Below are 54,952 nucleotides of genomic sequence, written 5' to 3'. Positions count from 1 at the left end.
CGGCCTGCGCCACGACACCACCGGCGGCCAGCTGCTCCAGGCAGCCTACGACGGTGCCGTGCACTCCCTGCTCGGCGCGCTCGACCTGGTCCTGGACCAGGACGCCGACCCCTCGGCGCCCCTGCTGCTGATCGGCGGCGGCGCCCGGGGCGCGGCCTGGCAGCAGACAGTACGAAGGCTGTCGGGGCGTCCCGTGCAGGTGCCCGAGGCCAAGGAGCTGGTGGCGCTCGGCGCCGCCGCGCAGGCGGCCGGATTGCTGACCGGGGAGGACGCGGCGGCCGTGGCACGCCGCTGGGACACGGCGGCCGGGCCGGTGCTCGACGCCGTCGAGCGGGACGAGGAGACGCTGGCCAGGATCGCCGGGGTACTCTCCGACGCGGCCCCGCTGCTGGAGCGGCCCACGGACACCCACTGAGGACTGGCGTCAGGCATGACCGCACCGCTGCACGAGGCCCACCCGGCGGGACCCGGACGCGCGCTGCCCGACACGCAGCAGGGCATGCGCCGCCGCAATCTCGCCCGTGTCCTGCACGCCGTCCGCGCCGAGGGGCCACTGTCCCGGGCCGCCGTCGCGTCGCGGATCGGGCTGACCCGGGCCGCGGTGTCGACGCTCGTCGACGAACTCGTCCGCTCGGGGCTGATCGAGGAGCTGGGGCCCGAGCGGCCCGGCCGGGTGGGCCGTCCCGGCTCCGCGCTCGCCGTCAGCGGACGGGGCCCGGCCGGGATCGGCGCGGAGATCGGCGTCGACCATCTCGCGGTCTGCGCCGTCGACCTGCGCGGCACGACCCGGGCGCGGGCGATACGGCAGGGCGCGAACCGCGGCCGCTCCCCCGGGCCCGTGACAGCGGAGCTCACCCAACTGATCGGCCGGGTCGTCGCCGAGGCGGAGGGCGAGGGCCTGTGGCCCGCCGGGCTAGCCGTGGCCGTACCGGGTCTGGTGGCGCGCGACGCCCGGACCGTCGTACGCGCCCCGAACCTCGGCTGGCACGACACGGACCTCGGTGCCCTGCTGCCGGCGGACCTGCCGCTGACGGTGGACAACGAGGCCAACTTCGGCGCGCTCGCCGAACTCTGGCTCGAGGACGGCACACCGCGCGACTTCCTGCATGTGTCGGCGGAGATCGGCATCGGCGCTGCCGTCGTCGTGGACGGCGGACTGCTGCGCGGAACACGGGGTTTCGCGGGCGAGTTGGGACATGTTCCGGTCCGGCCGGACGGGCCGGCGTGCGCGTGCGGCGGGCGCGGATGCCTGGAGCAGTACGCCGGTGAGGAGGCTGTGCTGCGTGCGGCGGGCCTGGAGCCGGACGAGGACCGCGTGGGGCTGCTCGCGGGGCGCGCCGCAAAGGGCGACGAGGACGTACGCCGTGCCCTGCGCGACGCGGGCACCGCGCTCGGAGTCGCCCTGACCGGGGCGGTCAACCTGCTCGACCCGCAGAGCGTGGTGCTGGGCGGGGAACTGTCCGGTCTCGCGCCCTGGCTGCTGCCCTCGCTGCGGGAGGAGCTGGCGCGGCGCACCGCGGGTCCGGCCTGTCCCGTGTCCGTGTCACGGCTGGGTCCGGAGGGGCCGCTGCTGGGGGCCGCGCACTTCGTCGTGCGGGCGGTGCTGGACGATCCGGCGGCCGTCGCCGCGCGGGCCTGACCCCCTGGGCAGCCCGAATCACCCGATGGGGTGGGCGAGTTATCCACAATCCCCGGCCCGTCCACCGAACCACGTCGCTCCCTTCTGACGGACCGGCAGGCGCCGTACCGTGATGATCCGTCGAAGCGAGAGGCATCCCGTCATGGACCAGGCAGCACCGCTCCCCAGCAGGCGGGGCGTCCTCGTGGGCGCCGCCCTCACCGCCGTCCCGTACGTCCTGCTCCCCGGCACACGGGCTGCCGCCCGGCCCCAGGCCCCCGACCATCCCGGGGCCGAGTGGCACCCGGCGACCGGCGCCAACTACACGGCGTCGAACCGCCCCCGCGGCCATCCCGTCGACCGCGTGATCATCCATGTCGCGCAGACGACCTTCGCCGGCACCCTGTCCATCTTCCGGAACCCGAGGAAGCAGGTGTCCGCGCACTACGTGGTGCGCTCGGCCGACGGGCATGTGGCGCAGTGCGTGCGCGAGGCCGACATCGCGTGGCACGCGGGGAACTGGGACTACAACAAGCGCGGCATCGGCATCGAGCACGAGGGCTGGGTGGACCAGCCCGCGTACTTCACCGACGCCGTGTACGAGGAATCGGCCCGGCTCACCGCGGCGATCTGCGCGCGGCACGGCATCCCCCGGAACCGGACCCACATCATCGGCCACCACGAGGTGCCGGGGAGCGACCACACCGACCCGGGGCGCCACTGGGACTGGCAGCGCTACATGAGACTGATCAGAGACGCCGCCTGAGAAGAGGCCACCCGAGCCGCCCCTCCCCCACCCTCCTCCCTCGCCCCACCTCACGTCCCGGTTACAAAGCGCTCAACCTCTGGTTGCGGCACGGTAAGCACGCAACGATGGGGCCATGACTCTGGCCCAGCGCGCCATGGAGCGCCTGCAGGCCTGGCCCGACCTGATGCCGGGCCCGGCGAGTTGCGGTACCGGAAGGGCGCTCCGTTCCGTCCGTGACGAGATCGTCCACTTCCACTCGGCACGGGACGTGGACCTCCACCTCACCCGCCGGGCCATCCAGCGCTTCCACTACGATCTCGCCGGTTCGAGCGCGATCCACCTGGTTCCCGGATCGTCCTGGGTGACGGTCCACCTCGACTGCGAAGCGGACGTCGACCTGCTGCTGAGCCTGGTGAGCATCGCGCTCAAGGCCCATCAGACGCCGCCCGCCGCCGACGAGCCGCGGCCCGTCGGATGCAACTACCACCGGGTCAGGGTGCTTCCGCGCGACGCCGCCGCGGGCGGCTGAGCCTTGGTGACACCAGCGGAGGACGCCAACGCCGAGGCCTGGCGTGCGTACGGAGCTCACCACCTGCGGCGGAGCACGGAACTGCCCGAGGTGGCGCGGATCGACTGGGGGTGCGAGGGCGCCGGGCCCGGGGCCGAGGTCCTCGGGGAGCTCGCGGGCCGGCGGGTGCTGGACCTCGGGTGCGGTCCGGCCCGGCACGCCGCCCATCTGGTGCGTGACCGCGGCGCGCTGGTGGACGCGGTCGACGCCTCGGACGGGCAGTACGAACGGGCCCGTGCCCGCTACGGCTCGCTGCCCGGGCTGCGGCTGGTCCTGGCCGACGCGGTGGAGCATCTGCGCACGGCGGAGCCGTACGACGTCATCTACTCCCTGCATGCCGTCCCGTACCTCGACCCGCACCGGCTGCTGCCCGCCCTGGCCTCGGCGCTCAGGCCGGGCGGCAGGCTCTGCTTCACGGTGCTGCACACCAACTCGCGGGGTGACGGCCCCTCGGAGCGGGTCACGGCCCGGCCCGAGGTCCTGCGGCTGGCCGGCGGCGGTGACATCACCGTCCACATGTGGGTCCTCACCCCGGACCTCTGGACGGAGCTGCTCACCGAGTACGGGCTGCGCGTGGAGCACGTCGACGTCCTCGACACACCGCAGGCCGGCAACCACGCGTCCTACCGGCTCTTCCAGGTGACCCGGCCCGTCCGCGTCTCCTCCCGGCCGCGCGTCGACCGGCCGCCGCCGGCCCATGCCGCGCTCGGGGCCGGCGCCATCCTGTACGGGCCCCGCGGACTGCTCCTGGGCCGGCACCGGCGCGGGACGTGGGAGCTGCCCGGCGGGACGGTGGAACCCGGGGAGTCGTTGCGGGAGACGGTGGTGCGCGAACTGCGCGAGGAGACCGGGCTCGCGGCACGGCCGGAGGACGTCCGGCTGCTGGGGACGCTCCTCGACGATGCCGGCGGGGTCGTCCGGGTGACCGTCGCCGCCCGGGTCACCGTCTGGCGGGGCGAGCCGGCGGACCAGCCCGAGGAGAGCGTGGGCCGCTGGCGCTGGTTCGGCCTGGACCGGCTGCCGGAGCAGCTGTTCGTGTGCAGCGCGCAGGCCCTCACCGCCTGGCGGCCGGATCTGCCGATCGACCACGCGCCCGCGCACTACACGCCGTACGCCACCGGAACGGACGGCAGCTGAAGCACCCGGAGGGGTGTGTTTTTCTGACTGTTTCCGCGTAGTCGGCAGTCAGCCGTACTCCTGAGCCCCGACGTCTGGTCCACTGCCCTGAGGACATCTGACGAGACATCAGGGGGCACGGTGACAGGTCGTCATAGGCGACACGGAGCGGGCAGAGCGGTCCTGGCGTTCCTCACGGCGTTCGGCGCACTGGTCGGTGCGGGTGTGGCGGGGGCGGCTGAGGCGGACGCCGTCCAGAAGCGCGTTCGTGTCGCGCCGGGCGTCACCTACGAGCACTTCGACATCCAGGCGGCCGAGGGGGTGACACACGCGCATGTGCTGAAGGTCGACCTGGGCAACCCGCGCGTCCAGGTCGATCTGCTGTACCCCGGGGCGGTGGCCTCGCGCGCGCCGGTCTCGCGGATGGCCGACGCGCAGGGGGCCGTCGCCGGCGTCAACGGCGACTTCTTCAACATCACCGAAACGCAGCACCCGGGCGTCGAGGCGACCGGCGCGAGCGTGGGTCCGGCGATCACGGCCGGGCGTACGCTCAAGGCGGCCGTGCCGAACGGCCAGCGGTTCGGCCCGGAGCTGCCGCCCGGCACGACCACCGAGGACGTGTTCGGTGTGGGCACCGACGGACGGGCCCGGCTGGACCGGCTGGCCCTCGACGGCTCGGTCCGCGCCTCCGGGACGCGGCTGCCGCTCGGCGGGCTCAACCAGTACGCGCTGCCGGTGGGTTCCGTCGGCGCGTTCACCTCCGAGTGGGGCAGCGCCTCCCGGGTGCGCGCCACCTGCGGCACGGACACGGACCGGGCCGCTCCGTGCAGCACGGACACCTACGAGGTGACGGTCCGCGACGGCAAGGTCGCATCGGCCGCCGACACCCCCGGCCGCGGCCCCATCGCCGCGGGGACGACCGTGCTGGTCGGCCGGGAGGCGGGCGCCCAGCAGCTGCGGAAGTTCTCCACCGGTGAACCGGTCGAGATCGAGCACGCTCTCGTCGCGGCCACGAGCGGCGTCCCGTACCGTCTCGCCCTCGGCGGCTACCCGGTCCTCTTGGGCGGCCGGCCGCTGCCGGGGCTGGACGACACGGCGTCGGCCGTCCGTACGGCCGTGGGGCTCGCCGACGACGGGCGGCGCATGCTGCTGCTCTCGCTGGACGGTGGCACCGCCTACCGCAGCGGCCTGACGATCGCCGAAGTGGCCGACACCATGCGACGGCTGGGCTCACAGGACGCCTTGAGCCTGGACGGCGGCGGGTCGTCGACGCTGGTCGCCCGGAAGTCGGGCGCGAGCACCGTGTCCGTACGCAACCACCCCAGCGGCGGCGCCGAACGCGCCGTCCCGAACGGCATCGGCGTGTTCTCGGCCTAGCGACCCCAAGGCCCCAAGGCCTCACCTCAAGGCCTCAAGCTGCTGACGATCTCCGCCGTCGCCGTGATGCCGCTGTGGATGGTGGGGGCGATGCTCGTGCTGGCCAGGTAGAAGCCGAGCAGCAGGCAGACCAGCGCATGGGAGACCTTCAGCCCGCCGTTGCGCAGGAAGATCACCGCAAGGATCACGAGCAGCAGCACCACAGAGATGGAAATGGCCATCGTCAACTCCTCCGCCACGCCGCCCTATCCGATTCACGGCGTTCGGCCGCAAGTGTGGCGTAGCGGAGGGTTCGTCCGGTGGGCTGACCTGTCCGCCGAACGTGTGAAGTCCTACGCCGCCCGGCGGGCGTCCAGGAAGGCCTCCAGTCCGGCGAGGTCGTCGGTGTTGAGGTGGTCGACGTCCGCGGCGAGCAGTTCCGCCCACACCGCGTCACGGGCGGGCCCGGCCAGATCCGGGGTCGCCCAGAACCGCACCTTCTGCCGCCGCGCGTGCGCGGCCCGGACGATGCCCCGCAGCTTCTCCCGCTCGGCGTACGGGAACGCGCCCACGCCCTGCCAGGTGAAGTTGAGCGTCCAGTTGTCACTGATCAGCGGGATGAAGGAGGCCGGGGTCTGGCTGCCGAGGTCGGCGAGGCGGCCGTCGTAGAAGGCGCGCCGGACGCTCTGGGCCTCCATGGGGGCGCGGGCCGCGCGGTCGCCGGAGATCACGGCGGTGACCGGGCCGGGGAGGACCCGGCCGTGGGCGTATGTCGTGAACAGGTGCCGGTAGCGCCTGAGGTGGCGGTCGAGCTCCAGATACGTCGCCGAGCCCTCGGTCTTGATGTCGACGAGGAGTTGCAGCGAGCCGCGGTACCCCCGGTACACACGGCCGCGGTTGGCCCGGACGCGGGCGGCGAGCGGGTCGAGGTAGAGGGACTCGAGGGTGCGGGACGGGTCGAGGTCCTCGGGGTCGTGGGCGACGAGCAGCCGGTCGCCCACGAGGTAGATGTCGGCCTCGACACTGCCGAACCGGTGGTCGAGGGCGTCGAGGAGGGGGCGGGGGTGCTCGTAGTCGTTGTGGGCGTGGGCGCGCCACAACGGGCGGCACCCGTGCCGCCGTTCGCCGGCCGCAGCGGGGGTGGCGGGGAGGGCGACCGAGCCCGCGAGGGCGGCGCCGAGGGTGGTGAGGGCTCTGCGACGGGTGGTGAGGGCCATGCTCTGCCTCCCTGGAAGTGCCGTACGGGAACCCTGCGAGTATGGGGTCCCGGCAGGTCCAAGAAGCAGGCCCGTGCACGGAGTTGGCCGGACTGCCGCCCCGCGTTCACTTCACCGGAGCGGGGCGCACGAAAAAGCCCGCCCCAGATGGGACGGGCTTTCCCCGCACGTCGACCAGGTGAATGTCAGGGGGCCTGGAGGTCGACGAGTCCGGCCAGGGCCTCGCGGTGGGCGCCCGCCGTGCCGTAGGCGATCGAGTCGGCCTTCGCGCGCTTCAGGTACAGGTGCGCCGGGTGCTCCCACGTCATGCCGAGGCCGCCGTGCAGTTGCAGCGCCTCCTCGGCGGCGTGCACGGCCACGGGTGCCGCGAAGGCCTGGGCGACGGTGACGGCCACCTCGACGTCCTCGCCCCTCGCCAGCGCGTCGGCGGCGTTGCGGGCGGCCGCGCGGAGGTTGACGACCTCAAGCCACAGCTGGGCCAGCCGGTGCTTGAGCGCCTGGAAGCCGCCGACGGGCCGGTTGAACTGCTTGCGTTCCTTCAGATAGCGGACGGTCTCCGTCAGCGCCCAGTCGGCGAGCCCGAACTGTTCGGAGGCGAGCAGCCCGGCTCCGGCGGTCAGGGCCCGGCGTACGGCGGGTTCGGCGTCGCCCAGCAGACGGCCCGGCACCCCGTCGAGCGTGACGGTCGCCAGCGGCCGGGTGAGGTCCAGGGAGACCTGGGGCGTGACGGTCGCAGCCGTGGCGTCGACCGCGTAGAGGCCGCCGTCGTCGGCGGGGACGAGCAGGACGTCCGCGACGGCCGCGTCCGCGATGCCGGTCAGCTCGCCGCGCAGCCGGCCGTCCTCGTGCCGGACCACCTTGTAGGCGGTGCCCGGTGCGACGTTCAGCGCGACGGCGAGGGCGCCGATCCGACGCCCGGTCGCGAGGTCGGCGAGCAGGTCGTCGGCGTCGCAGGCGAGCAGTGCCTCGGTGGCGACGACGGCGCTGGTCAGGTAGGGCACGGGAGCGACCGCGCGGCCCAGCTCCTCCAGGACGACGGCGGCTTCGCGGTGCGTGGCGCCCTGGCCGCCCTTGGCCTCGGGCACCAGGAGTCCCGCGAGGCCCATGCCGTCGGCGAGCGCCTTCCAGGCCTCACGGTCGTGCGGGGTGTCCGACTCGGTGCGGGCGATCACCCCGGGCGCGTCGCAGTGGTCGGCGAGCAGGTCCCGTACGGCGGCCCGCAGCGCCTCTTCCTCCTCGGAGTAGAGAAGATCCGTCATCGGGCCAGGTCCTTCCAGGCGACGTCCTTGTCGGTGCGCGGTTCGGCGGGCAGGCCGAGGACGCGCTCGGCGACGATGTTCAGCAGGATCTCGGTGGTCCCGCCCTCGATGCTGTTGCCCTTGGAGCGCAGATAGCGGTAGCCGGCCTCGCGGCCGGTGAAGTCGACCAGTTCCGGGCGGCGCATCGTCCAGTCGTCGTACAACAGGCCCTCCTCGCCGAGGAGTTCCACGTCCAGGCCGCTGATCTCCTGGTTGAGGCGGGCGAAGGCGAGCTTCATACCGGCGCCTTCGGGACCGGGCTGGCCCACGACGAGCTGCTGGCGCAGCCGTTCGCTGGTGAGCCGTGCGACCTCGGCCTCGACCCAGAGCTTCAGCAGCCGCTGATGCAGGTCGTGGGTGCGCAGCTCGGGCCGCTCGCGCCAGGTCTTGGAGACCGGTCCGATCATGCCGCCCTCGCGGGGCAGCCGCATGCCGCCGATGGCGACGCGTTCGTTGTTCAGCGTGGTCTGCGCGACCCGCCAGCCGTCGCCGACCTCGCCCAGGCGGCGCGCGTCCGGGATCCGGACGTCGGTGAGGAACACCTCGTTGAACTCGGCCTCGCCGGTGACCTGCCGCAGCGGCCGCACCTCGACGCCCGGGTCGGTCATGTCGCAGACGAAGTACGTGATGCCCCGGTGCTTGGGCACGTCCGGGTCGGTGCGGGCGATGAGGATCGCCCAGCGGGCCACATGGGCGCTGGACGTCCAGACCTTCTGCCCGTTGATCACCCAGCTGTCGCCCTCACGGACGGCACGCGTGCCGAGCGCGGCGAGGTCGGACCCGGCGCCCGGCTCGCTGAACAGCTGGCACCAGACCTCCTCGCCCACCCAGAGGGGCCTGAGGAACCGCTGCTTCTGCTCCTCGGTGCCGTACTTGAGGATCGTCGGCGCGGCCATCCCGAGGCCGATACCGATCCGCCGCGGGTCGTTGTCGGGCGCCCCGGCCGCCTCCAGCTCGGCGTCCACGACGGCCTGGAGGGAACGGGGCGCACCGGCTCCGCCGAGGCCCTCCGGGTAGTGCACCCACGCCAGTCCGGCATCGAAACGGGCCCGGAGGAAGTCCAGGCGGTCGGTCGAGGCCGGCGGGTGCGCGGCCAGCAACTCCCGGGTACGGTCGCGCAGTTCCTCGGCGCCGGTCACACTGCGCTGCTCCGCGCTGGTCATGCTGCTGCCTCCTCCATGACGACGGCGATCCGTCCGGTGGTCAGGCCGTCCGCGACCTTCTGCACGGCGGCGGCCGCCCCCGAGAGCGGGACGCGCTCGCTCACCAGCGGCTTGATCGCGCCCCGGGCGGCCAGCTCGGTGAGCTGCTCGTGGCAGTGCTGGACCAGCTTCGGGTTCTTGGTGTTGTACAGGCCCCAGTGCAGGCCCATGATCGAGTAGTTCTTCACCAGGGCGTGGTTCAGGGCCGGGCTGGGGATCGTGCCGCCGGCGAAGCCGACGACGATGATGCGCCCCTCGAAGGCGACGACCTTGGCGGACTGGGTGTAGGCCTCGCCGCCGACCGGGTCGTAGACGACGTCGGCGCCCCGGCCTCCGGTGGCCTCCTTGACGGCGGCGACGACGTCCTCGGCGCGCCGGTCGATCACGACGTCGCAGCCCAGCTCACGGGCGACGGCCGCTTTCCCGGGGCCGCCGACGACACCGATGACGGTGGCGCCGGCGGCCTTCCCGAGCTGCACGGCCGCGCTGCCGACCCCTCCTGCGGCAGCGTGGACGAGCAGGGTCTCGCCGGCCTCCAGACCGGCCCGGCGGTGCAGTCCGAACCAGCCGGTCTGGTAGCCGATGTGCAGGGCCGCGGCCTCCGCGTCGTCCAGGGCGTCCGGAGCGGGCAGCAGGGCGGCGGCATCGGCGACGGCGTACTCGGCGAAGCCGCCGTGGGGCAGTGCCGGGTTGGCGATCACGCGGCGGCCGTCCTCGGTCTCGCCGCAGATCTCGACGCCGGGGGTGAAGGGCAGCGGCGGCCTGACCTGGTAGTGGCCCCGGCACAGCAGGGCGTCCGGGAAGTTGATGTTCGCGGCGCGCACCTTCAGCAGGACCTGGCCGTCGCCGGGCACCGGCCGCGCCACGTCCGCCAGGCGCAACACCTCGCCCGGCTCGCCGTTCTCGTGCACTTGCCATGCCTGCATGCGGGGCCTCCACGGGACTGCTTCGTCTGACCGGGGTCGGTTTGCATACTAAGCGGTTGCTTGCCGATCAGGGAACAGTCATGTGGGTCACGACTTCTTGGGCCGCGCCCGCACATGCATCCGCTCCCCCTGCGGACCGAACAGACTGAGGAACTCCGCGGGCCCCTCCCCCGTCGACCCGAACCAGTGCGGCACCCGCGTGTCGAACTCGGCCGCCTCCCCCGCCGTGAGCACGACGTCGTGCTCGCCGAGCACGAGGCGCAGCTTCCCGGACAGCACGTACAACCACTCGTAGCCCTCGTGGGTGCGCGGCTCCGGTTCCTCCTTCCGCTGGGGCTCCAGCACCTTGTAGGCCTGCAGGCCGCCTGGCTGACGGGTGAGCGGCCAGAGGGTGCGCCCGCCCATCACGATGGGCTTGGACCGCACGCGCGGATCGCCTGTCGGCGCGGCACCGACGAGCTCGTCCAGGGCCACCTGGTGAGCGCGCGCGATCGGCAGCAGCAGTTCCAGACTGGGTTTACGCAGTCCGGACTCCAGCCGCGACAGGGTGCTGACGGAGATGCCTGTGGTCTCGGAGAGCGCCGCCAGGGTCACTTCCCGCTCCTTGCGCATCTGCCGCAGCCGGGGGCCGACGCCCGCGAGTACCTCGTCCGTGGTCATGGTCGTATTGCAGGTTCGGCAAACATGTTTGTCAATCCCGTAAGGCCAGGGCGACGCTCGGCAGTGGAGGTGGTCACATGACCGAGATCTACGCAGTCGTGGTCGTCGGCGGCGGCGCCGCGGGCCTGTCCGCGGCACTGGTGCTGGGCCGGGCCCGGCAGCGCACGCTGGTCGTCGACGCGGGCGAGCCGCGCAACGCTCCCGCCGCGCACATGCAGGGCTTCCTGACACGGGACGGCATGCCGCCCGCCGAGTTCCTCGCCATCGGCCGGGAGGAGATCGCGCGCTACGGCGTCGAGCTCGCGCGGGACCGGGTGGTGGAAGTGGCGAAGGGCGAGGACTTCGCCGTGGTGCTGGCCGGCGGGCGGACCGTGCGGGCCCGGCGGCTGGTCGTCGCGACCGGGCTGAAGGACGAGCTGCCGGCGGTCCCCGGGCTGGCCGAGCGGTTCGGCCGGGACGTGCTGCACTGCCCGTTCTGCCACGGCTGGGAGGTGCGCGACCAGCCGTTCGGCGTGCTCGGGACGGCCGCAAAGAGCGTGCACCAGGCGCTGATGGTGTCCCAGTGGTCGAAGGATGTGCGGTTCTTCCTGCACACGGTCGCCGAGGAGGAGTTGTCCGACGAGGATCTGCGCCGGCTCGCCGCGGCCGGCGTCGACGTGGTGCCGGGCGAGGTCGCGGGGCTGGTGGTCGAGGACGACCGGCTCACCGGCGTCCGGCTCGCCGACGGGGCGACGCACACCCGCTCCGTGCTGTTCGTCGCCCCGCACGCCGTCCCGCAGACCGGCCTGCTGGAACAGCTCGGTGCCGAGCTTCAGGAGACGCCCTTCGGCGCGTACCCGGTCATCGACCCGACCGGTCTGACGACCGTGCCGGGCGTGTGGGCCGCGGGCAACGCGATCGGCTTCGCCGAGCAGGTCGTGCACGCGGCGAGCGGCGGCTACCGGGCGGCGTCCGCGATCGTCGGGGATCTGCTGATGACGGACCTCGACGCGGCCGCCGGGCTGTAGAAGGGCCGCTTCCCGGCCGTCGGCGACCTGCCGATGACGGATCGGGACGCCGCGGCGAGTTCTCGGCGGTGGTCGCGGCACCCGGCCCGCCGGCCGTGCGCGGCGAACGCCGCCCGGAGAACCTGGACGCGTCCGTCCGCGTGCGGGAGCGCTGCCTCCGCCATCATCGGACCGCAGATGACCGGTCCCCTGACCGCCGCCCGGGTGTAGAGGCGCCGCCTGCGGTGCACCATGGCTGCATGCTGCTGCACCGGCTGGCCCGAGTGTCCCAGGAGGTCGCCGCCACCTCGGCGCGGTCCCGGAAGACGGCCCTGCTCGCGGAGCTGTTCCGGGACGCGGAGGCGGACGATGTGCCGATCGTCATCCCGTACCTGGCGGGACGGCTGCCGCAGGGCCGGATCGGCGTCGGCTGGAAGGTGCTGAGCCGCCCGGTCGCCCCGGCCGCGGAACCGGGCCTGACCGTGCGGGAGGTGGACGCCCGGCTCGCGGAGCTGAGCAAGGTGTCCGGCCCCGGCTCCCAGGCGGAACGGGCCCGGCTGGTCGGGGAGTTGATGGGCGCGGCCACCGAGGACGAGCAGCGGTTCCTGCTCGGGCTGCTCACCGGCGAGGTGCGGCAGGGCGCGCTGGACGCCGTCGCGGTCGAGGGCCTGGCCCGGGCGACCGGCGCGCCCCCGGCGGACGTACGGCGGGCGGTGATGCTCGCGGGCTCCCTCCAGACGGTGGCCGAGGCACTGCTCGCGGACGGCACCGCCGCCCTGGACCGCTTCCGCCTCACGGTCGGCCGCCCGGTCTGGCCGATGCTGGCGCACAGCGCCTCCTCGGTGGCCGAGGCGGTGGACAAGCTCGGCGCCTGCGCGGTCGAGGAGAAACTGGACGGCATCCGCGTCCAGGCGCACCGGGACGGCGACACGGTACGGCTCTACACCCGAACCCTCGACGACATCACCGACCGCCTGCCCGAAGTGACGGCCGCCGCCCTGGAGTTGCGGGGCGAGCGGTTCATCCTGGACGGGGAGGTGATCTCCTTCGACGAGGGCGGGCGCCCCCGGTCGTTCCAGGAGACCGCGGGACGCGTCGGCTCCCGCGCGGACGTGGCGACGGCCGCCCGTGCGGTCCCCGTCTCCCCCGTCTTCTTCGACGCGCTGTCCGTGGACGGCCGCGACCTGCTCGACCTGCCGTTCGCCGAGCGGCACGCGGAGCTGGCCCGGCTGGTCCCCGAGCCGATGCGGGTGCGGCGCACGACGATGTCCGGCCCGGACGGCGTGGGCACGGCGGAGGAGTTCCTCGCCGAGACGCTGAAGCGAGGCCACGAGGGCGTCGTCGTCAAGGCGCTGGACGCCGCCTACAGCGCGGGCCGGCGCGGCGCGTCCTGGCTGAAGGTCAAACCCGTCCACACGCTCGACCTGGTGGTGCTGGCCGCCGAGTGGGGCCACGGCCGCCGCACCGGCAAGCTCTCCAACCTCCATCTCGGCGCCCGCACCGCCGACGGCGGCCTCGCCATGCTCGGCAAGACCTTCAAGGGCATGACCGACGCGCTGCTGGCCTGGCAGACCGAGCGGCTCCAGCAGCTCGCCGTCGACGACGACGGCTACGTCGTGACCGTACGCCCGGAGCTCGTCGTCGAGATCGCCTACGACAGCCTGCAACGGTCCACCCGCTACCCGGCCGGCGTCACCCTGCGCTTCGCCCGCGTGATCCGCTACCGGGAGGACAAGCGCCCGGAGGACGCCGACACGGTGGAGACGCTGCTGGCCGCGCATCCGCAGGTGCACCCGTGAAGCGCAGTGCGGGCCTGCTCCTCTTCCGCCACACCGACGACGGCCCGGAGGTGTTGCTCGGCCATATGGGCGGCCCGTTCTTCGCCCGGCGCGACGCCGGGGCGTGGACCGTACCCAAGGGCGAGTACGAGCCCGACGAGTCCGCCTGGGCGGCCGCCCGCCGCGAGTTCGAGGAGGAACTGGGGCTGCCCCCGCCCGACGGCGAGGCCATCGCCCTGGGCGAGGTCCGGCAGACGGGCGGCAAGATCGTCACGGTGTGGGCGATCGAGGCGGACCTCGACCCGGCGACGATCGCGCCCGGCACGTTCCGGATGGAGTGGCCGCCGAGGTCGGGACAGCTCCAGGAGTTCCCCGAACTGGACCGGGTGGCGTGGGTCGGTCTCGACCGGGCCCGCGAGGTGATCGTCAAGGCGCAGACGGCGTTTCTCGACCGCTTGGCGGAGCACTCGCCCTGAGCAGACGCTCCCGCGTTGCGGTCCCCTCCGTCGCGCGGGAAGGTCGAGACACAGCCCGCACCGAGGGAGGTCAGCCATGCCCATCGCGACGGTGAACCCGGCGAACGGCGAGACGCTCAAGACGTACGAGGCCATGGGCCAGGAGGAGATCGAGCGCCGGCTCCAGCTCGCGGAGGCCACGTTCCGCACGTACCGGACGACGACGTTCGACGAGCGCGCCCGGCTGCTGAACAAGGCCGCCGACCTCCTCGAAGAGGATCAGCAGGACATCGCCCGCGTGATGACCACCGAGATGGGCAAGCCGATCCAGCAGGCCCGGGCCGAGGCCGCGAAGTGCGCCAAGGCGATGCGCTGGTACGCCGAGCACGCCGAGGAACTGCTCGCCGACGAGGAACCCGCCGACACCGATGTGAAGGACTCGGGCGCCTCACGCGTGCGCGTGCGCTACCGGCCGCTGGGTCCGGTGCTGGCGGTGATGCCGTGGAACTTCCCGCTGTGGCAGGTGATCCGCTTCGCCGCGCCCGCGCTGATGGCGGGGAACGTGGGCCTGCTCAAGCATGCCTCGAACGTCCCGCAGACCGCCCTCTACCTGGAGGACCTGTTCCACCGGGCGGGCTTCACCGAGGGCTGTTTCCAGACCCTGCTGATCGGCTCCGGCGCGGTCGACGAGATCCTGCGCGACGAGCGGGTCAGGGCGGCCACCCTCACCGGCAGCGAGCCCGCGGGCCGCGCGGTCGCCTCCACCGCCGGCGAGATGGTCAAGAAGACCGTGCTGGAGCTGGGCGGCAGCGACCCGTTCGTCGTCATGCCCTCCGCCGACATCGACCGGGCGGCGAAGGTCGCGGTCACCGCCCGGGTGCAGAACACCGGGCAGTCCTGCATCGCCGCGAAGCGGTTCATCGTGCACACGGACGTCTACGACGCCTTCGCCGAGCGTTTCGCCGAGGGCATGAGGGCGCTGAAGGTCGGCGATCCCCTGGCCGAGGACACCGACGTCGGGCCGCTCTCCAGCGAGCAGGGACTGCGCGATGTGGAGGAACTGGTCGACGACGCGGTGCGCGTCGGCGCGGAGGTGCTGTGCGGTGGCGAACGGCCCGAGGGGCCCGGCTGGTACTACGCGCCGACGATCCTCGCCGGCATCACCCGCGAGATGCGCATCCACCGGGAGGAGGCGTTCGGTCCGGTCGCCACGCTGTACCGGGCGGCCGGACTCGACGAGGCCGTTCTGATCGCGAACGACTCGCCCTTCGGGCTGAGTTCGAACGTGTGGACGCGGGACGAGGCCGAGGTGGACCGGTTCGTACGGGATCTGGAGGCGGGCGGTGTGTTCGTCAACGGGATGACGGCCTCCCATCCGGGGTTCCCGTTCGGCGGGGTGAAGCGGTCCGGGTACGGCCGTGAGCTGTCCGGGCACGGAATCCGGGAGTTCTGCAACATCACGACTGTTTGGCACGGTGCGTGAGTCTTGCGGGGCTACGATCCCGTCTGTGAACCGCGAAGTGACTCTGCCGTTGATCGTCGACGACCACGGGACCTTGCAGGTGGCTGCGGCGGATGTCAGCAAGCTGTTGCGGACGTTGGGGGGTCGGTGGGTGCGGTTGGTGGAGGCCGGGGAGTCGGGTCTTGACGAGGACACGGTTGCGGCGTTGACGATCGAGCTTGCGAAGCTGGCTGATCGGATTGACGTGGCCTGTATCGCGCACAGCAGTGGGAGTGCGACCTGAGCTGGGCGGCTGCGGCTGCGTGGGGGTTGATCGCGCAGTTCCCGGCGCCCCTAAGAGGGCAGATCCCCGAGCGCGGACCAGAACATCGCCTCGTAGTGCTGGAGCAAGCGGCCGTATCCATCTGCCAGGGACTCGTTCAGCTGCCCGGTGTCCAGGCCCGTCTGTACCGCCGCCGCGGCCCTCTCGTCCAGTTCGGGTGACGGGTCCGCGAAGAAGTCGAGGAACGCGCAGGCCTCGTCCGTGAAGCCGTAGTGAGCCCGTAGGGCCTTCGCGATCGTCGCGCAATAGCCGCCCCACGCGGAGAAGTTGGCCGTCAGGGCCAGGACGACGTCCGCCGGTGAGCCGTTGAGGGACAGCCAGGCGACGTACGCGGGGTAGGCCTGGCAGCCGGGGAGCGGTACGTACGACGCCGCCGCCTGCTCGTCCACGCCGCACGCCTGTGTGAGCGAGGGCAGCAGTTCTTCCGCCAGTGCCTCGCCCTCCGCGAGGCTCCGGAAGAAGGCCGCGGCCTCGGGGGCGGTGACGAGGGAACGCTCGGCCAGATGGAGGAACGCGCGGCGGTCCGCGGGGATCACCCAGGACTGTTCCAGGGCGAGGGCGGCGAGGGTGGTGCGGGGGGCCGCGGCCTGGGCGATCCGGGGGACCAACGGGTTGGACCGCGGGTCCGGGGCGAGTCGGGTGGTGGTCGTCCGCAGCAGGTCCCGGGCCGTGCGCGTCATCGCGTCCTCCGTCGGTGCGTTTCCTCGGACAGGTCTGCCCCGAGCCTGGCACGGGGTCCCCGAAATGGAGCAGTCCGACGCGAAGTCGGCGTCCCACCGGGTGATCGTGGATGGACCACCCTCTGAGGTGAACCACCTTCTGACCGGGAGGCGAAAGGCCTTCCGGGAGGCGAAAGCAGGCACGGTTCATGGCGACTTTGTGCAGACCCTCGGTGTCCGTTCCAGAGCACGTGATCACGATGGAGGAGACGCTTGAGCTGGCGCGTGAGCGCCACGCCGATCACCCCCAACTGCCGCTGGCCCTCCGGCTGATCGAGAACACCGGCGTACGCACGCGGCACATCGTCCAGCCCATCGAGGAGACCCTGAAGCACCCCGGGTTCGAGGACCGCAACAAGCTCTACGAGGCCGAGGCGAAAGCGCGGGTGCCCGCCGTCATCCAGGAGGCACTCGACCACGCCGAGCTGCTCACCACCGACGTGGACGTGATCATCTACGTGTCGTGCACGGGCTTCATGATGCCCTCGCTCACCGCCTGGCTGATCAACGAGATGGGCTTCGACCCGACCACCCGGCAACTGCCCATAGCCCAGCTGGGCTGCGCGGCCGGCGGCGCGGCGATCAACCGGGCGCACGACTTCTGCACGGCCTACCCCGAGGCCAATGCGCTGATCGTGGCCTGCGAGTTCTGCTCGCTGTGCTATCAGCCCACCGACATCGGTGTCGGTTCGCTGCTGTCCAACGGCCTGTTCGGTGACGGTATCGCCGCCGCAGCGGTCCGCGGCCGGGGCGGCGAGGGCATCAGCCTGGAGCGCAACGGCTCGTACCTGATCCCGAAGACCGAAGAGTGGATCATGTACGACGTACGGGCCACCGGCTTCCACTTCCTGCTCGACAAGCGGGTACCGGCCACCATGGAGCCGCTCGCCCCGGCGCTGAAGGAGCTGGCGGGAGACCATGGCTGGGACGCCTCCGACCTGGACTTCTACATAGTCCACGCGGGCGGTCCCCGCATTCTCGACGACCTCAGCACCTTCCTGAAGGTCGACCCGCACGCCTTCCGCTTCAGCCGGGCCACACTCACCGAGTACGGCAACATCGCCAGCGGTGTCGTCCTTGACGCGCTGCGCCGGCTGTTCGAGGAGGGCGGCGCCCAGCACCGGGCACGCGGGCTGCTCGCCGGGTTCGGACCCGGCATCACCGCCGAGATGGCCGTGGGCCGCTGGCACCGCGCGGACGAGACGATGTGAGATGAGCGAAGAGACGATCACCGAAACGCTGCCCCCGGTCCGCGACTGGCCCGCGCTCGACCTGTCCGGCACGGACTTCGACCCGGTCCTGCGGAAGCTGATGGACGAGGGCCCCGTCACCCGTATCAAGCTGCCCAACGGCGACGGCTGGGCCTGGCTGGTCACCCGCTACGACGACACCCGGATGGTGACCAACGACCCGCGCTTCAGCCGCGAGGCTGTCATGGACCGGCAGGTCACCCGGCTCGCGCCGCACTTCATCCCGTCCCGTGGCGCGGTCGGCTTCCTCGATCCGCCGGACCACACCCGGCTGCGCCGCAGTGTCGCCGCCGCGTTCACGGCGCGCGGGGTGGAGCGGGTACGCGAGCGGTCCCGCCGCATGCTGGCTGAACTGGTCGAGGAGATGCTCCAGGACGGCCCGCCCGCCGACCTCACGGAGGCCCTGCTCAGCCCGTTTCCCATCGCGGTCATCTGCGAGCTGATGGGCGTCCCGGCCGCCGACCGGCAGGACATGCACCGCTGGACCCAGTTCATCCTGTCCTCCTCGCACGGCGCCGAGGTCAGTGAGAAGGCCAAGCAGGAGATGAGCTCCTACTTCGCCGATCTGATCGGTGTGCGCGAGGGCAGCACGGGCGAGGACGTCGCGTCCCTGCTCGGTGCCGCCCTGGGCCGTGGCGAGATCACCCTGGAGGAGGGGGTGGGACTCGCGGTGCTCCTCCAGATCGGCGGCGAGGCGGTCACCAACAACAGCGGCCAGATGTTCTACGTCCTGCTGACCCGGCCCGACCTGGCCGACCGGCTGCGCGCCGAGCCGGAGATTCGCCCCCAGGCCATCGACGAACTGCTGCGCTGGATCCCCCACCGCAACGCGGTCGGCCTGTCGCGGATCGCCCTGGAGGACGTGGAGATCAGGGGGGTGCGGATCCGGGCGGGCGACGCGATCTACGTGTCGTACCTGGCCGCGAACCGTGACCCGGAGGTCTTCCCGGACCCGGAGACGATCGACTTCCTGCGCAGCCCCAACCCGCATGTGTCCTTCGGGTTCGGGCCGCACTACTGCCCGGGCGGCATGCTGGCCCGGCTGGAGTCGGAACTCCTGGTCGACGCGCTCCTCGACGGCGTTCCCGGCCTGCGGCTCGCCGTACCCGCCGAAGAGGTGCCGTTCAGGAAGGGCGCGCTGATCCGCGGGCCCGAGGCCCTGCCCGTGACGTGGTGAGCGGGCGATGACGACGACGGAAGGACTGCTCGTACCACCCGGCCACGGCCGGGTGGTACAGGCTCCTGCCCAGCACGTCACGTTCAAGGTGACCGGCTCGCACTCGCGCATGGCCTCCACCTTCGAGGTGGTCGTGCCGCCGGGCTTCGACGTCGGCGCCCATGTGCACACCCGCAGCGAGGAGTTGTTCTACGTACTCGAGGGCGAGCTGGACGTCCTCGCCTTCGAACCGCGCATCCGCACCCCCGACACCTGGCAGAAGTGGGAGTCCACTTCGGGCAACCGGGTGGTGCGCGCGACGCCGGGAACGGTGATCGTCGTACCCCCGGGCTGCCCGCACGCGTTCGCCAACCCGACGGACGAACCCGCGAAGATGTTCTTCCAGGCGAGCCCGCCGCCGGATCACGAGCGGTACTTCGAGGAACTGCTGGAGATCCTGGGCAGCGGGGGGCCGCCCGATCATGCGGCGATCCAGGAGCTACGGGCGAGGTACGACATCGAGCAGCTGACGCCGCTCAGACACCGTTAGCGGATGGGCGTGCCGGCCAGGGTCCGGGCGATGACCAGGCGCTGGATCTCGCTCGTGCCCTCGAAGATGGTGTAGATCGCGGCATCGCGGTGCATCCGCTCCACCGGGTACTCCCTGGTGTAGCCGTTGCCGCCCAGGATCTGGATCGCCTGGCCGGTGACCTGCTTGGCCGTCTCGCTCGCGAACAGCTTGGACATCGAGCCCTCGGCGGCGGTGAAGGGCTTGCCGTTGACCGCCATCCAGGAGGCGCGCCAGACGAGGAGCCGGGCCGCGTCGATGGACGTCCGCATGTCGGCGAGCTGGAACGCCACACCCTGGTTGTCGATGATCGGCCGGCCGAACTGCTCGCGCGTCTTCGCGTAGTCCAACGCGACCTCGTACGCGGCCCGGGCGGTACCGACCGCCATGGCCCCGACCGCGGGGCGAGAAGCCTCGAACGTGGCCATCGCCGCGTTCTTCACGCGCTCCCCGCCCTGCTTGGCCCTCTCCCGGGCGCGGGCGAGGCGTTCGTCCAGCTTCTCCTTGCCGCCGAGCAGGCAGGAGCCGGGAACCCGCACGTTGTCCAGGATGACCTCGGCGGTGTGCGAGGCACGGATGCCGTGCTTCTTGAACTTCTGCCCCTGGGCCAGTCCCGGTGTGCCCGCCGGGACGATGAAGGACGCGTGCCCCTTGGAGCCGAGCTCCGGGTCGACCACCGCGACCACGACATGGACGTTGGCGATGCCGCCGTTGGTCGCCCAGGTCTTGGTGCCGTTGATCACCCACTCGTCCTTGGCCTCGTCGTACACGGCCCGCGTACGCATGGAGGCCACGTCGGAGCCGGCGTCGGGCTCGGAGGAGCAGAAGGCGGCGACCTTGACATCGCTCGCGTCGCCGTACATCTGGGGGATCCAGGTGCCGATCTGCTCCTCGGTGCCGTTGGCGAGGACGCCGACGGCGGCGAGACCGGTGCCGACGATGGACAGGGCTATGCCCGCGTCGCCCCAGAAGAGTTCCTCCATCGCCATGGGGATACCGAGGCCGGTGGGGTCGAAGTACTGCTGGGCGTAGAAGTCCAGGGAGTAGATGCCGACCTTGGCGGCCTCCTGGATGACCGGCCAGGGAGTCTCCTCACGCTCGTCCCATTCGGCGGCCGCGGGTCGGATCACATCGGCGGCGAAGCCGTGCAGCCAGTCCCGGACCTCCTTCTGTTCGTCGTTGAGCTCCATGGTGAACTCGGCCATGTCGTCCCCTCCAGCGGCGGCACACGTGCATGTTACTTGCGGTAACACCATCCTGTTACCGGTGGGTAGTCGAAGTCAACTCCTACCGACCGGTCGGCACCCGTTCGATGTCCGGTGCATGCTTGGGTGTTAGTTTGCGCTGGCGTCATCGAAACAGCACGGGTGGGGAGAGCACATGGACACCACGCAGCGGACCGATCAGCAACGGTCCGCCGACCGCCGGCGGCGCGAGCTGCTGGAGGCCGCCGACCGGGTGGTGCTGCGCGACGGCCCGCAGGCCTCGATGAACGCGATCGCCGCGGAGGCGGGCATCACCAAGCCGATTCTGTACCGGCACTTCGGTGACAAGGGCGGACTTTACGCGGCCCTTGCCAAGCGGCACACGGACGCGTTGCTGGACTCACTGCGAGCGGCGCTCGACGCGCCGGCGGACCGGCGGGAGCGGGTCGAGGCGACGCTGGACACGTACCTCACGGCGATCGAGCTGCGGCCTCAGGTGTACCGGTTTCTGATGCATCCGGCGGAGGGGAGCCAGCCGGGCGATCCGGGATTCGACGTCGGCAAGCACAGTGCGCCGTTGTTGCGGCGGATGGGTGAGGAACTCGCGCAGGTCATCGAGGACCGGCTGGATCTCGGGCCGGGCGGGCAGCAGCTGGCGCGGGTGTGGGGGCATGGGATCGTCGGCATGATGCACGCGGCCGGGGACTGGTGGCTCGGAGAACGGCCCTGTTCTCGTGCCGAGTTGGTGCGGAGTCTGGCGGACCTGTTGTGGGGTCGCCTTGCGGCTGCGGGGGATCGGGTGGGCGGTCCGGGATTCTGACCGTCGTTCGTCGCGCGCGGGCCGGTGGGGGTTGTTCGCGCAGTTCCCCGCACCCCTGGGGCAACGACACTCAGGCGTTCCAAGAAGCCCGGGCCACTTGTCGCATCAGTTTGCGGTGGCGCCAGCCCTTGAGATGGTCCGCGTAGACGCGGCCCTCCACGTGGTCGCACTCGTGCTGCAGACAGCGGGCGAAGAAACCCGTGCCGTGGACGGTGACCGGGTCTCCGGTCACCGTGAAGCCCTCGACCACCGCGTGGTCGTGGCGTTCCGTGCCCGCTTCCAGGCCCGGCAGGGACAGGCAGCCCTCCGGGCCCCGGACGACCACTCCGTCCGCCTCGACCAGGCGCGGGTTGACCACGTGGCCCAGGTGGCGGACGTCCTCGTCGTCCGGGCAGTCCCAGACGAAGACCCGCAGCGACTCGCCGATCTGGTTGGCGGCGAGGCCGACGCCCTGGGCGGCGTACATGGTCGCGAACAAATCCTCGACGAGCCGGGCCAGTTCGGGGCCGAAGTCGGTGACCTCCGCGCAGGGGGTGTGCAGGAGCGGGTCGCCGTGCAGCGTGAGGGGTCTCACGCGGCCGTGGGCGCCGGGGATGGGGCTGTGTCGCATGGCGGCAAGAGTAAGGTCCTTGTCGGTCCGCGCCTTCCACACGAGTTCGCCACAGTGCCGCGGTTCGGGAGTGCTAATGGATCTCGATAGGCTGAGGTCCACACCACGTGGCCGTCAGGCTTCAAGGCGCGGCGCGTACGCAAGGAGGATCGAGAACTGATGGCAGGCAACTCGGACCCGCTCTCGCCGCGGGCCAAGCTGGCCGTGACCGCGGGCAAGGCGGTCGCAGCGGCATCCCGCGCCGCAGGGCGCGGCAGCGGTTCGGTGATCGGCGGCCGGGTGGCGCTGAAACTCGACCCCGACCTCCTCGCCCGGCTCGCGCAGAACCTGGACGTGATCCTGGTCTCGGCGACGAACGGCAAGACCACCACCACCCGGCTCATCGCCGAGGCACTGCGGGCGGCCGGACCGGTCGTCTCGAACGCCCTCGGCGCCAACATGCCGGCCGGCATCACCTCGGCGCTCGCGGGCAGCTCGGACGCCCGGTACGGCGTGATCGAGGTCGACGAGAAGTATCTCGCCGGTGTCGCCCGGGACACCGCCCCGAAGTGCATCGCCCTGCTGAACCTCTCCCGCGACCAGCTCGACCGGGCCGCCGAGACCCGGATGCTCGCCGAGAACTGGCGGGAGGGACTCGCGGGTTCCAAGGCCGTGGTCGTGGCCAACTGCGACGACCCGCTGGTGGTGTGGGCGGCGTCCTCCTCCCCCAATGTGATCTGGGTCGCCGCCGGGCAGATGTGGAAGGACGACGCCTGGTCCTGCCCGTCGTGCGGTGGCGTGATGCAGCGCCCGGGCGACGACTGGTTCTGCGGTGAGTGCGGCTTCCGCCGTCCGACGCCGAGCTGGGCGCTGTCCGGCGACCACGTCCTCGACCCGCACGGCTCGGCCTGGCCGATCCACCTCCAGCTGCCCGGTCGCGCCAACAAGGCCAACGCCGCCTCCTCGGCCGCCGTCGCCGCCGTGTTCGGGGTGCCGCCGCAGGTCGCGCTGGAGCGCATGTACCAGGTGCAGGCGGTGGCCGGGCGGTACGACATCGTCCAGTTCCAGGGCCGCGACCTCCGGCTCCTGCTGGCGAAGAACCCGGCCGGCTGGCTGGAGACGTTCTCGCTGATCGACCCGCCGCCGACCCCGGTGATCCTCTCCGTGAACGCGCGCGGCGCGGACGGCACCGACACCTCCTGGCTGTGGGACGTCGACTACACGCGGCTGACCGGTCACCCGATCTGCGTCGTCGGCGACCGGAGGCTGGACCTCGCGGTCCGGCTGGAGGTCGCCGACCAGCACTTCCAGGTCTACGAGAACCTCGACCAGGCCGTGGCGGCGTGCCCGCCGGGCCGGATCGAGGTCATCGCCAACTACACGGCGTTCCAGGATCTGCGCCGCCGCGTCGGCAACTGAGCACGAGACGTCAGGGGACTTTTGTGAGCGACAACCAACTGCGGGTCGTCTGGATCTATCCCGACCTGCTCAGCACCTACGGCGACCAGGGCAACGTCCTCGTCGTGGAGCGCCGGGCCCACCAGCGCGGCCTGGACGTGGCCCGGCTGGACGTGCGCAGCGACCAGCCGATCCCGACCTCCGGCGACATCTACCTGATCGGCGGCGGCGAGGACCGTCCGCAGCGGCTCGCGGCCGAGCGGCTGCGCCGGGACGGCGGTCTGCAGCGGGCCGTGGAGAACGGCGCCATCGTGTTCTCCGTGTGCGCCGGCTACCAGATCCTCGGCCACGAGTTCATCAACGACCTCGGCCAGCGCGAGCCCGGCCTCGGGCTGCTGGACGTGGTGTCGGTGCGCGGCGAGGGCGAGCGGTGCGTCGGTGACGTGCTGGGCGACGTCGACCCGCGCCTCGGCCTGCCCCCGCTGACCGGTTTCGAGAACCACCAGGGCGTGACCCACCTGGGCCCCACCGCCCGCCCGCTCGCCCAGGTGCGCTTCGGCAACGGCAACGGCACGGGCGACGGCACGGAGGGCGCGTACAACGACACCGTCTTCGGCACGTACATGCACGGCCCCGTGCTCGCGCGCAACCCGCTGATCGCGGATCTGCTGCTGAAGCTGGCGCTCGACGTCAACGCGCTGCCGCCGACCGACGACCGCTGGTACGAGGCACTGCGCGACGAGCGCATCGCGGCTGCTCAGCAGCCTGCGTAGGCACTGCTTCGCAGCCTGCCCGAGGTACGCGTCAACCTGCTGGTCAACAGCCCGTCTGACGGCACATCCGCACAGGTGAGCGGGGTAGTCCAGCAGGCGGACGCGCGGTTCGGTCCCGCCCCTTCCTGACGCTAGGGTGGCGGGAATTCGAGCCGGACAACGTGGTCCGGTCCCCGGCCCACGTTGAGAAGGTATTTCGGGCTATGCGTATTGGTGTCCTCACGTCCGGCGGCGACTGCCCCGGCCTGAACGCCGTCATCCGGTCCGTCGTACACCGCGCCGTCGTGGACCACGGCGACGAGGTCATCGGCTTCCGGGACGGCTGGAAGGGCCTCCTGGAGTGCGACTACCTCAAGCTCGACCTCGACGCGGTGGGTGGCATCCTCGCCCGCGGCGGCACGATTCTCGGGTCCTCCCGCGTCCAGCCCTCCCATCTGCGGGACGGTGTGGAGCGGGCCAAGGGCCATGTCGAGGAGCTCGGCCTCGACGCGATCATCCCCATCGGCGGTGAGGGCACGCTCAAGGCCGCCCGGCTGATGTCGGACAGCGGCCTGCCCGTCGTGGGTGTGCCGAAGACCATCGACAACGACATCGCGGTCACGGACGTCACCTTCGGCTTCGACACGGCCGTAGGGGTGGCGACCGAGGCCCTGGACCGGCTGAAGACCACCGCCGAGTCACACCAGCGGGTCCTGGTCGTCGAGGTCATGGGGCGGCACACCGGCTGGATCGCGCTGCACTCCGGCATGGCGGCCGGCGCGCACGCCATCGTCGTCCCCGAACGGCCCTTCGACATAGAGGAACTGACCCGGCGGGTCGGCGAGCGGTTCGAGGCCGGCAAGCGCTTCGCGATCGTCGTGGCGGCGGAGGGGGCGAAGCCCCGGGCCGGGACCATGGAGTTCGACGAGGGCGGCAAGGACATCTACGGGCACGAGCGGTTCGCCGGGATCGCGCGGCAGCTGTCCGTGGAGCTGGAGGGGCGGCTGGGGAAGGAAGCCCGGCCTGTCATTCTCGGGCATGTGCAGCGCGGTGGGACGCCGACGGCCTACGACCGGGTGCTGGCCACGCGGTTCGGGTGGCATGCGGTCGAGGCGGTGCACCGGGGGGAGTTCGGGCAGATGACCGCGCTGCGCGGGACCGACATAGTGATGGTGTCGTTGGCCGAGGCCGTGAAGACGCTGAAGACCGTGCCGGAGGATCGGTACGACGAGGCGGAGTGTGTTCTCTGAGGTTGCCGTATCAGGCCGGGTGCGAATCGTTTGTGGTTGCTCGCGCAGTTCCCCGCGCCCCTGAACCTTGCCCCCCGGTCACTTGTGTGGCCGGGGGCGGTTCTAGTCTTGGGGCGGACAGATTGCTGCACACCCCCACGAAACAGGAGCCGGCGGAATGGATCACAGCGGGCACGGCATGACCATGGATCTGCCGCCGTTCACGCTGGGGCGAGGGCTGGAGTGGTCGGCGGACCCGTTCTTTCTCGTCGCCTGCCTGCTCGGTCTGGGGCTGTACGGGTGGGGTGTCGTGCGACTGGTGCGGCGCGGGGACAAGTGGCCCGTGGGGCGGACGGTCGCCTTCGTCATCGGTGTGCTGACCATCGCGCTCATGATGTGCACCCGGCTGAACGACTACGGCATGGTCATGTTCAGCGTGCACATGGTGCAGCACATGGTGATCAGCATGGTGTCGCCGATCCTCGTCCTGCTCGGCGCCCCGATCACGCTGGCGCTGCGCGCCCTGCCCACGGCGGGGCGGGGCCGTAAGGGGCCCCGCGAGCTGCTGCTGATGTTCCTGCACAGCCGGTACATGCGGATCATCACGCACCCGGCGTTCACGATCCCGCTGTTCATCGCGAGCCTGTACGGGCTGTACTTCACGTCGCTCTTCGACACCCTGATGGGCTCCAAGCCGGGGCACATCGCGATGATGGTGCACTTCTTCGCCGTCGGCCTGGTGTTCTTCTGGCCGATCATGGGCGTGGACCCGGGGCCGCACCGCCCCGGCTACCTGATGCGGATGCTGGAGCTGTTCGCGGGCATGCCGTTCCACGCCTTCTTCGGGATCGCGCTGATGATGGCGTCCGAGCCGATGGTCGGGACGTTCGAGAACCCGCCCGCCTCGCTCGGCATCGAGGCGCTCTCCGACCAGAACGCGGCGGGTGGCATCGCCTGGGCGTTCAGTGAGATCCCGTCCGTGCTGGTGCTGATCGCCCTGCTGTTCCAGTGGTACGCGTCCGACCAGCGCCAGGCCAGGCGCAAGGACCGGGCCGCCGACCGCGACGGAGACAAGGAACTTGAGGCGTACAACGCCTATCTGGCCTCGTTGAACACGCAGGAGCGCTGAGGCCGGCTCTCGTAAGGACCGTGCGCGCCGGGCGTCCACCAGGCACCATGGAGGCATCGGACCACGAGGAGGGTGTTGCGATGCCCGGTTCCACGAACGGTTCAAACTCGACCAAGACCATGGGAGTGCTCACCCTCGGTGGCCTCGTCGTGGTGACGGCCTACACGGTGGCGCTCGGAAGCAACGGCTGGCTGTGGTTCGGCTGGGTCGTCCTGGGACTGATCACCCTCGGGCTGGTGGTGACCACACGCAGCACCTGAGGGCTCACTCCCGGGTCAGCCGGCCCGCCGAGTGCACGCCCGGCTGGTACTTCGGGATCCGGACGGTGATCTTCATGCCCGCGCCCGTGGCGGTCTCGATGACGAGGCCGTAGTCGTCGCCGTAGACCTGGCGGAGCCGGTCGTCGACGTTGGAGAGCCCTATGCCGCCCGAGGGGCTGACCTCGCGGGCGAGGATGCGGCCCAGCAGGTCGGGGTCCATGCCGGCGCCGTCGTCCTCGATGACGACGAGCGCCTCGGCGCCCGCGTCCTGGGCGGTGATCTGGATGCGGCATTTGTCGGCTTTGCCCTCCAGGCCGTGTTTGACGGCGTTCTCGACGAGCGGCTGGAGGCAGAGGAAGGGCAGGGCGACGGGCAGCACCTCCGGGGCGATCTGGAGGGTGACGGAGAGGCGGTCGCCGAAGCGTGCCCGTACGAGCGCCAGATAGTGGTCGATGGCGTGGAGTTCGTCGGCGAGGGCGGTGAAGTCGCCGTGCCTGCGGAACGAGTAGCGGGTGAAGTCGGCGAATTCCAGCAGCAGTTCGCGGGCGCGCTCGGGGTCGGTGCGGACGAACGAGGCGATCACCGCGAGCGAGTTGAAGATGAAGTGCGGGGAGATCTGGGCCCGCAGCGCCTTGATCTCGGCCTCGATGAGACGGGTGCGGGACTGGTCGAGGTCGGCCAGCTCCAGTTGGACGGACACCCAGCGGGCCACCTCGCCGGCCGCCCGGACCAGGACCGCCGACTCGCGGGGCGCGCAGGCGACGAGGGCGCCGTGCACGCGGTCGTCGACGGTGAACGGGGCGACGACCGCCCAGCGCACCGAGCAGTCGAGGATGTCGCAGGTGAGCCGGAAGGCCTCGCCGCGCCCGGTGTCCAGGGCGCCCGCGAGGCGTTCCATGATCTCGGTGCGGTGGTGGGCGCCGTCGCCGTCCCAGACCAGGACCTGGTCGCGGTCCGTGAGGCAGAGGGCGTCCGTGCCGAGCAGGGAGCGCAGCTTGCGGGCGGACTTGCGGGCGGTCTCCTCGGTCAGGCCGGCCCGCAGCGGGGGCGCGGCGAGGGAGGCGGTGTGCAGGGTCTCGAAGGTGGCGTGCTCGACGGGGGTGCCGAGGCCGCCGAGGCTCTTGGCGCGTGCGGTGCGCCGGCCCAGCCAGATACCGGCGGCCAGCACCGGGAGCACGGCGACGCACAGACCCGCGAGGAATCCGCTCATGGCGTCTTCACCTCCGTGCGCAGTTCCTCGGGCAGGTGGAAGCGGGCCAGGACGGCCGCCGTGCCCGGGGGCACCCGGCCGGGGGTCGCCAGGGAGACCAGAATCATGGTGAGGAAGCTCAGCGGCACCGACCACAGGGCGGGCCAGGCGAGCAGGGCGTGCAGCGCGCCCTTGCCCGGGTAGCCCGCCATGGTCGCGGCGACGGCGAGCAGGGCGGAGCCGCCGCCCACCAGCATCCCGGCGGCGGCGCCGGGCGGGGTCAGCCGCCGCCACCAGATGCCGAGGACGAGCAGCGGGCAGAACGAGGAGGCGGACACCGCGAAGGCGAGCCCGACGGCGTCGGCGACCGGGAGCCCGCCGACGAGGACGCTCGCCGCGAGGGGCACGGCCATGGCGAGGACCGTACCGAGCCGGAAGTGCCGTACGCCCCGGGACGGCAGGACGTCCTGGGTGAGGACGCCCGCGACCGCCATGGTCAGCCCCGAGGCCGTGGACAGGAACGCGGCGAAGGCACCGCCCGCCACCAGCGCGCCCAGCAGGTCCCCGCCCACTCCCCCGATCATGCGGTCCGGCAGCAGCAGAACGGCGGCGTCCGGGTCTCCGGTGAGGGTGAGTTCCGGGGCGTAGAGACGGCCGAGTGCGCCGTAGACGGGTGGCAGGAGGTAGAAGGCGCCGATCAGGCCGAGGACCACGACGGTGGTGCGGCGGGCGGCGACGCCGTGCGGGCTGGTGTAGAAGCGGACCACGACGTGCGGCAGGCCCATGGTGCCGAGGAACGTGGCGAGCATCAGCCCGTACGTGGCGTACAGCGGGCGTTCCCCGCGGCCCTCGTCCTGCGAGGGCGACAGGTCGCCGCCGCCGCTGCGCTCGGCCGCGGGGACGGTCGCCCCCGCGGCGAAGGTGAGCCGGGTGCCGCGTTCGATGCGGTGGGTGCCGGCGGGGATTTCGAGGCGGGTGTCGGTGTGTGCCCGGCCGTCCACGGTGCCGGTCACCGTGACGGTCAGCGGCCGGTCGAGCGTGAGGGCGATGCTGTCGTCCACGCGGACGACGCGCTGCTCGCGGAAGGTGGCCGGTTCGTCGAAGGCGTGTCGCGGGGCTCCGTCGTGCTGCCAGGCGAGGACCAGGAAGAGAGCGGGGACGAGCAGGGCGGTGAGCTTCAGCCAGTACTGGAAGGCCTGCACGAAGGTGATGCTGCGCATGCCGCCGGCGGCGACGGTGGCGGCCACGACGACGGCGACGATCACTCCGCCGAGCCAGTCGGGCGCCCCGGTCAGCACGGTCAGGGTCAGTCCGGCGCCCTGGAGCTGGGGCAGCAGATAGAGCCAGCCGACGCCGACGACGAAGGCACCGGCCAGCCGCCGTACCGCCTGGGAGGCGAGGCGGGCCTCGGCGAAGTCGGGCAGGGTGTAGGCGCCGGAGCGGCGCAGCGGGGCGGCGACGAAGAGCAGCAGGACCAGATAGCCGGCGGTGTAGCCGACCGGGTACCAGAGCATCTCGGGGCCCTGGACCAGGACGAGGCCGGCTATGCCGAGGAAGGAGGCGGCGGAGAGGTACTCGCCGCTGATGGCGGCGGCGTTGAGGCGGGGCCCGACGGTGCGGGAGGCGACGTAGAAGTCGGAGGTGGTGCGGGAGATGCGCAGGCCGAAGGCGCCGACCAGGACCGTCGCGACGACGACCAGGGCGACGGCGGGTATGGCATAGCTGGAGTTCATCGGTGCGACTTCAGCGGTCTTCGACAAGGCGTACGAAGTCGCGTTCGTTGCGCTCGGCGCGGCGGACGTACCAGCGGGCGAGCAGGACGAGCGGGGCGTAGAGGCCGAAGCCGAGGACGGCCCATTCGAGGCGGCCGGTGCCGGGCGTCGCGGCGAACAGCAGCGGCAGCGGGCCGACGAGCAGGCCGAGGATCGCGAACACGGTGAGGGCGGCGCGCAGTTGGGTGCGCATCAGGGAGCGGACGTAGGTGTGGCCGAGGGTGGTCTGTTCGTCGATCTCGGTGCGCGGGCGGTAGTAGCCGGAGGCCTGGGGGTACCTCCCGCGCGAGCGGAGCCGAGCGTGGGGGACGGTGCGGCGGGGCGGGGCGGTGACGACGACGCGGCGTTCGGTGTGGTCCTGGGGCACTGTCACGGCCTCCTCATGAGCAGGTCGCGCAGTTCGCGCGTGTGGCGTCGGCTGACCTGGAGTTCCTCGGAGCCGACGAGGACGCTGACGGTGCCCGCGTCGAGGCGGAGTTCGCCGATGTGGCGCAGGGCGACGAGGTGGCGGCGGTGGATGCGGACGAAGCCGCGGGAGCGCCAGCGCTCCTCCAGGGTGGACAGCGGGATGCGGACCAGATGGCTGCCCTTGCCGGTGTGCAGCCGGGCGTAGTCGCCCTGGGCCTCGACGTGGGTGATGTCGTCGACGCTGACGAAGCGGGTCACACCGCCGAGCTCGACGGGCAGGTGGTCGGGGTCGGGTTCGTGCACGGGTATGCGCGGGGCGGCGCCGCGCAGCTCGGCGGCGCGGCGGACGGCCTCGGCGAGGCGTTCCTTGCGGACGGGCTTGAGGACGTAGTCGACGGCCTTGAGGTCGAAGGCCTGGACGGCGAAGTCCTCGTGGGCGGTGACGAACACGACGAGCGGGGGCCGGGCGAACCCGGTGAGCAGCCGGGCCAGGTCGAGGCCGTCGAGGCCGGGCATCTGGATGTCGAGGAAGACGACGTCGATCGCCTCGGGGCCGCCGGGGCCGGACTCCAGGGCTCGGTTGATGCGGCGCAGCGCCTCGGTCGCGTCGCCGGCGCCCTCCGCGCTGCCGATGCGGGGGTCCGCCTGCAGCAGGTAGAGCAGTTCCTCCAGCGAGGGGCGTTCGTCGTCGACAGCCAGGGCGCGCAGCATGAACCCGGAGTGTAGGGGCGATCCGTACGTGGGGACATGTGCTGGGGGTGCGCGTTCCCGCTGGATACAGTGCCCGCATGAACAGCAGGTCCACGCCGTTCGACGAACTCGACCGGAAGATCATCACGGCGTTGATGGCGAACGCCAGGACATCCTTCGCCGAGATCGGCACGGCGATCGGGCTGTCGGCCACGGCGGTCAAACGCCGGGTCGACCGGCTGCGCGAAACGGGTGTGATCACCGGTTTCACGGCCACGGTGAAGCCGTCGGCGCTGGGCTGGCGCACGGAGGCCTACGTCGAGGTGTACTGCGAGGGCGCGGCCCCGCCGCGGCGGCTCGCGGAGGTCGTGCGGGACTACCCGGAGATCACGGCTGCGATGACCGTGACCGGCGGCGCGGACGCGTTGCTGCATGTGCGGGCGCGGGACGTTGAGCACTTCGAGGAGGTGCTGGAGCGGATCCGCCAGGAGCCGTTCATCCGGAAGACGATCAGCGTGATGGTGCTGTCCCATCTGCTACCGGAGAGCCCGGAGGCGGGGGCCAGCCATCCCGCGCCGGAATAGCCCCGGAAGTCGCGCATCAGACGTGCGCTGAGCTACCTCAAGACGCAGCGTTCCTGCGTGAAGACGCAACTGATGTTTCTTGTGGACCGCCTCCGTCACTTCCTACCTTGGTGTCAACCCTCAGTCACACACCGTTAGGAAGCGGAGGGACCCCTCTGTGCCCGACTCCCGTGTGCCGCGCCGGCGGCGCTACCTCGTCTGCGAACCCAGACACTTCGCCGTGCTGTACGCGATCAACCCCTGGATGCATCCCGACGAACCCGTCGATGTCATCCGCGCCCTGGACCAATGGCAGGCACTCGTGGACGCATACCGTGTCCACGGCCATACCGTGGACACTGTGAAACCGGTTCCCGGCCTGCCCGACATGGTCTTCGCCGCGAACGCGGCGGTCGTCGTCGACGGCCGCGTCTTCGGCTCCCTCTTCCACGCGCCCGAGCGCCGTCCCGAGTCCGTGCCGTACGAGGCATGGTTCAAGTCGGAGGGCTACGACGTCTACCACCCCGAGTCGGTGTGCGAGGGCGAGGGCGACCTGGTGCCCGCCGGGCGCTGGATCCTGGCCGGGACGGGTTTCCGTACCACCCGGGAGGCCCACAGCGAGGTGCAGGAGTACCTGGGGGTGCCGGTGATCAGCCTGACGCTGGTGGACCCGTACTTCTACCACCTGGACACGGCGCTGTTCGTCCTCGACGAGGGGCACGACGGGAACATCGTCTACTACCCCGAGGCGTTCTCCCCGGGCAGCCGCGAGGTGCTGGCCCGGCTGTACCCGGACGCGGTGCTCGCCACCCGCGAGGACGCGATGGCGTTCGGGCTCAACTCCGTCTCCGACGGGCGCCATGTGTTCATCTCACCGGGGGCGACGGCCCTGGCCGGGCAGCTCGCCGACCGTGGCTACGTCCCCGTCCCCGTCGACCTGTCCGAGTTCCACAAGGCCGGTGGCGGCATCAAGTGCTGCACCCAGGAGATCCGGGAGATCCGTTCATGACCGCACCTGTCCGCACCCGTGACTCGCAGGAACTCATCCGCGCGGAGGAGCCGGTCCTCGCCCACAACTACCATCCGCTGCCCGTGGTCATCGCCCGCGCCGAGGGCACCTGGGTGGAGGACGTGGAGGGGCGGCGCTACCTCGACCTGCTGGCCGGCTACTCGGCGCTCAACTTCGGCCACCGGCATCCGGCGCTGATCGGAGCGGCCCATCGCCAGCTCGACCGGCTGACCCTCACCTCGCGCGCCTTCCACAACGACCGGCTCGCCGAGTTCGCCGAGCGGCTGGCCGCGTTGACGGGCCTGGACATGGTGCTGCCCATGAACACCGGCGCGGAGGCGGTGGAGAGCGCCGTGAAGGTGGCCCGCAAGTGGGCCTACGACGTCAAGGGCGTCCCGGACGGCCGGGCGACGATCGTGGTCGCCGCGGACAACTTCCACGGCCGTACGACGACGATCGTCAGCTTCTCCACGGACGAGACGGCGCGGCAGGGCTTCGGTCCCTTCACGCCGGGCTTCCGGATCGTGCCGTACAACGACCTGGCCGCGCTGGAGGCGGCGGTCGACGAGACGACGGCGGCGGTGCTGATCGAGCCGATCCAGGGCGAGGCGGGGGTCATCATCCCGGACGACGGCTACCTGGCCGGCGTGCGCGAGCTGACCCGGCGGAAGGGATGCCTGTTCATCGCCGACGAGATCCAGTCCGGGCTCGGCCGTACCGGCGACACGCTGGCGGTGGAGCACGAGTCGGTCGTCCCGGACATGGTGCTGCTGGGGAAGGCGCTGGGCGGTGGCATCGTGCCGGTGTCGGCGGTGGTGGCGCGCCGTGAGGTCCTCGGGGTGCTGCGGCCGGGCGAGCACGGATCGACCTTCGGCGGCAACCCGCTGGCCGCCGCGGTCGGCACGGCGGTGGTCGAACTGCTGGAGACGGGCGAGTTCCAGCGTCGCGCGGCCGAGCTGGGCACGACCCTGCGGGACGGCCTGACCGAGATGGTCGGCAAGGGCGTCGTCGCCTTCCGCTCGCGGGGCCTGTGGGCGGGTGTCGACATCGACCCGGCCCTCGGGACCGGACGCGAGGTCAGCGAACGCCTCATGCGGGAGGGAGTCCTGGTCAAGGACACCCACGGCTCCACGATCCGCCTGGCACCGCCGCTCACGATCACGGGCGAGGAACTCGCCGGGGCGCTCGCCGCGCTGGAGAAGGTGCTGGGGTAAGGGAGCGCCCCTGCCGCCCGCGGCCGCCCCGACCGGACCTGCACAAGCCGCCCCCGTAGGCGGGAAGGGTGAAGATGGGGGCAAGAGGTGGTAGACCACTCTCAGCGACAGAGAGGTCGGCCGGTGGGCGCACACGAGGAGTACGGCGTTGCCCGGCGGCGGTTCGACGTGGCCGACGCCGTACCCCTGTTGCTCGATCCGCAGGGCGTGGTGACGGGCTGGACCGACGACGCCCGGCGGCTGCTGGCCTACCCGGCTTCCGAGGCGGTCGGCAGGAAGCTGTCCGATCTGCTGGCCGCCGAGGACGCGGAGCGTGTGCCGGACCTGGTCGAGCGCTGCCGCAGGGACGGCGGCTGGACGGGGCTGCTGACGGCCCGCCGCAAGCACGGGCGGCCGGTGCGGGTCGTGGCCCGGATCACCTCGACCGAGGAGACGCACAGCGGTTCGCGCTGGCTGGTGCTCCTGTCGGAGCTGGGCCAGGCCTCCGGCTGGGACATGAGCCGTACGGTGCTGGAGCGGATGGTGACCGACGCCTCCGTCGGCATCGCCATCGTGGACACCGACCTGCGTTTCGTGTGGTCCAACGCCGCCCTGGAGCAGTTCGGCGGCGGACCGGCACCGCGACGGCTCGGGCTGCGCTTCGCGGACGTCCAGCCTGGCATGGACGCCCAGGCGGTCGAGGCGCAGATGCGGCACGTTCTGGAGACCGGCGAGGCGGTCGTCGGGTACGAGCACGTGGGCCATGTGCGGTCGGCGCCGCTGCGCGAGACGGCGCACATGCTGTCGTTCACCCGGCTCGAGGACGACCGGGGCCACCCGCTGGGCGTGTACTACACGGTCGTCGACATGACCGAGCGGCACCGCGCGCGGCAGCGGCTGGCGCTCCTCGACCGGGCCGGCGAGAGCATCGGCCGCAGCCTTGACGTCATGCGCACCGCGCAGGAGCTGGCCGACGTGGCCGTTCGGGGAGTCGCCGACTTCGTCACCGTCGATCTGCTGGAGGCGGTCCTACGGGGCGCCGAGCCGGCTCCCGGGCCGCTCGCGGACACGGATCCGGTGGCGCTGCGCCGTGCCGGCCAGCGGTCCGCGGAGGACGACCTGCCGCAGGGCGCCCTCGAGGTCGGCGACGTCGCGACCTACCTGGCCGGGTCGCCCCCGGTCCGCTGTCTGACCACGGGACGCTCCTGGAGTGCGGAGCGGCTCGATCCGGTGACCCGGGAGTGGGCCACGGACCTCCCGGAAGGCCGCCGGACCGTCACCTTCCTGGAGCTGGACCTGTACAGCGTGATGGCCGTGCCGATCCGGTCGCGGGGCACCACCCTGGGCGTCACCACCTTCTTCCGGCGCCACCGCCGGGAGCCGTTCGACGAGGAGGATCTGCACCTGGCCGAGGACCTCGTCGCCCGCGCGGCCGTCTGCCTGGACAACGCCAGGCGCTACACCCGCGAGCGGGACGCCGCCCTCGTGCTGCAACGCAGTCTGCTGCCCCACCGGCTGCCCGAGCAGGACGCCGTCGAAGTGGCCGCGTGCTACCGGCCGGCCGACGAGCTGACCGGCCTGGGCGGCGACTGGTACGACCTCATCCCGCTGTCCGGCGGCCGCGTCGCGCTCGTCGTGGGCGAGGTGCCCGGGCACGGCATCGACGCCGCGGCGGCCATGGGGCAGCTGCGGACCGCCGTACGGACCCTGGCCGCTCTGGATCTGCCGCCCGAGGAGGTGCTGGCGCACCTCGACGACCTGGTGGCGCGGTCGGCGCGGGAGGAGGGCGTCGAACCGGGCGCGGCGGGCGCCGACGGCACGCGGTCGTCGTCCGTGGGCGCCGGATGCCTGTACGTGGTCTACGACCCGGTCGACGGCGGCTGCACGATGGCGGCCGCGGGCCACCCCGCCCCGGCCGTGGTCGCGCCCGACCGCTCGGTCACGTTCGTCGATCTGCCGCAGGGGCCGCCGCTCGGCGTGGGCGGTCCGCCCTTCGAGGCGGTCGAGCTGTCCCTGGCGGAGGACAGCACGCTCGCCCTGCACACCGACGGGCTGCTGGCCCGGGGCGAGACCTGGGCCGTCGACAGCGGCCGGGAACGGCTGCGCGGGGCGCTGGAGCAGGCGGGCCCGCTCGAGTCGGTCTGCCTGACCGTGGTCGACGCGCTGGTCCCGGCGCGCCCGTACGACGACGTGGCCCTGCTGATGGCGCGGACGAAGCGGCTCGGCAGCGAGCAGGTCGCGGCCTGGGACCTGCCCTCCGACCCGGCCGTCGTCGCCGACGCCCGCCGCACGGCCACCCGGCAGCTGGCGCACTGGGGCCTGGACGAGCTGGTCTTCACCACGGAGCTCGTGGTGAGCGAGCTGGTCACCAACGCCATCCGGTACGCCACGGGCTCGATCCGGCTCCGGCTGATCCGGGAGCGCGCCCTGGTCTGCGAGGTCTTCGACGGCGGTGCCACCGCGCCCCATCTGCGCCATCCCCGTACGACGGACGAGGGCGGGCGCGGGCTGCTGCTGGTCTCCCAGCTGACCCAGCGGTGGGGCACCCGGTTCGTCCACGACGGAAAGATCATCTGGGCGGAGCAGTCGCTGGCGGACCTCCCGGAGTGAAGCCGGACCCCAGAATCGGCCATACCGTGGGAAAATAGTCTGATCCCGGCAGTGGTGAGGCGGCCATGACGGATTCGTCGATCGAGTACGCGGCGGTGTTCCAGGCCCTGCCCGGCATGGTGGCGCTGCTGACGCCGGAGCTGGTGTACGCGGACGCCAACGAGGAGTTCATCCGGGTGTCCGGCCGCTCCCGCGAGCAGCTGATCGGCCGCTATCTGTTCGACGTCTTCCCCGACAACCCCAACGACCCGGCCGCGACGGGCATGCGCAACCTGGAGGCCTCGCTGCACCGGGTGCTGGCGACCGGGGAGCGCGACGCCATGGCCCTGCAGCGCTACGACGTCGAGGATCCCGAGCGGCCCGGGGAGTGGCATGAGCGTTACTGGAGCCCCGTGAACGCTCCGCTGGTCGGCCCCGACGGCAAGGTGGTGCTGATCCTGCACCGGGTCGAGGAGGTCACGGAGCTGATCCGGGCCCGGGGCCGCTCCGGAGGGAACCGGGGCAGCCGGGCCCGGGTCCTGGAGGCCGAGCTGTACACCCGCGCCCGTGAGCTGCAGGAGCTCAACGACCGGCTGCGCCAGGCGCACTCCCGGGAGCGGGAGGTGGCGCTGGCCCTGCAGGAGGCGATGCTGCCCGACCGCCGCCAGGTCAGTCACCATCACCGGGCCGCCGTCCGCTACCGGCCCGCCGTTGGCGCGCTCAACGTGTGCGGGGACTGGTACGACCTGGTCGACCTGGTCGGCGGCCACCGGGTCGGGGTGTCGGTGGGCGACGTGGTCGGGCACGGACTGGAGGCCGCCGGTGTCATGGGCCAGCTGCGCAGCGCGCTCAGCGCTGCCTCCCGGGTCGCCGAGGGCCCGGCCCAGGCACTGGACGTGCTGGGGCGCTACGCGCACGTGGTCGCGGGCGCCGAGTCGGCGACCGCCGTGACGACCTTCATCGACTTCGACCGGCACATCATCACCTACAGCAGTGCCGGCCATCCCCCGCCCGTGCTGGTCCACCCCGACGGCCGCACGGAGCTGCTCGACGGGGCCACCGACACCCCGCTCGACGCCCGGCCCGACCCGATCCCCAGACCCCAGGCGGACACCTCGTACTCGCCGGGCGCCACCCTCGTGCTCTACACCGACGGGCTGATCGAACGGCGTGGCGAGGACATCGACACCGGTCTGGGCCGCCTGGCCGACGCGCTGGCCCGGAACCGGGACCAGGACCCCGAGGCCCTCGCCGACACCGTCCTGCTGGAGCTGCTGCCGCACGGCGGCGCCACCGACGACACCGCGCTGGTCATCGTGCGGCTGTGAGGGGCCAGGGGTCAGGCGCCCTACAGCCGGTTCCGCCCGTGATCGAGGAGCCTGACGCGGTCCACGTTCTGCCGGTCCTCGGTGTCGCCGCTGGGCTCGCCCGCGAACCACGCGTCGAGGATCTCCGTCAGCAGCGGCTCGGACGTCAGCCGCAGGCTGAGCGCGAGGACGTTGGCGTCGTTCCAGCGGCGGGCCCCGTCGGCCGTGTAGGCGTCCGTGCACAGGGCGGCCCGTACGCCGGGCACCTTGTTCGCGGCGATCGAGGCGCCCGTGCCGGTCCAGCAGCACACCACGGCCTGGTCGGCCGTGCCGTCGGCGACCTCGCGGGCCGCGGCCTCGGAGCACACCGCCCACTGCGGGTCGCCCCCGGAGCGCAGTGCGCCGTGCGGACGCACCTCGTGCCCTCGGCCCTGCAGCGCGGCCACGAGGGCGCGGGCGACGGGCTCGTCCATGTCCGAGGAAACAGAGATCCGCATGCTGCGCAGACTACTCGGCCGGGCCGCAAGAACCAGCGGTTGGCCAGGCACCCAACGCAACCCGGCCATGCCACCCGTTCGGCTTGCCGATCACCCGGACGGACCAGCACGCTGGTCCCGCGGCCCTCCCCAGCCGCATGAGCACCACCGGACACCACCACCCGACTGACTGACCGTCAGTCAATAGGTGAAGGATCGACGAGGTCCCGCCGCACGAGGTGCCCGGTGGCTGTGCCTGCACCTACACTGGCACCCCACGACACGCCGGTTGACCTGCTGGAACGCGGCGGTTGAGTCCACCGCCAGAGTCGAGGAGCGCCCGCCTTGTTCTATTACCTGCTGAAATACGTGCTGCTGGGTCCGCTGCTGCGACTGGTCTTCCGGCCTCGGATAGAGGGTCTGGAGCACGTTCCGTCGGAGGGCGCCGCCATCGTCGCCGGCAATCACCTGTCGTTCTCGGACCACTTCCTGATGCCCGCGATCCTCAAGCGGCGCATCACCTTCCTCGCGAAGGCCGAGTACTTCACGGGCCCGGGCCTCAAGGGCCGGCTGACGGCCTTCTTCTTCCGCAGCGCGGGGCAGATCCCGGTCGACCGGTCGGGCAAGGACGCGGGCCAGGCAGCTATCCGCGAGGGCCTCGGCGTGCTGGACAAGGGCGAGTTGCTCGGTATCTACCCCGAGGGCACGCGCTCGCACGACGGCCGTCTCTACAAGGGCAAGGTCGGTGTCGCCGTGATGGCCCTCAAGGCCGGCGTCCCGATCATCCCCTGCGCGATGATCGGCACCTTCGAGGCCCAGCCGCCCGGCAAGGTCATCCCCAACATCCACCCCGTCGTGATCCGCTTCGGCAAGCCCCTCGACTTCTCCCGCTACGCCGGCATGGAGAACGAGAAGGCCATCCTGCGCGCCGTCACCGACGAGCTCATGTACGCGATCCTCTCCCTGTCCGAGCAGGAGTACGTCGACCAGTACGCGGCCGTCGTGAAGGCCGAGGAGGCCGCCGCCGCGAAGGAGCGGAAGTTCCCGCGCATGCCGCTCAGTTGAGGCCTCTGCTGTCGGCAGATCCGCAGCCGGCCCGGCCCTCGGCCGCCGTACGGTCGTCGTATGACACGTGCTGTGGTGATCGGAGCGACGGGACAGATCGGACGGGTGGCGGTCGGGGCGCTGGCCCGGGACGGCTGGGAGGTGACGGCCGTCTCGCGGGGCGGCGGCCGGGACCCCCGGTGGCCGGACGGCGTACAGGCCGTACGGGCCGACCGGGAGGACGACGCGGAGCTGTCCGCGGTGGTCGGCGACGGCTGCGACGTCCTGGTGGACATGGTGGCGTTCGGCGCCGGGCACGCACGGCAGTTGACGGGGCTGGCCGGGCGGGTCGGCTCGGCCGTGGTGATCTCCAGTGTGTCGGTGTACGAGGACGACCGGGGCCGCGGCTTCGACACGCAGAACGAGCCCGATGGCTTTCCCGAGTACCCGCTGCCGCTGACGGAGGCTCAGCGCACGGTGCGCCCGGGCGACGCCTCGTACAGCACCCGGAAGGCGGCGCTGGAGCGCGAACTCCTCGCGGCGGGCGACCGGTTGCCGGCCACGCTGCTGCGCGCGGGCGCCATCCACGGGGCGTACTGCCGGACCCCGCGCGAGCTGTACATGGTGAAGCGCAACCTCGACGGCCGGCGCCGGCGCGTGCTCGCCTACGGCGGCGAGAGCCGGTTCCATCCGGTGAGCGTCCACACGATCGCCGAGCTGATCCGGCTGGCCGCCGCCCGGCCGGGCGCCCGCGTCCTGAACGCCGTGGACCCGGACGCGCCGACGGTGGCCCGGATCGCGGCGGAGATCGACGCGGTGATGGGGGTACGGACCGAGGACGTGCTCGTGGACGGTCCGCCGCCCGCCTCCGGCGTGGGCGAGACGCCCTGGTCGGTGCCGGTGCCCGTGGTGTGCGACATGTCGGCGGCGGAACGCGAGCTGGGCTACCGGCCGGTGGTGCGGTACGCGGACACCCTGCCGGAGACGGTCGCCTCGATCGAGGAACAACTCGCCGGGCGGGACTGGCGGGAGGCGTACCCGAAGATGGTCCAGGCGTACGGCGACCTCTTCGACTACGCGGCGGAGGACGCCTGGCTGGCGGAAAGGGACGGCTGAGGGGCGGCCGAACGGCCGCCCCCCGGCCGCTATTACGGCTTGGGCTCGGCGTGCGGTGTGCAGGTCACATCGCGGCGGTCCAGCTCGCCGGTGAGCAGGTAGCTGTCCACCCGCTCGTTGACGCACGGGTTGACCAGCCCGGTGACGCCGTGCGAACCGGCGCCCTTCTCGGTGATCAGGCGGGAGCCCTTGAACCGCTTGTGCAGTTCGACGGCGCCCTCGTACGGCGTCGCCGCGTCGTGCTCCGACTGGACGATGAGCACGCCGGGCAGGCCCTTGCCGCTCTTGACGTCCAGCGGCGTCCGCTGCTTGGCAGGCCAGGTGGCGCACGGCAGATTCATCCAGGCGTTGGCCCAGGTCATGAACGGGTGGTCCTTGTGGAGCCGGGTGTTGTCCCGGTCCCATGTGCGCCAGCTGGTGGGCCACTTGGCGTCGGCGCACTCCACGGCCGTGTAGACGGCGTTGCCGTTCTCGGCGGAGGCGTTGCCCGCGGTGTCGGACGGGTCGGGGGCGGCGGCGTCGACGAGCGCCTGGGTGTCTCCGGCGACGTACTTGCTGAAGACCGAGGCGACCGGGGCCCACGAGGAGTCGTAGTAGGGGGCGCTCTGGAAGAAGGAGATCAGCTCGGCCGGGCCGACGACCCCGCCGAGGGGGTTCTTCTTCGCCGTGGCGCGCAGCTGGAGCCACTTCTCCTGGACGGCGGCGCGGGTGGTGCCGAGGTGGTAGGTCGCGTCGTTCGCGGCGACCCAGTCCTGCCAGTCCTTCCAGCGGCCCTCGAAGGCGACGTCCTGGTCCAGGTTGGCCTGGTACCAGATCTTGTCCCGGGAGGGGTTGACGACGCTGTCGACGACCATGCGGCGCACATGGCCCGGGAAGAGGGTGCCGTAGACGGCGCCGAGGTAGGTGCCGTAGGAGACGCCCAGGAAGTTGAGCTTCTTCTCGCCGAGGGCGGCGCGGATGACGTCGAGGTCGCGCGCGGTGTTCGGCGTGGTCATGTGCGGCAGCATCGCGCCGCTGCGGTCGTTGCAGCCCTCGGCGTACTCGCGGGCCAGCTTGCGCTGGGCGAGCTTGTCGGCCTCGGAGTCGGGGACCGGGTCCATCTTGGGTGCCTTGACGAACTCCTGCGGGTCGACGCAGGAGATGGGCGCCGACTTGCCGACGCCGCGCGGGTCGAAGCCCACGAAGTCGTAGGCCTTGGCGGCGTTGGCCCACACGGGGTTCTTGCCGGTGACCCGGGCGGGGAAGCGCAGTCCGGAGCCGCCGGGGCCGCCGGGGTTGTAGAGGAGCGCGCCCTGCCGCTCGGCCTTGGTGCCCGTGTTGCCGATGCGGTCGACGGCGAGCTTGATCTGCTTGCCGTGCGGCTTGGCGTAGTCCAGCGGCACGGTGACGTACCCGCACTGGATCGGCTTGGCCAGATTCCAGTCGGCGGGGCAGTCCTGCCAGTCGATACCGGCCTTCGCGGCCCGGGCGGCGGCGACCGCGGCGCCCCGGGCCTCGCGGTCCTGGCCGTGGCGGGTGCCCGCGCTGGCGTTCGCCGAGGGCGCCGCGACGGCGCCGGCTATCAGCGTGGCCGTGACGAGCGCTCCGGCCGAACCGAGCGCCGCCACCCGCCTCTTCGGTCTCGTACCCCTCAAGGGGGACCTCCCCGTACATCGTTGCGATCAGTACGGGGATCCTCGCGGCTGTGAGGTTGCTGAGAACAGGGTCCGTCGCGCTTCTTTGCCAATCCGATAAACGGAGAAGGGATTCTGCTCTACGGACGCCCGTGCGAGCGCCTACGTGAGGGACATCAGCGCCTCGTCGAGCAGCCGCCGCAGCCGCAGCGCGTCCGGCGCCACGGCGGTCACCAGCGCGGCGGGCCCGGCGAGCGGCACGACCGAGGCCCCCTCGCCCAGTGTCCGGGCCGTCACCGGCTCGGTGGCGAACTCCGGGCGTACGACGACCAGTTGCCCGACCGCCCGGTGTCCCGCGAGCACGGCGGGCCCGTCCCAGCCGCCCGGCGCGCCGGGCCCACAGGCCAGCTCCTGGTCGAGCACGGCCAGCTCGGCGATCCGCACGGTCAGACGGCTCGTCAGCCGTCCGGGTTCCTCACCGGCGCGCCCGAGCACCTGCTCCTCGCGCAGCACGAGCCGGGCGGTGGCGGCGAGGTCGACGCGGGTCGTGACGTACAGGTCGCTGCCCTGGGCGGAGATCAACTGCTCCGGCAGCCAGTGCAGTTCGGCACCGTCGGCGACGCCGATCCGCACGTCGTAGCGTGCCTCGCTCTTCACCTGCCCCGGCAGCGCGATGGTGGCGGCGGCCGACCCGACCGACAGCCGGGCCCCCTCCTCCACGCGGGCCTCCACGGTGAAGTGGTCGCCGCCCAGCGGCCCGCTCATCGCCCCGACGAGCATGACCCGCGCCTCGGGGCCCACGGCCCTGGTCCGCCGCAGCGCCAGGGGTCCGTCGCTCTCCAGCACGGGCAGGGAGGTCCCGCCCCGGCCGTCGTCCCGGGCGACGATCCGCGCCACGGACCGTACCCCGGCACCGTGCACGCTCACGCCGTCCACGCGGCGAGCTGCGCCCGCACCCACGCGGCGACCTCCGTCACCCCGGCCTCGCTCCGCAACGACTGGAAGACGACCGGCAGTTCGGCCCGCTGGGCCTTGGCGTCGGCCGCCATGCGCGCGAGGTCGGAGCCGACGTACGGTGCGAGGTCGGTCTTGTTGACGACGAGCAGGTCGGCGGTGGTCACGCCCGGCCCGCCCTTGCGCGGGATGTCATCGCCCCCGGCCACGTCGATCACGAAGACCTGTGCGTCGACGAGCCCCTTGGAGAAGGTCGCGGTGAGGTTGTCACCGCCGGACTCCACGAGGACCAGATCCAGTGGCCCGACTGCGTCCTCCAGGTCCTCCACCGCTTCCAGGTTGGCGGAGATGTCGTCGCGGATCGCGGTGTGCGGGCAGGCCCCCGTCTCCACGGCGGTGATCCGCTCGGGCGGCAGCACGGCTTCCCGGAGCAGGAACTCGGCGTCCTCCCGGGTGTAGATGTCGTTGGTGACGACCGCGATCGACAGCTCGTCCCGCAGTGCCCGGCAGAGTGCGGCGACGGTGGCGGTCTTGCCGGACCCGACGGGTCCGCCGAGGCCGATACGCAGGGCGCGCCGGGTGCCGTCGGGGCGGCGGGCGTCTGCGCTGACGGCGGTGGGGCCGTCGTGATGGTGGTCGAGGTGCATGTGCGGCTCCTGGTGGGATGGGCCCTCGTTTGGGACGACCGGGTTCGGGGGAGGCGGGCGCTGGCGTCGGAGTGCGGCTGGGTGGGGGTTTGTCGCGCAGTTCCCCGCGCCCCTGAGGAGGTGGTCCGCGCGGCGTTCAGAAGGCGGCTACGAGGCGAACAGCCGTACCGGCCACCCCGCATGCGCCTCCGCTCCGATCTCCAGCAGTGGTGCCGAGCCCGCCGGCAAGGCGTCCACCCCCTCGTCGACGACTCGCCGCGCCGCCTCCACCGCCCGGTCCACGACCTGGTCCATTTCCGGCGCCAGCCGGGCCAGCACCCCCGTCGCGTCGAAGGGATCCAGGCTCAGCAGCCGGACCGTCGCCGTGGCCGGGCCGCTCACGCTCTCGTACGCCGCGCAGTACGCCGCGTCGACCGGCCCCAGTCCGGCCGCCCGGGCCGTCAGGCCGAGCACCACCGGCTGATGGGCACCCTTGGGGAACTCCCGTGCCAGTGAGTCCAGTTCGGCGGACGGCCAGGTCGACCGGGCGGCCCGCATCAGCTGGCGACCCAGCTTGCGCGCGGCGACCCGCAGCGCGGGGGACGGCGTACGGGCGTCCGCGGCACGGTCCAGCGCGACGGGGTCGATCCCGAGCGCGGCGGCGGCCGAGAGCGCCGCGGCCACCGATCCGGCCGTGTGCAGGCGCCCCCGGCAGAAGTCCGCGAGGCTCGCCGCCCCCTTGATCCGCCCGGCCTTGACCGCGGCCTCGGCCCCGCCGGAGTGTGCGTGGCCGCCGGCGGGAAAGCGGCCGTCGGCCAGGACGAGAAGCGCTGCTCGTGACATCAGGGCATCCTCAGAACAGGAAGTAGCGCTGCGCCATGGGCAGTTCGGCGGCGGGCGACGCCTCGACCAGTTCCCCGTCGATGTGCACCGCGAAGCTGTCGGGGTCGACCCGCACGTCCGGGCGCGCGTCGTTCTCCCGCATGTCGGCCTTGGTGACCCCGCGCGTCGACTCGATCGCCACGAACCGCTTGCCGAGCCCCAGCCGCTCCGGCAGCCCGTCCTCGACGGCCAAGGGGGCGACGAAGTTGAAGGAGTTGGCGGCCGGCGCCCGCCCGATCGCCCCGTACATCGGGCGCGGCAGGATCGGCTGCGGCGTGGGGATCGAGGCGTTCGCGTCGCCCATCTGCGCGTACGCGATCTGCCCGCCCTTGATGACGAGCTGCGGCTTGACGCCGAAGAACGCAGGCTCCCACAGCACCAGGTCGGCCAGCTTGCCGCTCTCGACCGACCCGATCTCCCGGGCCAGGCCCTGGGCGAGCGCCGGGTTGATCGTGTACTTGGCGACATAGCGACGTACCCGGCGGTTGTCGGCGCGTCCGTCCCCGGGCAGCGCGCCCCGCCGCCGCTTCATCACATGCGCGGTCTGCCAGGTCCGCATGACGACCTCGCCGACGCGTCCCATGGCCTGGGAGTCGGAGGAGATGATCGAGATCGCGCCCAGGTCGTGCAGCACGTCCTCCGCGCCGATCGTGGACGGCCGGATCCGGGACTCGGCGAAGGCCAGGTCCTCCGGCACCGCCGGGTTGAGGTGGTGGCAGACCATCAGCATGTCGAGGTGTTCCTCGGCGGTGTTGACGGTGAACGGCCGGGTCGGATTGGTGGAGCTCGGTAGCACGTACGACTCGGAGACCACGGTCATGATGTCCGGCGCGTGCCCGCCGCCCGCGCCCTCGGTGTGGTACGCGTGGATGCCCCGCCCGGCGATCGCGGCGAGCGTGTCGCCGACGAAACCGGCCTCGTTGAGCGTGTCCGTGTGGATGGCGACCTGGATGCCGGTCTGCTCGGCGACGGTCAGCGAGGCGTCGATGACGGCCGGGGTCGAGCCCCAGTCCTCGTGCAGCTTCAGGCCGAGCGCGCCGCCGCGGATCTGCGACAGCATCGCCTGGTGCGAGACGGTGTTGCCCTTGCCGAGCAGGCCGATGTTGAGCGGGAAGGCCTCCATCGCCTCCAGCATCCGCGCGAGATGCCAGGGGCCGGGGGTCACGGTGGTGGCCTTGGAGCCCTCGGCCGGGCCCGTACCGCCGCCGACGAGGGTCGTGATGCCCGCCGAGAGCGCCTCGTCGGCGATCTGCGGGCAGATGAAGTGGACGTGGGCGTCGATCGCGCCGGCCGTGAGGATCCGCCCGTTGCCGGCGATGATCTCGGTCTCCGGGCCGATGACCAGGTCGGGGTGGACGCCGTCCATGGTGTCGGGGTTGCCGGCCTTGCCGATGCCGGTGATCCGACCGTCGCGGATGCCGACGTCGGCCTTGACGATCCCCCAGTGGTCGATGATCACCGCGCCGGTGATCACGGTGTCCGGGGTGCCCTCCGCGCGCGTGACACGCGCCTGGCCCATGGACTCGCGGATGACCTTGCCGCCGCCGAACACGGCCTCGTCACCGGCGAGGCCGGGGCCGCCGGAGCGGTCCTCCTCGATCTCGACCAGCAGGTCGGTGTCGGCGAGCCGGATACGGTCGCCGGTCGTCGGGCCGAACAGGTCGGCGTACGCGGCACGCGAGATCTCAGGCATCGAGGGCACCTCCGGTCTCACCGCGCAGACCGGGCACGACACGGGCGCCGGCGAGCGGAACGAGTTCGACGTCGACGGGGATCCCGGGTTCGAAACGCACGGCCGTGCCGGCGGCGACGTTCAGGCGCCGTCCGCGGGCCGCGGCGCGGTCGAACCGAAGGCCGGGGTTGGCCTCGGCGAAGTGGTAGTGGGAGCCGACCTGGACGGGCCGGTCGGCGGCGTTGAGGACGGTCAGCCGGGTGACCTCGCGGCCCTCGTTGTACGCAATCGGGTCCTCGGCGAAGAGGATCTCTCCGGGAATCACGGCGGCTCCCCGTCAGACGATCGGGTCGTGGACGGTGACGAGCTTGGTGCCGTCCGGGAAGGTGGCCTCGACCTGGACGTCGTGGATCATCTCCGGGATGCCCTCCATGACGTCGTCCCTGGTGAGCAGCTTGCGTCCGGAGGACATGAGTTCGGCGACCGTACGACCGTCACGGGCGCCTTCGAGGATGTGCGAGGTGATGAGCGCGACCGCCTCGGGGTGGTTCAGCCTCAGCCCGCGGGCCCTGCGCTTCTCGGCCACGTCGGCCGCGACATGGATCAGCAGTCTCTCTTGCTCGTGCGGGGTCAGTTGCACGTCCCACCTCACAGTCCTCGCTCCGGACCGTGCGGGGCCCGGCTGCCGCAGCCCCGGGGAAAAGCCCTGGTGGCGTGGCGGCAGGCTAGTTGGACCGGGTTTCGGGCACGTTAACCGAGCCGTGATCCTTCAGGCCTGTGAGGCCCGCCCGGAAAGCTACGCCGGGCCGGCCCCCCGATGCTCCGCCGCGATCCCGAACCGCTGTCGTTCGCGAGGAGCGGACGCGACCTCGCGGACCGTGGAGACGGCGCTGATCACCTGCTCCTCGGCGGGCTCCGTGAGCTCCTGGGCCTCTTCGAGTCGTCGCAGGTCATCGGCTGAGACGAGGGCGACGAGGGGCTTGCCGTGCCGGGTGACGACGACGCGCTCGCCGGCGTACACCACGCGGTTGATCAGGTCGGCGAGCTCAGCCCTGGCTTGCGTCACCGGAATCTCATAGGCCATGCCCCCATCATAACGTCACGTACGTCCTGTACATTTTTCACAGAGGAAGCTGTCGCCGGAGACAGCCCTGCCCGCGAGGAGGGGTTCACCATGACCCGACCGTCCGCCCGTCACGTGCTGCCCGAGTTCACCGAACGCACGAGTTCCGGACAACGGACGATGGACCCGTACTCGAAGCTGCTGGAGGAGCGGATCGTCTTCCTCGGGGCGCCGGTGGACGAGATCTCGGCGAACGACGTGATGGCCCAGTTCATGTACCTCGAGCACCAGGCCCCGGACCGCGACATCCAGCTCTACATCAACTCCCCCGGCGGCGCGTTCCACGCGATGACGGCCCTCTACGACACGATGCGCTACGTCACCTGCGACGTGGAGACGGTCTGCCTGGGCCAGGCCGGGGCGGCCGCCACGGTGCTGCTGGCGGCCGGCACGCCGGGCAAGCGATCCATGCTGCCGGACGCGCGCCTGGTGATCCATCAGCCCGCCCTGCCCGAGCCGGTCCGGGGACAGGCCAGCGATCTGGCGATCCAGGCCGACGAGCTGATGCGGATCCGGACCCGCATGGAGGAGATGCTCGCGCGGCACACCGGCCGCACCCGGGAGCAGGTGAGCGAGGACATCGAGCGGGACAAGATCCTCACCGCCCAGGAGGCGGTGGAGTACGGCCTGGTGGACCGGATCGTCCCCGACCGCAAGGCCACCATGGCCGCGCCGACCGGAAGGTGAGCCGCCGGTGCTGCCGCCCGAACTGCCTCCGCTGCCCGCCCTGACCCGAGCGGAGGCGGAGTTGATCGACCGTTACCTGGAGGTCGTGGACCTGCTCGGCCGGATCAACCCAGCGCTGCACGGCGACACCTACCGCGGACTGCGCGCCGCCCAGGCCCTGGTCGGCAAGGCGACCGCGCTGCGCGACGCGCTGGCCCTGATGCACCAGCGGGGCGAGACGGAACTGCACGCCGACACACTGGCCCGGGCACTGCGGGTGCTGGACGGCGAGCGCCGTACCTCCCGCGTCACCCTGCCCCCGGAGTCCGTCGGTTGACGCGGAGCCGGCGGATCCATCGGCCAGGACGCTCGCTCTGTCGACGTGGCGTCCGGGCCTGAGTCGAAACGGGCCAAACGACGTACCGCTGTTCGGAGTAGACGGGACACCAATTTTTGGACCGTCACGGTTGCGCGACGCGGTCGGCGGAGGATCGGAATTGGACATTCCGTCGCTGGTCGGGCGGTGCGCGGCACGGTGGACGCCGGCTCGAACACAGACGTGTCCACCCGAACGGGTGAGTGGTGAGTAACAACACAAATCCCCGGTTCCGTTGGGATTTCATGACAACCATCAGTCAAGATCCCTGACTGACGACAAGCCCCCGCCACAGCGGCGGGGCGATCCGGGCGGACGCCGAGTCCTGCCGCCGCCTGGATGACCGGTCGACAGGAGTGGATCGGCAGGAGTGGAGGACCCAAGCACGACGGGTCGCCGGGACGGTCACGCCATGACCGGGCCCGAGCAGCCCTTGGGGTGAAGCCGCGTCAGCGGCCGGGCAACTTCGCCAGCCCGAATCCGACAGGTCATCCTTCACAGGCGGCTGACGAAGGGTTGCGCATGACTGCGCTCAATCGTGTCCCGTCGCTCATGGTCCGGGCCGGTACGGCCTCGGCCCTCACCATCGCCGCCGTGGGCGGCTCGATCGTGGCCCCCGGCTTCTCCTCCGAGGCGGCGGCAGCCACACCGGCGACCAAGGCACTCCAGATAGCGGCCTCGAAGAAGGGATCGCCCTACAAGTACGGCGCCACCGGCCCGCACCGGTTCGACTGCTCGGGCCTCACGCTGTACTCGTTCAAGAAGGTCGGCAAGAAGCTGCCGCGCACGGCCGCCCAGCAGTACAACAAGACCCGCCACATCTCCGCCCAGAACCGCAAGGCGGGAGACCTGGTGTTCTTCCACTCGGGCCGGAACGTGTACCACGTGGGTATCTACGCGGGTAAGAACAAGCTCTGGCACTCCCCGAAGAGCGGGGACGTGGTGCGGCTGCAGAAGATCTGGACCAAGAGTGTCTGGTACGGGCGCGTGAAGTGATCCCACGGGCGTGCGGCGCTGCCTGAGACGCGCCGCCGCACGCCCACCGCAGCGCGCCGACCGCATGGTGGTCGAGCTGCTCCAGGAGGTCCGGGTCACCCGGACGGGCGTAGAGATCGAACGGCGGCTGCGGGGGAACCGGAGCCCGCTGTCGAGGAAGCGGCGCGCCAGGGCGCCGTCAGGATCCGAGCGCCGCGCCGGGGAGGAGTGTCGCGCCGGGAGGCGTCGCTGCGACGGCGGTGACAGGCTTTGGGGAGAGGACGGCGCGGACGTCGGTCACGCCGGTGGGAGGAGTGCGCGCGCTCGGAGTCGGCGCGCCGCGGTGGGGCTACGGCTCCTGCTGTCCCGCCGCCGTCATGGGCTGGGCCGGGACGGTCCAGGGAAGTTCGACGGAGATGGTCTTGCCGCCCTCACGGGTGGGGCGGATCCTGAGCCTGCCGCCGCATTCGGCGGTCAGCCAGCGGATGATGACCAGGCCGCGGCCGTTGTCCTGCTGGACGGCAGCCGGGAGCCGTCTGGGGAGCCGTGGGTGGCTGTCCGTGACACCGATGCGCAGCCGTTCGTCGCGGTCGAGGGCGACGTCCACCGTGAATGTGGGCGACTGCCCGAAGGTGTGCTGGACGGCGTTGGTGGCGAGCTCGGAGATGATCAGCCGGACGGTGTCGGACACTTCCGTGTCCGCCGGCAGGCCCCACTCCACCAGCGTGTCCACCACGTAGGCGCGCGCTGCGGAGACCGAGGCGGGATCGCTCGGCAGAGTGACGGATGATTCCAAATGGTCTGCCATGGCGACGTCGTCCCTTTCCCACGGGACCGCAGCCCGACACGGAGCGGACGGTTCGAGTACGGTCCCGGACTGGTGCTTCGCCGCCAGAGTGCCACCAGAACACCCGCGACGGGCGGCGATCCACCAAGATATGCATATATCTGTCGCCCAAAGCGGTGAACTCTACGACGCGAGACCGTATGTGGGTGGCTCGGAAGGAGTAAGGAGAAGCCCATGCAGCACGGTCCCGCGGTGCGCCGCCGGAAACTGGGCGCCGAACTGCGCGCGCTGCGCACTTCGGCGGGTCTCACCAGCGGTGAGGCCGCCCGGCTGGTGGGCTGGCATCAGTCCAAGGTCAGCCGGATCGAGACGGGCACGAGCGGGGTGAAACCGCCCGATGTGCGGTTACTTCTCGACGCCTACGGTGTGGTGGACTCCCAACTTCGCGAGCTGCTCCTGGTGTTGGCTGAATCCGACGACGGGAGCGGCCGGCACCACTGGTGGCACGCCTACCGCGGGGTGCTCCCTCCGACCTACCGGGACTTCATCAGCCTGGAGTCCCAGGCCACCGCCATGCGCACACTGGAGACCACCGTCGTCCCGGGGCTGCTCCAGACGCCCGAGTACGCGCGTGCGGTGACGAAGGCCGCGGTGGAGGGACTGCCGGAGGACCGGCTCGACACGCTGGTCGAGGTGCGGCTGGCCCGGCAGGACGTGCTGCGCGCTGATCCGCCGCTGGAACTGAGCGCCGTCCTGGACGAGGCCGTGCTGCGGCGGGAGGTGGGCGGGCCCGGGGTCATGTCCCGGCAGCTGGAACGCCTGGTCGAGGCCGCGCGCCTGCCCCAAGTGCGGCTCCAGGTACTGCCGTTCGCCGCCGGGGCACACATCGGTGTCACCGGCCCTTTCGTTGTCTTCTCATTTTCGAGCACTTCTGATCTGAACGTAGTTGTTCTCGACCACTTGACGAGTAGCCTCTACCTCGAACGGAAAGAAGACCTCCAGGCCTACACGGAGGCCTTCAACGCCCTTCAGATCCACGCCCTTTCGCCCGAGGACTCGTTGGATTTCATCGCCGGGACAGCCGCCGGCGCGTAAGGAGGCACCATGCGTGCACTGCCTCGTCATGTCCCCTCAAGCATCGAACTGCACGGTGTGCGGTGGTTGCGCAGCAGCTACAGCACCGGCGCGAACAACTGCGTCGAGACCGCGTGTCCGGACGCCCCGCCCTGGGCCGGACTGCTCGCCGTGCGCGACTCCAAGGACCCGGCCGGGCCCGCGCTGCTCTTCTCATCGAGGAGCTGGGCGGAGTTCACAGCCGCGGTCGACCGCATCTGACCGTTTCTGATCAGTCCCTCATCGTTCAGTCCTTCATCGTGTGACGCACGGCCGTGTCACGCCGACTCATGGCCGCGTCTCGCCGATCAGCCGTACAGCGCGTTCGATCTGTTCCCCGGTCAGGTCCGCGCGGGCGGTCAGCCTGAGTCGTGAGATGCCGTCGGGCACGGATGGAGGACGGAAGCAGCCCACGGCCAGGCCCGCCGCGCGGCACTCGGCCGCCCAGCGCACGGCGTCCTCGGGAGAGGGCGCACGCACCGAGACCACCGCGGCGTCCGGACGTACCGCTTCCAGACCCGCGGCGGTCAGGCGTGCGTGCAGTTCGCCCGCCACCGCGCGGGCCCGTGCCGCCCTCTCCGGCTCACGGCGCAGCAGCCGCAGGGCCGACAGGGCCGCCCCCGCCGCCGCGGGGGCGAGTCCGGTGTCGAAGATGAACGTCCGTGCCGCGTTGACCAGGTGGTCGATCACCCGGGCGGGGCCGAGGACGGCTCCGCCCTGGCTGCCGAGCGACTTGGACAGCGTGACCGTGACGACGATGTCGTCGGCGCCCGCGAGCCCCGCCGCGTGCGGGCCGCCCCGGCCGCCGTCGCCGAGGACGCCCAGGCCGTGGGCGTCGTCGACCACCAGCCCGGCACCGTGCTCCCGGCAGGCCGCGGCGAGGGCCGCGAGCGGGGCCGCGTCTCCGTCGACCGAGAAGACCGTGTCGGACACCGTGATCGCCGCGCCCTCGTGTGTCGAGAGTGCCTTGCGCACGGCGTCCGGCTCGGCGTGCGCCACCACCTGGGTTGTGCCGCGGGCCAGCCGGCAGCCGTCGATGAGCGAGGCGTGGTTGCCCGCGTCGGAGACAATCAGAGAGCCGTGCGGGGCCAGCGCGGTGACCGCCGCGAGGTTGGCCGCGTAGCCGGAGGAGAAGACGAGGGCAGCCTCGGCACCGCAGAATTCGGCCAGTTCCCGTTCCAGTTCCGCGTGCAGCTCGGTGCTGCCGGTGACGAGCCGGGAGCCGGTGGAACCGCCGCCCCAGACCCGCGCGGCACGGGCCGCGCCCTCGGTGACCTCGGGGTGCCGGGCCAGCCCCAGGTAGTCGTTGCTCGCCAGATCGAGGAGCGGTGAGGCTGCCGGACGGGGGCGCAGAGTCCGTACGAGTCCGGCGCGGCGACGCACCCGCGCCTGCTCGTCGATCCAGCCGAACGCCATGGGTGGTCCTCCGGGAGAATTTGTAGGCAGTGCACAGACACTAGCGGGACCACCAGCAGGTCAGTATGTGGCAATACCCACACCTCGAAGCGACTCTGTTGTACGAACTCTCCTTGGCCCGGAGCGGGTCCGTAGGACAGGATCGGCTCTCATGGACCTGCTGAACACGCTGGTGGACAAGGGGCTTCGGCGCGAGCTGCCGACCCGCGAAGAGGCACTGGCCGTCCTCGCGACGTCCGACGACGACCTGCTCGATGTGGTGGCCGCGGCCGGGAAGGTGCGCCGGCACTGGTTCGGCCGACGGGTGAAACTCAACTATCTCGTCAACCTGAAGTCCGGCCTGTGTCCCGAGGACTGCTCCTACTGTTCGCAGCGGCTCGGCTCCCAGGCCGGGATCCTGAAGTACACCTGGCTCAAACCCGACCAGGCCTCCGACGCGGCGGCGGCCGGTGTGGCCGGGGGCGCCAAGCGCGTGTGCCTGGTAGCCAGCGGGCGCGGTCCGACCGACCGGGACGTGGACCGGGTCTCCGACACGATCAAGGCCATCAAGGAGAGCAACGAGGGCGTCGAGGTGTGCGCCTGTCTCGGACTGCTCTCCGACGGGCAGGCCGAGCGGCTGCGCGAGGCGGGCGCCGACGCCTACAACCACAACCTCAACACGTCCGAGGCGACGTACGGGGAGATCACGACCACGCACACCTACGCCGACCGCGTGGACACGGTCGAGAAGGCGCACGCGGCAGGCCTCTCCGCCTGCTCCGGGCTGATCGCCGGCATGGGCGAGTCGGACGAGGACCTGGTGGACGTCGTCTACTCGCTGCGCGAGCTGGACCCGGACTCGGTTCCGGTCAACTTTCTGATCCCGGTCGACGGCACTCCGCTGGCCAAGGAGTGGAACCTCACCCCGCAGCGCTGCCTCAGGATCCTGGCGATGGTGCGCTTCGTGTGCCCGGACGTCGAGGTGCGCATCGCGGGCGGCCGGGAGGTCCATCTGCGCTCGATGCAGCCGGTCGCCCTGCACCTGGCCAACTCGATCTTCCTCGGCGACTACCTGACCACCGAGGGCCAGGCGGGCAAGGCCGACCTCGAGATGATCGCGGACGCCGGGTTCGAGGTGGAGGGCACCGACCAGGTGACGCTGCCCGAGCACCGGGGCGGCGGCTGCCACGACGGCGGCGGGGTCTGCGGCTCGGACGGCGGCGGAGGCTGCGGTTCCGACGCCGCCCCGGAGGTCTCCGAGCCTCGTACGGCCGCCGATGCCCGTACCGACCTGGTCGCCGTCCGCCGCCGAGGCGCCGGAACGGACCTCGCGCCCAATGCCTGAGCGGACGGTGCCCGAGCTGACGGTGCCCGAGCTGCTGGAGCTCGACCGGCGGCATGTGTGGCATCCGTACGGCCCGATGCCCGGACGGCAGGAACCGCTCGTCGTGGACTCGGCGAGCGGGGTGCGCCTGCGGCTCGCCGACGGCTCGGGAGAGCTGGTCGACGGCATGTCGTCCTGGTGGTCGGCGATCCACGGCTACAACCACCCGGTGCTCAACGAGGCGGCGCGCGGGCAACTGGAGCGCATGAGCCATGTGATGTTCGGCGGGCTCACCCACGAGCCCGCCGTACGACTGGCGAAGCTCCTTGTCGACATGTCACCCGACGGCCTCGAACATGTCTTCCTCTCCGACTCGGGGTCCGTGTCGGTCGAGGTCGCGGTCAAGATGTGCCTGCAGTACTGGCGTTCGCTGGGCCGTCCCGGCAAGCGCCGGCTGCTGACCTGGCGCGGCGGCTACCACGGGGACACCTGGCAGCCGATGTCGGTGTGCGATCCCGAGGGCGGGATGCACGAGCTGTGGACCGGGGTGCTCCAGCGTCAGGTGTTCGCGGACCCGCCGCCCGCCGAGTACGACGAGGCCTACGCCGAGCACCTGCGCACGACGGTCGAGCGGCACGCCGACGAGCTGGCGGCGGTGATCGTCGAGCCGGTGGTGCAGGGCGCGGGCGGGATGCGGTTCCACTCCCCCGCGTATCTGCGGGTGCTGCGCGAGGCGTGCGACGCGCACGACGTGCTGCTGGTGTTCGACGAGATCGCGACCGGGTTCGGCCGTACGGGCGCGCTGTTCGCGGCGGAGCACGCGGCCGTGACGCCGGATGTGATGTGCGTGGGCAAGGCACTGACCGGCGGCTATCTGACCATGGCGGCGACGCTGTGCACCGCGCGGGTGGCCGACGGGATCTCGCGGGGCGAGGTGCCGGTGCTCGCGCACGGCCCGACCTTCATGGGCAATCCGCTGGCGGCGGCCGTGGCCTGTGCCTCGATCGAGCTGCTGCTCGGCCAGGACTGGCTCGCGGAGGTCAAGCGGATCGAGACGGGGCTGCGGGACGGGCTCTCGGCCGTCTCGGACCTGCCGCAGGTGACGGACGTGCGGGTCCTCGGCGCGATCGGGGTGGTGCAGCTGGACCACGCCGTGGACATGAAGGCGGCCACCGAGGCGGCCGTACGCGAGGGCGTGTGGCTGCGGCCGTTCCGCGATCTGATCTACACGATGCCGCCGTACGTCACGGGCGACGCGGACGTGGCGCGGATCGCGCGGGCGGTGTGCGCGGCGGCGCGGGAG

General features: G+C 71.8%; 57 protein-coding genes and 1 pseudogene (2 of these 58 running past the window's edge). 34 read left to right on the top strand and 24 right to left on the bottom strand.

Features of this window, described 5'->3' with window-relative positions; all coding sequences use genetic code 11:
• The 6 genes from xylB to ACZ58V_RS18920 all read left to right on the top strand — a co-directional run.
• A protein-coding gene (gene xylB, locus ACZ58V_RS18945; RefSeq protein ID WP_468188681.1) for a xylulokinase crosses the window boundary here: on the top strand, positions 1 to 415 show its end. 1,028 nt of this gene lie to the left of the window's left edge; the window shows 415 of its 1,443 coding nt (coding positions 1,029-1,443); its start codon lies off the left edge, out of view; the stop codon is at positions 413 to 415.
• Between the two features lie 15 nt (positions 416 to 430).
• Positions 431 to 1,639, top strand: a complete 1,209-nt coding sequence (locus ACZ58V_RS18940; RefSeq protein ID WP_468188679.1) for an ROK family protein — start codon at positions 431 to 433, stop codon at positions 1,637 to 1,639.
• Between the two features lie 142 nt (positions 1,640 to 1,781).
• Positions 1,782 to 2,384 carry an N-acetylmuramoyl-L-alanine amidase gene (locus ACZ58V_RS18935; protein WP_468188677.1) on the top strand — a complete coding sequence of 201 codons (603 nt, stop codon included), beginning with the start codon at positions 1,782 to 1,784 and terminating at the stop codon, positions 2,382 to 2,384.
• A gap of 115 nt (positions 2,385 to 2,499) precedes the next feature.
• A complete protein-coding gene (locus ACZ58V_RS18930; RefSeq protein WP_471290934.1) occupies positions 2,500 to 2,895 on the top strand; it encodes a luciferase domain-containing protein in 396 nt (131 codons plus the stop codon).
• Between the two features lie 6 nt (positions 2,896 to 2,901).
• Positions 2,902 to 4,071, top strand: coding sequence for a bifunctional class I SAM-dependent methyltransferase/NUDIX hydrolase (locus ACZ58V_RS18925; protein WP_471290933.1), 1,170 nt, complete (start codon positions 2,902 to 2,904; stop codon positions 4,069 to 4,071).
• Between the two features lie 120 nt (positions 4,072 to 4,191).
• Complete coding sequence (locus ACZ58V_RS18920; RefSeq protein ID WP_468188672.1) at positions 4,192 to 5,427, top strand: phosphodiester glycosidase family protein; 1,236 nt, start codon at positions 4,192 to 4,194, stop codon at positions 5,425 to 5,427.
• A 26-nt stretch (positions 5,428 to 5,453) separates the two neighbouring features.
• Here ACZ58V_RS18920 and ACZ58V_RS18915 read toward each other — a convergent pair whose 3' ends face one another.
• The 6 genes from ACZ58V_RS18915 to ACZ58V_RS18890 all read right to left on the bottom strand — a co-directional run bounded on the left by ACZ58V_RS18915 (position 5,454) and on the right by ACZ58V_RS18890 (position 10,709).
• Positions 5,454 to 5,648: a hypothetical protein gene (locus ACZ58V_RS18915; RefSeq protein WP_189724366.1), complete on the bottom strand. Its 195-nt coding sequence runs from the start codon at positions 5,646 to 5,648 to the stop codon at positions 5,454 to 5,456.
• 111 nt (positions 5,649 to 5,759) lie between these two features.
• A complete protein-coding gene (locus ACZ58V_RS18910; protein WP_471290930.1) occupies positions 5,760 to 6,623 on the bottom strand; it encodes a phosphatidylinositol-specific phospholipase C/glycerophosphodiester phosphodiesterase family protein in 864 nt (287 codons plus the stop codon).
• Positions 6,624 to 6,808: 185 nt separating this feature from the next.
• Entirely contained in the window at positions 6,809 to 7,882 is a 1,074-nt protein-coding gene (locus ACZ58V_RS18905; RefSeq protein ID WP_471290928.1) for an acyl-CoA dehydrogenase family protein, read from the bottom strand.
• Positions 7,879 to 9,060, bottom strand: coding sequence for an acyl-CoA dehydrogenase family protein (locus ACZ58V_RS18900; protein WP_471291712.1), 1,182 nt, complete (start codon positions 9,058 to 9,060; stop codon positions 7,879 to 7,881). The genes ACZ58V_RS18905 and ACZ58V_RS18900 overlap by 4 nt, the downstream gene beginning before the upstream one ends.
• A gap of 20 nt (positions 9,061 to 9,080) precedes the next feature.
• Positions 9,081 to 10,049 carry an NADPH:quinone oxidoreductase family protein gene (locus ACZ58V_RS18895; protein ID WP_471290926.1) on the bottom strand — a complete coding sequence of 323 codons (969 nt, stop codon included), beginning with the start codon at positions 10,047 to 10,049 and terminating at the stop codon, positions 9,081 to 9,083.
• 87 nt (positions 10,050 to 10,136) lie between these two features.
• Entirely contained in the window at positions 10,137 to 10,709 is a 573-nt protein-coding gene (locus ACZ58V_RS18890; protein ID WP_468188664.1) for a helix-turn-helix domain-containing protein, read from the bottom strand.
• Between the two features lie 77 nt (positions 10,710 to 10,786).
• Between ACZ58V_RS18890 and ACZ58V_RS18885 the strand changes: the two genes are divergently transcribed.
• The 5 genes from ACZ58V_RS18885 to ACZ58V_RS18865 all read left to right on the top strand — a co-directional run bounded on the left by ACZ58V_RS18885 (position 10,787) and on the right by ACZ58V_RS18865 (position 15,673).
• Positions 10,787 to 11,716: an NAD(P)/FAD-dependent oxidoreductase gene (locus ACZ58V_RS18885; RefSeq protein WP_471290923.1), complete on the top strand. Its 930-nt coding sequence runs from the start codon at positions 10,787 to 10,789 to the stop codon at positions 11,714 to 11,716.
• A 239-nt stretch (positions 11,717 to 11,955) separates the two neighbouring features.
• Complete coding sequence (locus ACZ58V_RS18880; RefSeq protein ID WP_471290922.1) at positions 11,956 to 13,494, top strand: ATP-dependent DNA ligase; 1,539 nt, start codon at positions 11,956 to 11,958, stop codon at positions 13,492 to 13,494.
• Positions 13,491 to 13,949, top strand: coding sequence for an NUDIX hydrolase (locus tag ACZ58V_RS18875; protein ID WP_471290920.1), 459 nt, complete (start codon positions 13,491 to 13,493; stop codon positions 13,947 to 13,949). Before ACZ58V_RS18880 ends, ACZ58V_RS18875 begins: the two co-directional genes overlap by 4 nt.
• Before the next feature lie 76 nt (positions 13,950 to 14,025).
• Positions 14,026 to 15,411 (top strand): NADP-dependent succinic semialdehyde dehydrogenase, encoded by a 1,386-nt coding sequence (locus ACZ58V_RS18870; RefSeq protein WP_468188655.1) that lies wholly within the window; start codon positions 14,026 to 14,028, stop codon positions 15,409 to 15,411.
• 25 nt (positions 15,412 to 15,436) lie between these two features.
• The gene (locus ACZ58V_RS18865; protein WP_031107888.1) at positions 15,437 to 15,673 is read left to right on the top strand and encodes a DUF6213 family protein; all 237 of its coding nucleotides are present in this window, start codon (positions 15,437 to 15,439) and stop codon (positions 15,671 to 15,673) included.
• A 50-nt stretch (positions 15,674 to 15,723) separates the two neighbouring features.
• Here the strand turns inward: ACZ58V_RS18865 and ACZ58V_RS18860 are convergent, their stop codons facing one another.
• Positions 15,724 to 16,392 carry a transcriptional regulator gene (locus ACZ58V_RS18860; RefSeq protein WP_471290918.1) on the bottom strand — a complete coding sequence of 223 codons (669 nt, stop codon included), beginning with the start codon at positions 16,390 to 16,392 and terminating at the stop codon, positions 15,724 to 15,726.
• Positions 16,393 to 16,571: 179 nt separating this feature from the next.
• Here ACZ58V_RS18860 and ACZ58V_RS18855 point away from each other — a divergent pair.
• The 3 genes and pseudogenes from ACZ58V_RS18855 to ACZ58V_RS18845 form a co-directional block, all read left to right on the top strand.
• Positions 16,572 to 17,642, top strand: a pseudogene (locus ACZ58V_RS18855) (type III polyketide synthase); the annotation flags it as partial.
• A gap of 1 nt (position 17,643) precedes the next feature.
• On the top strand, positions 17,644 to 18,858 hold the full coding sequence (locus ACZ58V_RS18850; protein WP_468188650.1) for a cytochrome P450: 1,215 nt from the start codon (positions 17,644 to 17,646) through the stop codon (positions 18,856 to 18,858).
• 7 nt (positions 18,859 to 18,865) lie between these two features.
• The gene (locus ACZ58V_RS18845; protein WP_468188648.1) at positions 18,866 to 19,387 is read left to right on the top strand and encodes a cupin domain-containing protein; all 522 of its coding nucleotides are present in this window, start codon (positions 18,866 to 18,868) and stop codon (positions 19,385 to 19,387) included.
• Here ACZ58V_RS18845 and ACZ58V_RS18840 read toward each other — a convergent pair.
• Positions 19,384 to 20,610 carry an acyl-CoA dehydrogenase family protein gene (locus ACZ58V_RS18840; protein WP_471290915.1) on the bottom strand — a complete coding sequence of 409 codons (1,227 nt, stop codon included), beginning with the start codon at positions 20,608 to 20,610 and terminating at the stop codon, positions 19,384 to 19,386. The genes ACZ58V_RS18845 and ACZ58V_RS18840 overlap by 4 nt on opposite strands.
• A gap of 175 nt (positions 20,611 to 20,785) precedes the next feature.
• Here ACZ58V_RS18840 and ACZ58V_RS18835 point away from each other — a divergent pair, with 175 nt between their 5' ends.
• Positions 20,786 to 21,430 (top strand): TetR/AcrR family transcriptional regulator, encoded by a 645-nt coding sequence (locus tag ACZ58V_RS18835; RefSeq protein ID WP_468188644.1) that lies wholly within the window; start codon positions 20,786 to 20,788, stop codon positions 21,428 to 21,430.
• A gap of 70 nt (positions 21,431 to 21,500) precedes the next feature.
• Here ACZ58V_RS18835 and def read toward each other — a convergent pair whose 3' ends face one another.
• Positions 21,501 to 22,040 (bottom strand): peptide deformylase, encoded by a 540-nt coding sequence (gene def, locus ACZ58V_RS18830; protein ID WP_468188642.1) that lies wholly within the window; start codon positions 22,038 to 22,040, stop codon positions 21,501 to 21,503.
• Between the two features lie 159 nt (positions 22,041 to 22,199).
• Between def and ACZ58V_RS18825 the strand changes: the two genes are divergently transcribed.
• The 5 genes from ACZ58V_RS18825 to ACZ58V_RS18805 all read left to right on the top strand — a co-directional run bounded on the left by ACZ58V_RS18825 (position 22,200) and on the right by ACZ58V_RS18805 (position 26,787).
• Positions 22,200 to 23,438 carry a MurT ligase domain-containing protein gene (locus ACZ58V_RS18825; RefSeq protein ID WP_097215311.1) on the top strand — a complete coding sequence of 413 codons (1,239 nt, stop codon included), beginning with the start codon at positions 22,200 to 22,202 and terminating at the stop codon, positions 23,436 to 23,438.
• Between the two features lie 23 nt (positions 23,439 to 23,461).
• Positions 23,462 to 24,190: a type 1 glutamine amidotransferase gene (locus ACZ58V_RS18820; RefSeq protein ID WP_382824730.1), complete on the top strand. Its 729-nt coding sequence runs from the start codon at positions 23,462 to 23,464 to the stop codon at positions 24,188 to 24,190.
• Between the two features lie 203 nt (positions 24,191 to 24,393).
• A complete protein-coding gene (locus ACZ58V_RS18815; RefSeq protein ID WP_468188640.1) occupies positions 24,394 to 25,419 on the top strand; it encodes a 6-phosphofructokinase in 1,026 nt (341 codons plus the stop codon).
• A 157-nt stretch (positions 25,420 to 25,576) separates the two neighbouring features.
• Entirely contained in the window at positions 25,577 to 26,527 is a 951-nt protein-coding gene (locus tag ACZ58V_RS18810) for a cytochrome c oxidase assembly protein (protein ID WP_471290911.1), read from the top strand.
• Positions 26,528 to 26,607: 80 nt separating this feature from the next.
• A complete protein-coding gene (locus ACZ58V_RS18805) occupies positions 26,608 to 26,787 on the top strand; it encodes a hypothetical protein (RefSeq protein ID WP_189724386.1) in 180 nt (59 codons plus the stop codon).
• A 4-nt stretch (positions 26,788 to 26,791) separates the two neighbouring features.
• Here the strand turns inward: ACZ58V_RS18805 and ACZ58V_RS18800 are convergent, their stop codons facing one another.
• The 4 genes from ACZ58V_RS18800 to ACZ58V_RS18785 are packed head-to-tail and all read right to left on the bottom strand — an operon-like array spanning position 26,792 to position 30,867.
• Complete coding sequence (locus tag ACZ58V_RS18800; protein WP_468188635.1) at positions 26,792 to 27,997, bottom strand: sensor histidine kinase; 1,206 nt, start codon at positions 27,995 to 27,997, stop codon at positions 26,792 to 26,794.
• Positions 27,994 to 29,709 (bottom strand): sodium/solute symporter, encoded by a 1,716-nt coding sequence (locus tag ACZ58V_RS18795; protein ID WP_471290909.1) that lies wholly within the window; start codon positions 29,707 to 29,709, stop codon positions 27,994 to 27,996. Before ACZ58V_RS18795 ends, ACZ58V_RS18800 begins: the two co-directional genes overlap by 4 nt.
• 10 nt (positions 29,710 to 29,719) lie before the next feature.
• Complete coding sequence (locus tag ACZ58V_RS18790; RefSeq protein ID WP_399016262.1) at positions 29,720 to 30,115, bottom strand: hypothetical protein; 396 nt, start codon at positions 30,113 to 30,115, stop codon at positions 29,720 to 29,722.
• Positions 30,116 to 30,117: 2 nt separating this feature from the next.
• Positions 30,118 to 30,867 carry a LytR/AlgR family response regulator transcription factor gene (locus ACZ58V_RS18785; protein WP_468188631.1) on the bottom strand — a complete coding sequence of 250 codons (750 nt, stop codon included), beginning with the start codon at positions 30,865 to 30,867 and terminating at the stop codon, positions 30,118 to 30,120.
• A 77-nt stretch (positions 30,868 to 30,944) separates the two neighbouring features.
• Between ACZ58V_RS18785 and ACZ58V_RS18780 the strand changes: the two genes are divergently transcribed.
• The 5 genes from ACZ58V_RS18780 to ACZ58V_RS18760 all read left to right on the top strand — a co-directional run bounded on the left by ACZ58V_RS18780 (position 30,945) and on the right by ACZ58V_RS18760 (position 37,528).
• Entirely contained in the window at positions 30,945 to 31,430 is a 486-nt protein-coding gene (locus tag ACZ58V_RS18780) for an Lrp/AsnC family transcriptional regulator (RefSeq protein WP_184599229.1), read from the top strand.
• 157 nt (positions 31,431 to 31,587) lie between these two features.
• The gene (gene ddaH, locus ACZ58V_RS18775) at positions 31,588 to 32,418 is read left to right on the top strand and encodes a dimethylargininase (protein ID WP_189724390.1); all 831 of its coding nucleotides are present in this window, start codon (positions 31,588 to 31,590) and stop codon (positions 32,416 to 32,418) included.
• Positions 32,415 to 33,632 carry an ornithine--oxo-acid transaminase gene (gene rocD, locus ACZ58V_RS18770; RefSeq protein WP_471290906.1) on the top strand — a complete coding sequence of 406 codons (1,218 nt, stop codon included), beginning with the start codon at positions 32,415 to 32,417 and terminating at the stop codon, positions 33,630 to 33,632. Before ddaH ends, rocD begins: the two co-directional genes overlap by 4 nt.
• A 123-nt stretch (positions 33,633 to 33,755) precedes the next feature.
• Positions 33,756 to 36,221 carry a SpoIIE family protein phosphatase gene (locus ACZ58V_RS18765; protein ID WP_471290904.1) on the top strand — a complete coding sequence of 822 codons (2,466 nt, stop codon included), beginning with the start codon at positions 33,756 to 33,758 and terminating at the stop codon, positions 36,219 to 36,221.
• A 65-nt stretch (positions 36,222 to 36,286) separates the two neighbouring features.
• Positions 36,287 to 37,528 (top strand): PP2C family protein-serine/threonine phosphatase, encoded by a 1,242-nt coding sequence (locus ACZ58V_RS18760; protein WP_468188624.1) that lies wholly within the window; start codon positions 36,287 to 36,289, stop codon positions 37,526 to 37,528.
• A 20-nt stretch (positions 37,529 to 37,548) separates the two neighbouring features.
• Here ACZ58V_RS18760 and ACZ58V_RS18755 read toward each other — a convergent pair whose 3' ends face one another.
• The gene (locus tag ACZ58V_RS18755) at positions 37,549 to 38,004 is read right to left on the bottom strand and encodes an RpiB/LacA/LacB family sugar-phosphate isomerase (RefSeq protein ID WP_468188622.1); all 456 of its coding nucleotides are present in this window, start codon (positions 38,002 to 38,004) and stop codon (positions 37,549 to 37,551) included.
• 324 nt (positions 38,005 to 38,328) lie between these two features.
• On the opposite strand from ACZ58V_RS18755, the gene ACZ58V_RS18750 reads away from it, so the two are divergent.
• Positions 38,329 to 39,048 (top strand): lysophospholipid acyltransferase family protein, encoded by a 720-nt coding sequence (locus tag ACZ58V_RS18750; RefSeq protein ID WP_471290901.1) that lies wholly within the window; start codon positions 38,329 to 38,331, stop codon positions 39,046 to 39,048.
• Positions 39,049 to 39,108: 60 nt separating this feature from the next.
• Positions 39,109 to 40,143, top strand: a complete 1,035-nt coding sequence (locus tag ACZ58V_RS18745) for an NAD-dependent epimerase/dehydratase family protein (protein WP_471290899.1) — start codon at positions 39,109 to 39,111, stop codon at positions 40,141 to 40,143.
• Positions 40,144 to 40,175: 32 nt separating this feature from the next.
• Here the strand turns inward: ACZ58V_RS18745 and ACZ58V_RS18740 are convergent, their stop codons facing one another.
• The 8 genes from ACZ58V_RS18740 to ACZ58V_RS18705 form a co-directional block, all read right to left on the bottom strand.
• A complete protein-coding gene (locus tag ACZ58V_RS18740; RefSeq protein WP_468188616.1) occupies positions 40,176 to 41,777 on the bottom strand; it encodes an alpha/beta hydrolase in 1,602 nt (533 codons plus the stop codon).
• A gap of 141 nt (positions 41,778 to 41,918) precedes the next feature.
• Entirely contained in the window at positions 41,919 to 42,692 is a 774-nt protein-coding gene (locus ACZ58V_RS18735; protein WP_468189548.1) for an urease accessory protein UreD, read from the bottom strand.
• Positions 42,680 to 43,357 (bottom strand): urease accessory protein UreG, encoded by a 678-nt coding sequence (gene ureG / locus ACZ58V_RS18730; protein WP_468188614.1) that lies wholly within the window; start codon positions 43,355 to 43,357, stop codon positions 42,680 to 42,682. Before ureG ends, ACZ58V_RS18735 begins: the two co-directional genes overlap by 13 nt.
• A gap of 147 nt (positions 43,358 to 43,504) precedes the next feature.
• Positions 43,505 to 44,179 carry an urease accessory protein UreF gene (locus ACZ58V_RS18725; RefSeq protein WP_471290896.1) on the bottom strand — a complete coding sequence of 225 codons (675 nt, stop codon included), beginning with the start codon at positions 44,177 to 44,179 and terminating at the stop codon, positions 43,505 to 43,507.
• A 10-nt stretch (positions 44,180 to 44,189) separates the two neighbouring features.
• Complete coding sequence (locus ACZ58V_RS18720; protein WP_471290895.1) at positions 44,190 to 45,911, bottom strand: urease subunit alpha; 1,722 nt, start codon at positions 45,909 to 45,911, stop codon at positions 44,190 to 44,192.
• Positions 45,904 to 46,215, bottom strand: a complete 312-nt coding sequence (locus ACZ58V_RS18715) for an urease subunit beta (protein ID WP_468188608.1) — start codon at positions 46,213 to 46,215, stop codon at positions 45,904 to 45,906. The genes ACZ58V_RS18720 and ACZ58V_RS18715 overlap by 8 nt, the downstream gene beginning before the upstream one ends.
• A gap of 12 nt (positions 46,216 to 46,227) precedes the next feature.
• Positions 46,228 to 46,530, bottom strand: a complete 303-nt coding sequence (locus ACZ58V_RS18710) for an urease subunit gamma (protein ID WP_028808600.1) — start codon at positions 46,528 to 46,530, stop codon at positions 46,228 to 46,230.
• Positions 46,531 to 46,686: 156 nt separating this feature from the next.
• Entirely contained in the window at positions 46,687 to 46,974 is a 288-nt protein-coding gene (locus ACZ58V_RS18705) for a type II toxin-antitoxin system Phd/YefM family antitoxin (protein ID WP_468188605.1), read from the bottom strand.
• A gap of 90 nt (positions 46,975 to 47,064) precedes the next feature.
• Here ACZ58V_RS18705 and ACZ58V_RS18700 point away from each other — a divergent pair, with 90 nt between their 5' ends.
• From ACZ58V_RS18700 to ACZ58V_RS18690, 3 genes are all read left to right on the top strand, one after another.
• A complete protein-coding gene (locus tag ACZ58V_RS18700; protein ID WP_468188603.1) occupies positions 47,065 to 47,700 on the top strand; it encodes an ATP-dependent Clp protease proteolytic subunit in 636 nt (211 codons plus the stop codon).
• A 7-nt stretch (positions 47,701 to 47,707) separates the two neighbouring features.
• Positions 47,708 to 48,016, top strand: a complete 309-nt coding sequence (locus tag ACZ58V_RS18695) for a hypothetical protein (RefSeq protein WP_468188601.1) — start codon at positions 47,708 to 47,710, stop codon at positions 48,014 to 48,016.
• Positions 48,017 to 48,577: 561 nt separating this feature from the next.
• Entirely contained in the window at positions 48,578 to 49,051 is a 474-nt protein-coding gene (locus ACZ58V_RS18690; protein WP_391108292.1) for a C40 family peptidase, read from the top strand.
• Between the two features lie 328 nt (positions 49,052 to 49,379).
• On the opposite strand, the gene ACZ58V_RS18685 is transcribed toward ACZ58V_RS18690, so the two are convergent.
• A complete protein-coding gene (locus ACZ58V_RS18685; RefSeq protein WP_471290891.1) occupies positions 49,380 to 49,838 on the bottom strand; it encodes an ATP-binding protein in 459 nt (152 codons plus the stop codon).
• 213 nt (positions 49,839 to 50,051) lie between these two features.
• Here ACZ58V_RS18685 and ACZ58V_RS18680 point away from each other — a divergent pair, with 213 nt between their 5' ends.
• Both ACZ58V_RS18680 and ACZ58V_RS18675 read left to right on the top strand, forming a co-directional pair.
• Positions 50,052 to 50,912 (top strand): helix-turn-helix domain-containing protein, encoded by an 861-nt coding sequence (locus ACZ58V_RS18680; protein ID WP_471290889.1) that lies wholly within the window; start codon positions 50,052 to 50,054, stop codon positions 50,910 to 50,912.
• Between the two features lie 9 nt (positions 50,913 to 50,921).
• Positions 50,922 to 51,152, top strand: coding sequence for a DUF397 domain-containing protein (locus ACZ58V_RS18675; RefSeq protein WP_468188595.1), 231 nt, complete (start codon positions 50,922 to 50,924; stop codon positions 51,150 to 51,152).
• 66 nt (positions 51,153 to 51,218) lie between these two features.
• On the opposite strand, the gene ACZ58V_RS18670 is transcribed toward ACZ58V_RS18675, so the two are convergent.
• Positions 51,219 to 52,346 carry an 8-amino-7-oxononanoate synthase gene (locus ACZ58V_RS18670; protein ID WP_468188593.1) on the bottom strand — a complete coding sequence of 376 codons (1,128 nt, stop codon included), beginning with the start codon at positions 52,344 to 52,346 and terminating at the stop codon, positions 51,219 to 51,221.
• Positions 52,347 to 52,497: 151 nt separating this feature from the next.
• On the opposite strand from ACZ58V_RS18670, the gene bioB reads away from it, so the two are divergent.
• Both bioB and ACZ58V_RS18660 read left to right on the top strand, forming a co-directional pair.
• The gene (gene bioB / locus ACZ58V_RS18665; protein ID WP_468188591.1) at positions 52,498 to 53,670 is read left to right on the top strand and encodes a biotin synthase BioB; all 1,173 of its coding nucleotides are present in this window, start codon (positions 52,498 to 52,500) and stop codon (positions 53,668 to 53,670) included.
• A 7-nt stretch (positions 53,671 to 53,677) separates the two neighbouring features.
• Positions 53,678 to 54,952: the 5' portion of an adenosylmethionine--8-amino-7-oxononanoate transaminase gene (locus ACZ58V_RS18660; protein ID WP_468189546.1), read on the top strand. The gene runs 6 nt beyond the window's last position; 1,275 of the gene's 1,281 nt are visible here — the first part of the coding sequence; the start codon lies at positions 53,678 to 53,680; its stop codon lies off the right edge, out of view.

It is taken from the genome of Streptomyces sp. NPDC040589 (genome assembly GCF_055594445.1).
Note: the sequence above shows the minus strand (reverse complement) of the source record. Positions and strands in the feature narration are given on the sequence as shown.

Coding starts and splice junctions, on each gene's coding strand:
- ACZ58V_RS18805 (WP_189724386.1), top strand. CDS start 26,608: ATGCCCGGTTCCACGAACGGTTCAAACTCGACCAAGACCATGGGAGTG.
- ACZ58V_RS18850 (WP_468188650.1), top strand. CDS start 17,644: ATGAGCGAAGAGACGATCACCGAAACGCTGCCCCCGGTCCGCGACTGG.
- ACZ58V_RS18890 (WP_468188664.1), bottom strand. CDS start 10,709: ATGACCACGGACGAGGTACTCGCGGGCGTCGGCCCCCGGCTGCGGCAG.
- ACZ58V_RS18810 (WP_471290911.1), top strand. CDS start 25,577: ATGGATCACAGCGGGCACGGCATGACCATGGATCTGCCGCCGTTCACG.
- ACZ58V_RS18795 (WP_471290909.1), bottom strand. CDS start 29,709: ATGAACTCCAGCTATGCCATACCCGCCGTCGCCCTGGTCGTCGTCGCG.
- ACZ58V_RS18880 (WP_471290922.1), top strand. CDS start 11,956: ATGCTGCTGCACCGGCTGGCCCGAGTGTCCCAGGAGGTCGCCGCCACC.
- ACZ58V_RS18835 (WP_468188644.1), top strand. CDS start 20,786: ATGGACACCACGCAGCGGACCGATCAGCAACGGTCCGCCGACCGCCGG.
- ACZ58V_RS18870 (WP_468188655.1), top strand. CDS start 14,026: ATGCCCATCGCGACGGTGAACCCGGCGAACGGCGAGACGCTCAAGACG.
- bioB (WP_468188591.1), top strand. CDS start 52,498: ATGGACCTGCTGAACACGCTGGTGGACAAGGGGCTTCGGCGCGAGCTG.
- ACZ58V_RS18745 (WP_471290899.1), top strand. CDS start 39,109: ATGACACGTGCTGTGGTGATCGGAGCGACGGGACAGATCGGACGGGTG.
- ACZ58V_RS18670 (WP_468188593.1), bottom strand. CDS start 52,346: ATGGCGTTCGGCTGGATCGACGAGCAGGCGCGGGTGCGTCGCCGCGCC.
- ACZ58V_RS18690 (WP_391108292.1), top strand. CDS start 48,578: ATGACTGCGCTCAATCGTGTCCCGTCGCTCATGGTCCGGGCCGGTACG.
- ACZ58V_RS18895 (WP_471290926.1), bottom strand. CDS start 10,049: ATGCAGGCATGGCAAGTGCACGAGAACGGCGAGCCGGGCGAGGTGTTG.
- ACZ58V_RS18755 (WP_468188622.1), bottom strand. CDS start 38,004: ATGCGGATCTCTGTTTCCTCGGACATGGACGAGCCCGTCGCCCGCGCC.
- def (WP_468188642.1), bottom strand. CDS start 22,040: ATGCGACACAGCCCCATCCCCGGCGCCCACGGCCGCGTGAGACCCCTC.
- ACZ58V_RS18940 (WP_468188679.1), top strand. CDS start 431: ATGACCGCACCGCTGCACGAGGCCCACCCGGCGGGACCCGGACGCGCG.
- ACZ58V_RS18800 (WP_468188635.1), bottom strand. CDS start 27,997: ATGAGCGGATTCCTCGCGGGTCTGTGCGTCGCCGTGCTCCCGGTGCTG.
- ACZ58V_RS18825 (WP_097215311.1), top strand. CDS start 22,200: ATGGCAGGCAACTCGGACCCGCTCTCGCCGCGGGCCAAGCTGGCCGTG.
- ACZ58V_RS18910 (WP_471290930.1), bottom strand. CDS start 6,623: ATGGCCCTCACCACCCGTCGCAGAGCCCTCACCACCCTCGGCGCCGCC.
- ACZ58V_RS18705 (WP_468188605.1), bottom strand. CDS start 46,974: ATGGCCTATGAGATTCCGGTGACGCAAGCCAGGGCTGAGCTCGCCGAC.
- ACZ58V_RS18905 (WP_471290928.1), bottom strand. CDS start 7,882: ATGACGGATCTTCTCTACTCCGAGGAGGAAGAGGCGCTGCGGGCCGCC.
- ACZ58V_RS18685 (WP_471290891.1), bottom strand. CDS start 49,838: ATGGCAGACCATTTGGAATCATCCGTCACTCTGCCGAGCGATCCCGCC.
- rocD (WP_471290906.1), top strand. CDS start 32,415: ATGACCGCACCTGTCCGCACCCGTGACTCGCAGGAACTCATCCGCGCG.
- ACZ58V_RS18935 (WP_468188677.1), top strand. CDS start 1,782: ATGGACCAGGCAGCACCGCTCCCCAGCAGGCGGGGCGTCCTCGTGGGC.
- ACZ58V_RS18700 (WP_468188603.1), top strand. CDS start 47,065: ATGACCCGACCGTCCGCCCGTCACGTGCTGCCCGAGTTCACCGAACGC.
- ACZ58V_RS18915 (WP_189724366.1), bottom strand. CDS start 5,648: ATGGCCATTTCCATCTCTGTGGTGCTGCTGCTCGTGATCCTTGCGGTG.
- ACZ58V_RS18760 (WP_468188624.1), top strand. CDS start 36,287: ATGACGGATTCGTCGATCGAGTACGCGGCGGTGTTCCAGGCCCTGCCC.
- ureG (WP_468188614.1), bottom strand. CDS start 43,357: ATGCACCTCGACCACCATCACGACGGCCCCACCGCCGTCAGCGCAGAC.
- ACZ58V_RS18680 (WP_471290889.1), top strand. CDS start 50,052: ATGCAGCACGGTCCCGCGGTGCGCCGCCGGAAACTGGGCGCCGAACTG.
- ACZ58V_RS18725 (WP_471290896.1), bottom strand. CDS start 44,179: ATGTCACGAGCAGCGCTTCTCGTCCTGGCCGACGGCCGCTTTCCCGCC.
- ACZ58V_RS18845 (WP_468188648.1), top strand. CDS start 18,866: ATGACGACGACGGAAGGACTGCTCGTACCACCCGGCCACGGCCGGGTG.
- ACZ58V_RS18785 (WP_468188631.1), bottom strand. CDS start 30,867: ATGCTGCGCGCCCTGGCTGTCGACGACGAACGCCCCTCGCTGGAGGAA.
- ACZ58V_RS18885 (WP_471290923.1), top strand. CDS start 10,787: ATGACCGAGATCTACGCAGTCGTGGTCGTCGGCGGCGGCGCCGCGGGC.
- ACZ58V_RS18780 (WP_184599229.1), top strand. CDS start 30,945: ATGAACAGCAGGTCCACGCCGTTCGACGAACTCGACCGGAAGATCATC.
- ACZ58V_RS18815 (WP_468188640.1), top strand. CDS start 24,394: ATGCGTATTGGTGTCCTCACGTCCGGCGGCGACTGCCCCGGCCTGAAC.
- ACZ58V_RS18675 (WP_468188595.1), top strand. CDS start 50,922: ATGCGTGCACTGCCTCGTCATGTCCCCTCAAGCATCGAACTGCACGGT.
- ACZ58V_RS18840 (WP_471290915.1), bottom strand. CDS start 20,610: ATGGCCGAGTTCACCATGGAGCTCAACGACGAACAGAAGGAGGTCCGG.
- ACZ58V_RS18930 (WP_471290934.1), top strand. CDS start 2,500: ATGACTCTGGCCCAGCGCGCCATGGAGCGCCTGCAGGCCTGGCCCGAC.
- ACZ58V_RS18720 (WP_471290895.1), bottom strand. CDS start 45,911: ATGCCTGAGATCTCGCGTGCCGCGTACGCCGACCTGTTCGGCCCGACG.
- ACZ58V_RS18860 (WP_471290918.1), bottom strand. CDS start 16,392: ATGACGCGCACGGCCCGGGACCTGCTGCGGACGACCACCACCCGACTC.